Here is a 57039-nt window from a genome sequence, read left to right on the forward strand (position 1 = left end):
GGCTCGCAGCTGGGCCAGGTGGAGCAGCCCAGTCCGCTGCCGGTGAGGCGCACGAGCCCGCCGGTGAGGATGATGCCCATCTGGCACACGAGGTTCGCCCACAGGACGATCGCGACGATCCGGGAGCGGGCGGCGGCACCGAGCCCTGGGAGGCGGGGTTCGGGCAGGGTGGTCAGGCGGCCGTGGCGCTCGGGTCGCGTCCCGGCGCCCGCGACGGGGGCAGCGGCGGTGGGCATGCGGTCGATCCTAGTGACCGGCCCGCGCACGACGGGGGTCCGAAGGTCCCGACGACGCCGGGATGGGACCAATCCCATCCCCGCCGGCCGCCCGGGGGTGCCGGGAGCGTCCGCGCACGCGGCGGTGCTCAGGCGTCGGTCCAGCGGAACCAGCGGACGACGGCCGCGGTGCCGCCCACGGCCCACGCGAGGAGCACGACGACCGAGCCGATCGAGAACGGGCCGTGGGCGAGGCACGCGCGCAGCAGCTCGCCGAGAGCGCCGGAGGGCAGCAGGTCGACGATCCCTCCGAGGAACCGCGGGTACCGGGTGACGGGGACGGCGATCCCGGCGACCACGAACAGCACGAAGACGAGGTTCGAGGCGGCGAGGACGCCCTCGGTTCGCAGGCGCCCCGCGAGCAGCAGGCCCAGGGCGCCGAAGGCGATCGTGCCGAGCGCCCAAACGGGCACCGCGGCGAGCAGGCCGCCGATCCCCGGGCGCCAGCCCATGACGAGCGCGATCGTGCCGAGCACGAGCACCTGGAGCACGTGCACGAGGAGCGTCGCGAGGATCTTCCCGGCGAGATAGCCGTCCCGCCCCAACGGCGTCGTCGCGACCCAGCGCAGGACCCCGTTGCGGCGGTCGAAGCCGGTCTGGATGGCCTGCGAGGTGAAGGCCGTCGAGACGAGGGCGGTCGCGAGGGTCGCGGCGATCGCGGTGTCGATCGGGGCGGCGCCGTCGATGCGGCCCACGGGCAGCAGCCGCAGGCCGACGAGCACCATCGCGGGCAGGGCCAGCGCCACCATGAGCTGCTCGCCGTTGGTGAGCAGGGTGCGGGCCTCGAGCGCGGCGTGGGCGAGGATGCGCCGGCCGCGCGGAGCGGGGGTGGCCCCGTCGGCGGGGACGGGGGAACCGGGATCGAGGGCGGGGTCGAGAGTGCGGTCGGGCGTGCTCATCGGGTGGTCTCCTGCTCGGGCTCGGCCTGCGCCATGAGGTCCAGCAGCACGGCCTCGAGATCGGCCGCCCCGCCCGCCGTGATCCGCAGCCGGGCGCCGTGACGCTCGGCCGCGGCGCGGAGGTCGTCCTCGAGGGCGTCCCGTCGGGCCGGGTCGACCGCGTCGATGCGGGCGCTGAGGGACTGCGCGCCCGCACGGTCCCGGTGCGAGGCGATGACCTCCTCGACGGTGCCGGAGGCGACGGTGCGTCCCCGGGCGATCACGTGGACCTCGTCGGCCAGGCCCACCACGTCCTCCATGAGGTGCGTGGTGAGCACGACCGCCGTGCCCTTGCGCGCGAGGCCGCGCACGAGGGTGCGCACGCGCCGCCGGATCGCCGGGTCCATGCCGGCGGTGGGCTCGTCGAGGAAGACCAGCTCGGGGCGGCCGATGATCGCGAGCGCGAGGCCGAGGCGCTGGCGCTGGCCGCCCGAGAGCCGCCGCACGAGGGTGCGGGCGAACCCGTCGGGCCCGGTGATGCCGAGGTACTCGGCGATCTCGTCGACGTCGAGCGGGTGGGTGTGCATCGCGGCGCCGTAGCGCAGCAGCTGCAGGGCCGTCGCCCCGGAAGTGAGGCCGCCGTCCTGGATCATGACCCCGACCCGGGCGCGGTGCTCCGGGGAGGCGCGCCAGGGGTCCGCGCCGAGCACGCGGACGCTCCCGCCGCCGGGGCGGAGCAGTCCGGTCGCGCAGGAGATCGCGGTGGTCTTGCCGGCGCCGTTGGGGCCCAGCAGGGCGGTGACGGCGCCGCGCCGCGCGGTGAGCTGGAGGCCGTCGAGGGCGCGGACCTCGCCGAAGGAGACGGCGAGGGACTCGGCGACGAGGGCGGGGGAGTGGTCTTCCATGGCGGCGCCCATGCTAGGCCCCCGTCCCCGGGAGCCGCCTCGACGTCCCGGGCGTCGCTCAGCGCCCCCGGACGACCAGCGGCGTGTGCGCGGGATCGACGACCTCCGCGGCGAGCGGCGGCTGCGGGGCGGTGCCGCCGGGGCCCCAGGTGTCGGTCGGGAAACGGTCGCGGTCGTGGGGGTCGATCAGCGGCGCCGGGTCCGGGCCGAGCGGCACCACGCGGGTGGGGTTGATGTCCGTCTGGACCGCGTAGTAGTGCTCCTTGATGTGCTCGACGTCGATCGTGTCGCCGAAGCCCGGGGTCTGGAAGAGGTCCTTCGTGTAGTTCCAGAGGTTCGGCATCGTGAACAGCGGCTGCCGGTTGGCCTTGAAGTGGGAGTAGTAGACGAGGTCGAAGCGCACGAGGGTCGGGAAGAGGCGCACATCCGCCTCGGTGATCGCGGGGCCCATGAGGTAGCGGCTGCGGGAGAGGCGGTCCTCGAGCTCGTCGAGCGCCGCCCAGAGCTCCCGGTACTCGCGCTCGTAGTCCGACTGCGTGCCGGCGAAGCCGACCTTGTAGACGCCGTTGTTGACGCGGTGCAGCATCCAGCGGTTCAGCTCGTCGATCTCGCCGCGCCGCTCCTCGGGGTAGAGGTCCGGGGCGCCCTCGCGCTGGAGCGCGGTCCACTGGGTCGCCAGGTCGAGGGTGATCTGCTGGAAGTCGTTGGTGACGACGGCGCGGGTGGGGACGTCGACCATGGCCGGGACGGTGATGCCGCGCGGGTAGTCGGGATAGCGGGCGAAGTAGGCCTGCTGGAGCCGCTCGTAGCCGAGTACCGGGTCCACCCCGCCCTCGTCGAGGTCGAAGGTCCACGAGCGCTTGTCATGGGTGGGGCCGGCGATCGCGAGGGAGATCGCGTCCTCGAGGCCCAGCAGGCGGCGCGAGATGATCGTGCGGTTCGCCCAGGGGCAGGCCCGGGAGACGGCGAGGCGGTAGCGGCCGGCCTCGACGGGCCAGCCGTCGCGCGCATCGACGGTGATGCGGTCGGGGATGTAGGTCATGTCGCGGTCGAAGGGCTTCCCGGCGTGGACGTAGCTGCCCGTCTGGTCGTTCGCGTCGGACGTGCTCATGAGGTCTCCTCGGTGCAGGGTCATCGCTTGGACCCGGCCAGAATAGTTGAAAACCGTACGATCGGTCGAGGGTATCGACCCCCTCGATCGTCCCGCAGGTGACGCTTCTCATGGGGTGGTCCGGGGTCGACAATATGCAAGCTGGACATTGTAAAATCTTGGACCGATGATGGTCCCGGGACCTGTGGCACCGACCGCGCGTCCCCGTCATCGCGAGGCCCGTCGTCACGGGACCCGAACGCACCGGAAGGAGGGGCGCATGAGCACGAGCGCCGGCACCGTCGACAGCACGGGCACCGGAGCCCCGCCCGCCGCAGGAGCTCCCGGCGACATCCCCGGCGAACCCGCTCGGGGCGCCGAGCACCGCGACACCCGCGAGCGGCTCATCGAGACGATCTCCGCCCACGGACCGATCACCGCCCGGCAGCTCGCCGAGCGGTTCGGGCTCACGAGCGCCGCCGTCCGGCGTCACCTCGCGGCCCTCGAGGCCGACGGCGTCATCGCCGAGCACGAGATCATCGTGGCCCACCGCGGCCGCGGCCGGCCCAGCAAGGCCTTCGTGCTCTCGCAGTCCGCGCACGAGGCCCTCCCGGGCGGCTACGACGAGCTCGCCGTCCTCGCCCTCCAGGAGATCTCCGCCCTGGGCGGCGACGAGGCGGTGGCCCGCCTCGCGGACCGCCGCGTGGAGGACTGGGAGCGCGAGGTCGCCCGCCGCACCACCGAGCGCGAGGCGGCAGGGGAGCACGTCTCCCTCGCCCGCAAGCTCGAGCTCCTGGCCGAGCTCCTCACCGAGCGCGGCTACGCCACGACCGTGCGCCCCCTGAACGTCCCCCTCCCCGCCGCCGGTGCGCGATCCGGCACGGGGACGCGTACGCTCGTCACGGCGCAGCTCTGCCATGGTCACTGCCCCGTCCTCGACGTGGCCGCGGACCATCCGGAGCTGTGCGAGGCCGAGACCCGCATCATCGCGCGCATCATCGGAGCACCCGTCCAGCGCCTGGCGACCCTCGCCCAGGGCGCCCACGTGTGCACGACCCACATTCCGCTCACCGAGGGAAGGACACCATGACGAGCGCACCAGAGCAGCTCAGCCAGGACGAGATCATCGACTCCATCGGCAACTACGCCTTTGGCTGGCACGACGAGGACACGGCCGGCGCGAGCGCCCGCCGCGGTCTGGACGAGGACGTCGTCCGCGACATCTCCCGCCGCAAGGACGAGCCCGAGTGGATGCTCGAGCGTCGCCTCAAGGCCCTCGGCATCTTCGACAAGAAGCCGATGCCCACCTGGGGCCCCGATCTCTCCGGGATCGACTTCGACACCATCAAGTACTTCGTCCGCTCCACCGAGGGCCAGGCCTCCAGCTGGGAGGAGCTCCCGGCGGACATCCGCGAGACCTACGACCGCCTCGGCATCCCCGAGGCGGAGAAGCAGCGCCTCGTGGCCGGCGTCGCCGCCCAGTACGAGTCCGAGGTCGTCTATCACCAGATCCGTGAGGACCTCGAGGAGCAGGGCGTCATCTTCGTGGACACCGACACGGGTCTGCGCGACTACCCCGAGCTCTTCGAGGAGTACTTCGGCACGGTCATCCCCTCGGGTGACAACAAGTTCTCCGCGCTGAACACCGCGGTGTGGTCCGGCGGGTCCTTCGTGTACGTCCCCCCGGGCGTCCACGTCGAGATCCCGCTCCAGGCCTACTTCCGCATCAACACCGAGAACATGGGCCAGTTCGAGCGGACCCTGATCATCGCCGACGAGGGCTCCTACGTGCACTACGTCGAGGGTTGCACGGCGCCGATCTACAAGTCGGACTCGCTGCACAGCGCCGTCGTCGAGATCGTCGTGAAGAAGGACGCCCGCGTCCGCTACACGACGATCCAGAACTGGTCGAACAACGTGTACAACCTGGTCACCAAGCGCACCACGGTGGAGCAGGGCGGCACCATGGAGTGGGTCGACGGCAACATCGGCTCCAAGGTCACCATGAAGTACCCGGCCGTGTGGCTGATGGGCGAGCACGCCCGCGGCGAGACGCTGTCGATCGCCTTCGCCGGCGAGAACCAGCACCAGGACACCGGCTCGAAGATGGTGCACATGGCGCCGCACACCTCGAGCTCGATCGTCTCGAAGTCGGTCTCCCGGGCCGGCGGCCGGACCTCCTACCGTGGCCTCGTGCAGGTCATGCCCGGGGCGGAGCACTCCGCCTCGACCGTGCTGTGCGACGCGCTGCTCGTGGACACGGTCTCCCGCACCGACACCTACCCCTACGTCGACGTGCGCGTCGACGACGTCCAGATGGGCCACGAGGCGACCGTCTCGAAGGTCTCCGAGGAGCAGCTCTTCTACCTGATGAGCCGCGGCATGGAGGAGACCGAGGCCATGGCGATGATCGTGCGCGGCTTCATCGAGCCCATCGCGCGCGAGCTCCCCATGGAGTACGCCCTCGAGCTGAACCGCCTGATCGAGCTGCAGATGGAAGGAGCAGTCGGTTGATGACCACGTCCACCACGGAGGGCACCGAGACCACCCAGGAGCGCTCGGACGGCGAGATCGTCGGCGGGGCCGCCGGCGCCGCCCCGGTCGCGGCCCGTGCGACGATCGACGGCCTCGCGCCCGTCGCCCCGCAGCTGGAGGACGAGCGGCTCACGCTGCCCGCCGACGGCCCCGCGAAGCACGCGGCCACGAGCCGTGCGGCGCGGCAGCGCTCCTTCGAGCTCGGTGACCACCCGGTGCCGACCTCGAAGATCGAGGAGTGGCGCTTCACCCCGCTGCGCCGCTTCACGTCACTGTTCCAGGACGACGCGACCGAGGACGGCGCGGTCGACCACGCGGTGACCGTCCCCGAGGGCGCGCCCGAGGCCTCGACCCTCGCGATCGGCGAGGCGCCCCGCGGCACCGCGCTCGTGCCCGAGGACCTCACCGCGGCGATCGCCTCCGCCCGCACGGCGCAGGCGCTGCACCTGGTCGCGCCCCGCAACGCGGAGCTCGCCGAGCCCTTCCGCGTCGAGATCACCGGGCGCGGGGCGGACCGCCGCGCGAACGGGCACCTCGTGCTCGAGACCGAGGAGTCGTCTACGGCGACCTTCGTGCTCAACCACACCGGCTCCGCGCAGTACGCGCAGAACGTGGAGATGATCGTCGGCGACAACTCGCGGATGACCGTCATCGCCCTGCAGGACTGGGACGACGACGCTCTGCACATCTCCACGCACCACGCCAAGCTCGGTCGGGACGCGAAGCTCAAGCACATCGTCGTCTCGCTCGGCGGCAGCGCCGTGCGCGTCAACGCGATCGGCGAGTTCTCCGCGCCCGGCGCCGAGCTCGAGAACACCGGGCTCTACTTCGCGGACGAGAACCAGTTCCTCGAGCACCGTCTCTTCGTGGACCACGCCGCCCCGAACTGCACCTCCGACGTCGCCTACAAGGGCGCGCTGCAGGGGCAGAAGGCCCGCTCCGTGTGGGTGGGCGACGTCCTCATCCGCAAGGAGGCCGAGGGCACCAGCACCTACGAGCTGAACCGCAACCTCGTGCTCACCGAGGGCGCGCGCGCCGACTCCGTCCCCAACCTGGAGATCGAGACGGGCGAGATCGAGGGCGCCGGCCACGCCGCCGCCACCGGGCGCTTCGACGACGAGCAGCTGTTCTACCTCCGCGCCCGCGGCATCCCCGAGAAGGAGGCCCGCCGCCTGGTGGTGCGCGGCTTCTTCGCGGAGCTCATCCAGAAGATCGACGTGCCGGAGATCCGCGAGCACCTCTTCGAGTCCATCGAGGCGGAGCTCACCCGGAGCATGAACTGATGCAGGACGTCTCCGACCGCTTCGTGCAGGTCGCCCGGCTCGAGGACCTCGCGCCGGGCACCGCGCTCGACGTCGTCGCAGGAGGGCTCGAGATCGCCCTCGTGCGCGACGAGGCCGGAGGCGTCCACGCCCTCGAGGACCGCTGCTCGCACGACGAGATCGCGCTGAGCGACGGCGACGTCGAGGGCTGCACCATCGAGTGCTGGAAGCACGGGAGCCAGTTCGATCTGAACACCGGCCGCCCGCTCCAGCTCCCCGCCGTCCGCCCCGTCCGGGTGCTGCCCGTGCGTATCGACGAGGCCGCCGGGACGATCCACGTCGATCCCGCCGGCGACGCCTCCCACCCCTGAACACTTCCACCGTCCCGCGAGGGATACCGGTCAAGGAGAAACCCACCATGTCTGTCCTGGAGATCACGAACCTCCACGCCACCGTCGACACCCCCGAGGGGACCAAGGAGATCCTCAAGGGCGTCGACCTCACCATCCGCGGCGGCGAGACGCACGCGATCATGGGCCCCAACGGCTCGGGCAAGTCGACCCTCGCCTACGCGCTGGCCGGCCACCCCAAGTACCAGATCACCGAGGGCTCGGTGACCCTGGACGGCGAGGACGTCCTCGAGATGAGCGTCGACGAGCGCGCCCGCGCCGGCGTGTTCCTCGCGATGCAGTACCCCGTCGAGGTCCCCGGCGTCACCGTCTCGAACTTCCTGCGCACCGCCAAGACCGCGGTGGACGGCGAGGCCCCCTCGCTGCGCACCTGGGTCAAGGACGTCAAGGGCGCCATGGACGACCTCCGCATGGACCCCGTCTTCGCCGAGCGCAACGTCAACGAGGGCTTCTCCGGCGGCGAGAAGAAGCGCCACGAGATCCTGCAGATGCAGCTGCTCAAGCCCTCCATCGCGATCCTCGACGAGACCGACTCCGGCCTCGACGTCGACGCCCTGCGCATCGTCTCCGAGGGCGTGAACCGCGCCAAGGAGAACACCGAGGTGGGCATCATGCTCATCACGCACTACACGCGCATCCTCAACTACGTGAAGCCCGACTTCGTGCACGTCTTCGTCAACGGCCGGATCGCCGAGCAGGGCGGCCCGGAGCTCGCCGAGCGCCTCGAGAACGAGGGCTACGACCGCTTCCTCGCGGCCGCGAACTGACCCTCCCGCCCCTCACCAGGAGGACACCATGACCGACCAGCTCCCGACGGCGACCGTGACCGTCGAGCAGGTGACCGAGGCGCTCAAGGACGTCATCGATCCCGAGCTCGGCATCAACGTCGTCGACCTGGGCCTCGTCTACGGGGTCACCGTCGAGGACGGCAACGCCGTGATCGACATGACCCTGACCTCGGCCGCGTGCCCGCTCACGGATCTGCTCGAGGAGCAGACCTTCGCGGCGCTCGATCCGATCACCGAGACCCACCGCATCAACTGGGTGTGGATGCCCCCGTGGGGTATGGAGAAGATCACCGAGGACGGCCGCGAGCAGCTGCGCGCGATCGGCTTCAACCTCTGATCGACCTCGCCCCGGACCCCCTGCCCCGCCTCGTGCGGGACAGGGGGTCCGGTCTGTGCGGGGGTCGAGCGACGTGTGCTTCCGCGGATGGGAAGCAGGCGTCGTCCGGCCGTTCGTGCAGCGCCGGGGTGCCGGCCGGACGGGGTCAGGCGAGGACGGTCGCGGGGTCGGTGACGTCGAGGTCGTGCGCCTCGCCGGTGCCCTCGTGCGTGAGCACACCCTCGTGGGTGTGCAGGCCCGCGGCGAGGGCGGCGTCGGCGCGCAGCGCGACCTGCCAGCCCTGGCCGGCGAGGCGCAGCACGTAGGGGAGCGTCGCGTTGGTGAGCGCCGCCGTCGCCGTGACGGGCACCGAGCCGGGCATGTTCGCGACGCAGTAGTAGATCGCGTCGTGCACCGTGAAGGTCGGGTCCGCATGGGTGGTGGGGCGGGAGTTCTCGAAGCAGCCGCCCTGGTCGATCGCGACATCGACGAGCACGGAGCCGGGCTTCATCGAGGCGACCATCTCGTCGGTCACGAGTTTCGGGGCGCGCTTGCCGGGGATCAGCACCGAGCCGATGACGACGTCGGACTCCGCGACCTGAGCCGCGACGTCGAGGGTCGTCGAGTAGCGGGTGAGGATCCCGCCGTCGTGGGTGGTCGCGATCTGGGAGAGCCGCGGGACGTTCACATCCATCACGGTGACCTGCGCGTGCAGGCCCAGCGCCATCATCGCCGCCTGCTCGCCGACGACCCCGCCGCCCAGCACCGTCACCTTCGCCTCGGAGGTGCCGGGCACGCCGCCCATGAGCACGCCGGAGCCGCCGAGCGGTGCCATCAGGTGGTAGGCGGCGACCTGGGTCGCGAGGCGGCCTGCGATCGCGCTCATCGGGGCGAGCAGCGGCAGCGAGCGGTCCGGCAGCTGCACCGTCTCGTAGGCGATCGCGGTCGCGCCCGAGTCGATCAGGGCATCGGTCAGGGCGCGGTCCGCGGCGAGGTGCAGGTAGGTGAACAGCACGAGCCCGCGCCGCAGGCGGTGGTACTCGGCCGGCAGCGGCTCCTTGACCTTGACGACCATCTCGGCGCGGGACCAGACCTCGTCCGCCTCGGTCACGAGGACCGCTCCGGCGGCCGCGTACTCCTCGTCGGTGATCCGGGCGCCGACGCCCGCGCCGGCCTCGACGAGCACCTCGTGGCCGCGCGCCACGAGCTCGTGGACGCCGGCGGCCGTGAGACCCACCCGGTTCTCGTTGTCCTTGATCTCCCGGGGGATGCCGATGCGCATGGGAAGCTCCTCGTCCTTCGCTCGTCGCGTGGCCCGGCCTCCTTGCCGGACCGGCACCAGCTTCGCATCGAGGGTGCCCGCCGCGGGCAGGAACGGCGCACCCCGTCGCCCGCCGAGACCGTGCTGTGATCCGGCGCCCCGGGGGAGGCGACGGCGCCGCCGTGTGGCGCTGGGCACCGCGGGCGATATGCGCGGGACCTCCCGCCGCCCGCGGACCTAGACTTCACGGGGCCGTCCGGCCCCCTGACCGTCCCTCCTGAGGAGCTCCTTCCGTGATCACCGTGCACGACCTCGCCATCCGGGTGGGCGCCCGCCTCCTCATGAGCGACGTCAGCTTCCAGGTGACCGCCGGGGACCGGGTGGGCCTCGTGGGCCGCAACGGCGCCGGCAAGACGACCCTCACCAAGGTGCTCTCGGGGACCCTCGCGCCCACCGAGGGCAGCGTCGAGATCACCGGCGAGCTCGGCTACCTGCCCCAGGACACGCACACGGGCGAGGACACGGAGCTGGTGCTCGCGCGGATCCTCTCCGCGCGCGGCCTCGACGACATCTTCGCCCGCCTGCGGAAGGCGGAGCACGAGATGGGCGACATGGACCTCAGCGAGGCCAAGCGGATGAAGGCGATGGACCGCTACCCGCGCCTCGAGGCGGAGCTCGACTCCCGCGGCGGCTACGCGGCGGAGGCCGAGGCGAAGCGCATGGCGGCGAACCTCGGCCTGCCCAGCCGGATCCTCGAGCAGGAGCTCGGCACGCTCTCCGGCGGCCAGCGCCGCCGCGTCGAGCTCGCCCGGATCCTGTTCTCGCAGGCGGACACGATGATCCTCGACGAGCCCACCAACCACCTCGACGCGGACTCCGTGATCTGGCTGCGGGAGTACCTGCTGACGTACCGCGGCGGGCTCATCGTCATCTCCCACGACGTGCAGCTCGTCGAGCAGGTCGTCAACAAGGTGTTCTACCTCGACGCGAACCGCCAGCAGATCGACATCTACAACATGGGCTGGAAGAACTACCTGCGCCAGCGCGAGGACGACGAGAAGCGCCGCAAGCGCGAGCGCCAGAACGCGGAGAAGAAGGCCGGCGCGCTCACCGCCCAGGCGGAGAAGATGCGCGCGAAGGCCACCAAGGCCGTCGCCGCACAGAACATGCTCAAGCGCGCCGAGCGGATGCTCGACGGCGTCGAGGGGGAGCGGCAGAAGGACCGCGTCGCCTCCCTGCGCTTCCCCAAGCCCGCCCCCTGCGGGAAGACGCCGCTCATGGCGGAGGACCTCTCGAAGTCCTACGGCAGCCTCGAGATCTTCACCGGCGTGGACCTCGCGATCGACCGCGGCTCGCGCGTGGTCATCCTCGGCTTCAACGGCGCCGGCAAGACGACCCTGCTGCGGATCCTCGCGGGAGTGGACCAGCCGGACACGGGCGGGATCATCCCCGGTCACGGGCTCCGCGTGGGCTACTACGCGCAGGAGCACGAGACCCTCGACGGGGAGCGCACGGTGCTGGAGAACATGATGACGGCCTCCCTCGACCTGCCCGAGGTCGAGGCGCGGAAGATCCTGGGCTCCTTCCTCTTCACGGGCGACGACGTGCACAAGCCGGCGAAGGTGCTCTCCGGCGGCGAGAAGACCCGCCTGGCGCTCGCGACCCTCGTCGTCTCGAGCGCGAACGTGCTCCTGCTCGACGAGCCGACGAACAACCTCGACCCGGCGAGCCGCGAGGAGATCCTCGGCGCCCTCGCCGCCTTCGAGGGCGCCGTGGTCCTCGTCTCGCACGACCCGGGCGCCGTGCAGGCGCTGTCCCCGGAGCGCGTGCTGCTCATGCCCGACGCCGTCGAGGACCTCTGGAACGCCTCCTACGAGGAGCTCATCCAGCTCGCCTGAGACCGCCCTCGCCGACGGCGGGATCCGATGATCCCCGCTGTCCCTCGAGGGTCAGCGGATAAGCGCTGTTCCGCGGTCGCCGGCTGGTAGCGTCCGGACCATGCTCGTCATCGCCCTCTCCCCGCCGCGCGGGCACCGCGGTCCCGACCCGCTGCCCGCCCTCCAGGAGGCGCTCGCCCCGCTGGACCTGCGCCGGCCCCCGGAGCGGACGGTCGGCAGCGCCGCGATCGCCCTCGCGGACCGCGCGGAGACGGCCGTGGACGCCGTGCGGATCGCCGCCGAGACGGGCGCCTGGGAGGTCGGCCTCGGCGTCGGCCCCGTCGAGCAGCCGCTCCCCGCGGAGACCCGCGCGGCCGGAGGGCCGGGCGTCGCCGCCGCGACCCTCGCGCTGCGCGCCTCCCGCACGACCGGCCAGGTGCCCCTGTCCGTGCGCGCCTCCGACCCCCGCCACGAGGCGACCGCCGCCGACGCCGAGGCGGTCCTCCGCCTCGTCGGCTGGATGATCGCGACCCGCAACCGGGGCCAGTGGCGCGCCGTGCACGCGCTGCGCGAGCACCCGGGGGCGACCCAGCGCGAGCTCGCCGCCCTCCTCGGCATCACCCAGCAGACGGTCTCGCGGGCCGTGAAGACGAGCGGCTGGCGCGAGGAGAGCGCCGCCGTGCCGCTCGTCGTGCGCCTGCTGTCCATGATCGAGCTCACGTCGAGGCCCTGACCGTCGCGGCGTGCGCGGGGGAGCGGCGCCGCGGCACGCTATCCTGAGTCGCGCGCGAGCCGCGGATGACCCGGCGGCGCCGACACTCATCCACATCGCCGCGGGGTCCCACGTGCCCGGCGGGAACCCGAGGAGACACATGGCGACGACGAACGACCTCAAGAACGGGATGGTCCTCAAGCAGGACAACGGCCTCTGGACCGTCACCGAGTTCCAGCACGTCAAGCCCGGCAAGGGCCCGGCCTTCGTGCGCACCAAGCTCAAGAACGTCCTGTCCGGCAAGACCGTGGACAAGACCTTCAACGCGGGTGTCAAGGTCGAGACCGCGACCGTCGACCGCCGCGACATGCAGTACTCGTACCTCGACGGCGAGCTGTATGTCTTCATGGACCCCAGCAACTGGGAGCAGACCAACGTCACCGCGGAGACCGTCGGCGACGCCAAGGACTTCATGCTCGAGGGACAGGACGTCATCATCGCCTTCCACGAGGGCGAGGCGCTGTTCGTCGAGCTCCCGGCCTCCGTGGTCCTCACGATCAGCTTCACCGAGCCGGGCCTGCAGGGCGACCGCTCCAATGGCGGCACCAAGCCCGCGACCCTCGAGACCGGCCGCGAGATCCAGGTCCCGCTGTTCCTCAACCAGGGGGACAAGGTCAAGGTCGACACCCGCTCCGGCAGCTACCTCGAGCGCGTGAAGTGACCGATTCCTCGGCGTCCTCCACCCCCTCGGCCCCGCGCAAGGGGCCGGGTCTGCCCCTGCCCGCACGGGACGGGGAGGAGATCGAGTTCGAGCGCACCCTCCCGGCCCGCACGGACCGGCTGCACACCCTGACCCGCCAGCGCATCCGTGCGCTCGACGTGCTCTTCGAGGCCGACGCCCGCCGCCTGCCCGTCCTCGAGGTGCTCGCGCAGCGTCTCCGGGTGACGGCCGCGCAGACCCCGGTCCCGGAGCGGGCCCGCGAGCTCGTCGAGGGGTACGCGGAGCACGCCGAGGAGGTCGACGACCAGCTCGAGACCCACTCGCGCGACTGGCCGCTGCACCGCATGCCCGCCGTGGACCGCGCGATCCTGCGCCTCGGCGCCGCGGAGGTGCTCTTCGACACCGAGGCGTCGGACCGCGGCCCCGTGATCGGCGAGTACACGAAGATCGCGGAGGCGCTGTCCACAGACGACTCGCCCCGCTTCGTCAACGGGCTCCTGCAGCGTCTGGTCGACGTGCGGGGCCTGCTGGGCTGAGCCCGCCCCGGCTCCGCGCCACGGCCCGCCGGCGCCGTCCCACGGGATGGGCGCCGGCGTGGCCCCGGCCGGGTCTCGCGTAGACTCGGCCCCGGTCCGCACGGACCGATCCACCCTTTAACGACACGTCCCGTGAGGCGTGGAAGGGAGAGACATGACCGAGAGCACGACCCCCGTCCCGGACCGCGTCAGGATCCTGGGGCCCGAGGAGATCCGACGTGCGCTCGTGCGCATCGCGCACGAGATCCTCGAGAGCGGCCACGGTGCCGACGACCTCGTCCTGCTGGGCATCCCGCACCGCGGCGTGCCCCTCGCCGAGCGGCTCGCCGCGCAGATCCTCGCCGCCGAGGGCATCGACCGCCCCGTCGAGGACCTCGCCGGCTCCCTCGACGTGACGATGTACCGCGACGACCTGCGGCAGCATCCCACCCGGGCCCCGAGCCCCACCCGCATCCCGCGCGGCGGCATCGACGGCCGCACCGTCGTCCTCGTCGACGACGTCCTCTTCTCCGGCCGCACCGTGCGCGCCGCCCTCGACGCCCTCGGCGCGATCGGCCGCCCCTCCGCGGTGCGCCTCGCGGTGCTCGTGGACCGTGGCCACCGCGAGCTCCCGATCCGCGCGGACCACGTCGGCAAGAACCTCCCCACCTCGCGCGGGGAGCGCGTCCACGTCGAGCTCGCCGAGACCGACGGCGAGGACGCGGTCGTCCTCGCCCGCCCCGCCGGCGAGGAGGAGACCCGATGAAGCACATGATCTCGATCGCGGACCTCTCCCGCGAGGAGGCGATCGCCGTGCTCGCGACCGCCGAGCACATGGCGCAGACCCAGTCCCGCTCGATCCGCAAGCTGCCCACTCTCGTGGGCACCACGGTCGTGAACCTCTTCTTCGAGGACTCCACCCGCACCCGCATCAGCTTCGAGGCGGCCGCCAAGCGCCTCTCCGCCGACGTCATCAACTTCTCCGCGAAGGGCTCGAGCGTCTCCAAGGGCGAGTCGCTCAAGGACACGGCCCTCACCCTGCAGGCGATGGGGGCGGACGCCGTCGTCGTCCGCTCCGGCTCCTCGGGCGCCGCGCACCTGCTGGCCCACGCGGGCTGGATCGACCAGCCGATCGTCAACGCCGGCGACGGCGCGCACGAGCACCCCACGCAGGCCCTGCTCGACACCTTCACCCTGCGCCGCCACCTGCGGCCGGGGGAGCCGGAGGCCGGGCTCGACGGCGCCCACGTCGTCATCGTCGGCGACGTGCTGCACTCGCGCGTCGCCCGCTCCAACGTCCTCCTGCTGACCCTGCTCGGCGCACGCGTCACGCTCGTCGCCCCGCCGGCCCTCGTCCCCGTCGGCGCGAGCGCCTGGCCGTGCGAGATCACCTACGACCTCGACGAAGCGCTCGGGCAGGGCCCGGACGCCGTCATGATGCTCCGCGTCCAGCGCGAGCGGATGGTCGGCGGCGGGTTCTTCCCGACCGCGGGGGAGTACTCGCGCCGCTACGGCCTCTCCACCGCCCGCGCCGCGGCGCTGCCCGAGCACACGCGCGTCATGCACCCCGGCCCCATGAACCGCGGCTTCGAGATCGCCGGTGACGTGGCCGACGGCCCCCGCAGCGTCATCGTCGAGCAGGTCTCCTCCGGCGTGTTCGTCCGGATGGCCGTGCTCTACCACCTGCTCGCCACCGACTCCCGGGAGGACGCCCGATGACCACCGCACCCACCCTCCTCCTGCGCGGGGGCCTGCTCTACGGCGAGACCGCGGCGGACCTCCTCCTCGAGGGCGGCGAGATCGCCGCCGTCGGCACGGACCTCGAGGCGCCCGCGGGCGCCGAGGTGATCGACGTGGACGGCTGCGTGGTCCTCCCGGGCCTCGTCGACCTCCACACGCACCTGCGCGAGCCGGGCGGCGAGGAGGCGGAGACCGTCGAGACCGGCACCCGCGCCGCCGCCCGCGGCGGCTACACGGCAGTCCACGCGATGGCCAACACGACCCCCACCGCGGACACGGCGGGCGTGGTGGAGCAGATCGCCCGCGCGGGCGAGAGCGCCGGCTGGTGCACCGTGCGGCCCGTCGGCGCCGTCACCGTGGGCCTCGCGGGGGAGCGGCTCGCCGAGCTCGACGCCATGGCGAGCTCCCGGGCCCGCGTGCGCGTGTTCAGCGACGACGGGAAGTGCGTGCACGACCCCGTCCTCATGCGCCGCGCGCTGGAGTACGTGAAGTCCTTCGACGGCGTCATCGCCCAGCACGCGCAGGACCCGCGCCTCACCGAGGGCGCCCAGATGCACGAGGGCGAGGTCTCCGCGCAGCTCGGGCTCGCCGGCTGGCCCGCCGTCGCCGAGGAGTCCGTCATCGCCCGCGACGTGCTGCTCGCCCACCACGTCGGCTCCCGCCTGCACGTCTGCCACCTGTCCACCGCGGGCAGCGTCGACATCATCCGCTGGGCCAAGCAGCGCGGCATCGCCGTGACCGCCGAGGTCACGCCGCACCACCTGCTGCTGACCGACGAGTCCGTGCGCGGCTTCGACGCCCGCTACAAGGTGAACCCGCCGCTGCGCACGCAGGCGGACGTCGAGGCGGTCCGCGAGGGCCTCGCCGACGGCACGATCGACATCGTCGCGACCGACCACGCCCCGCACCCCGCGGACGCCAAGGACCGCGAGTGGGACCAGGCGGCGATGGGCATGACCGGCCTCGAGACCGCGCTGTCCATCGTGCAGTCCACGATGGTGGACCGCGAGGCGCTCAGCTGGCGCGACGTCGCCCGCGTCATGTCCGAGACCCCCGCGCGGATCGGCCGGGACGAGGACCAGGGCCGCCCCCTCGAGGCCGGCAGCCCCGCGAACGTGCTCGTGTGGGACCCGCGCCCCACGACCGTCGTCGACCCCGCCGTGCACGCCTCCCGCAGCATGAACAGCCCCTTCACGGGCCGGGAGCTGCCGGGCCGCAACCGCCTCACCGTCCACCGCGGCCGCGTCACCGTGCGCGACGGCGCCCTCGTCGAGGGCTGAGGCGCGATGGACCGCCTTCTGCCCGTGCTCGTGCTCGCGGTGGTGTTCCTCGCGGCGCTCGGCCTCATGGTGCTCGGCTGGCGTCTGCGCGGCCGGCGCCAGTCCGGCCTACCCGCCCCGGACCGCCGCAGCGAGCTCGCCGACCTCGGCGAGGAGACCGAGGTGGGGCCCGTCGACGCGATCTACGTCGACACCGTCCTCGCCGACCGTCCCCTCGAGCGGGTCGTCGCCCACGGTCTCGGCGCGCGCTCCACGGCGCGCGTGAGCCGCGGCGACGGCGGCTCCTGGCGGATCCTCCGTCAGGGAGCCCCGTCCCTGACCATCCCCGCCGCCGCCGTCCTCGACGTCGCCTCCGCCCCCGGCATGGCCGGGAAGTTCGTGGGCGGCGACGGACTCCTCGTCATCCGCTGGCGCCTCGGCGACCAGGACCTCGACACCGGCCTCCGCCTCGGCGCACGCGCCGACCACGACCTGCTGCTCTCCCGGAAGGAGCACCCATGACCGCCCCCACCCCCGCTCGGGAGCGCCGAGGCGCCTCGCGCACCGAGCCCGCCCTGCTGATCCTCGAGGACGGCACCACCCTGCGCGGCAGCGCCTACGGCGCCCGCGGCTCCCGCCTCGGCGAGGTCGTCTTCTCGACCGGCATGACCGGCTACCAGGAGACCCTCACGGATCCCTCCTACGCCGGGCAGATCGTCGTGCAGACCGCTCCGCACATCGGCAACACCGGCGCCAACGCCCAGGACATGGAGTCCTCCCGGGTGTGGGTGCGCGGCTACGCCGTGCGCGAGGCCAGCCGCGTCGCCTCGAACTGGCGCTCCGAGCAGACCCTCGACGAGCTGCTCGAGAGCCAGGGCGTCGTCGGCATCGCCGGCATCGACACCCGCATGCTCACCCGCGTGCTGCGCGAGACCGGCTCCCTGCGCGGCGGCGTCTTCTCCGGCGACGCCCTCGCCGCGGGCGAGGCGGCCCTGCTCGAGCAGGTCCGCGAGCAGCCCTCCATGGAGGGCGCGAGCTTCGTCGACGAGGTCACCATCGCCCAGCCGCTGCTGCTCGAGCCCGAGGGCGAGGCGATCGGCACGGTCGCCGCCGTGGACCTCGGCATCAAGGGCGCGACCCCCCGCGCGATGCTCGAGCGCGGGCTGCGCGTGCACCTGCTGCCCGCGACGACGACCCTCGAGGAGCTCCGCTCCACCGGCGCGGACGCCGTCTTCTTCTCCAACGGCCCGGGCGACCCGGCGACCGCCGACGCGCAGGTCGAGCTCCTGCGCGGCGTGCTCGACGCCGGGCTGCCGTTCTTCGGCATCTGCTTCGGCAACCAGCTGCTGGGCCGCGCCCTCGGCTTCGAGACCTACAAGCTCAAGTACGGGCACCGCGGCATCAACCAGCCGGTGCTCGACCGCGAGTCGGGCACCGTCGAGATCACGGCCCACAACCACGGCTTCGCGGTGGACGTCCCGCTCGAGGGCGAGCACACCGCCCCCCACGACGGCGGCCGCTACGGGAAGGTCGTCGTCTCCCACGTCGGCCTCAACGACGACGTGGTCGAGGGTCTGCGCTGCCTCGACCTGCCGGCCTTCTCGGTCCAGTACCACCCCGAGGCCGCCGCGGGACCCCACGACGCCTCGTACCTCTTCGACCGCCTCGTCGACCTCGTGCGCGCCCGCCGCGCCGGCGACCAGAGCAAGGAGTCCTGATGCCCCGCCGCACCGACATCTCGTCCGTCCTCGTCATCGGCTCCGGCCCGATCGTCATCGGCCAGGCCGCCGAGTTCGACTACTCCGGCACCCAGGCCTGCCGCGTGCTCCGCGAGGAGGGCCTGCGGGTGATCCTCGTGAACTCGAACCCCGCGACGATCATGACCGACCCGGAGATCGCCGACGCCACGTACGTCGAGCCGATCGACCCCGACGTCATCCGGACGATCATCGCCGCCGAGCGCCCCGACGCGATCCTGCCGACCCTCGGCGGGCAGACGGCGCTCAACGCCGCCGTCGCCCTCGCCGAGAACGGCACCCTGGAGGAGTTCGGCGTCGAGATGATCGGCGCGAGCCTCGACGCGATCCAGAAGGCCGAGGACCGCCAGCTGTTCAAGGGCGTCGTCGAGCGCGTGGGCGGGGACTCTGCCCGCTCCCGGATCTGCCACAGCATCGAGGACCTGCTCGAGGCCGCCGACGAGCTCGGCTACCCGATGGTCGTGCGCCCGAGCTTCACCATGGGCGGCCTGGGCTCCGGCATGGCCTACGACGAGGCGGACCTGCGCCGCATCGGCGGCGACGGCCTGCACTACTCGCCGACCACCGAGGTGCTCCTGGAGGAGTCGATCCTCGGCTGGAAGGAGTTCGAGCTCGAGCTCATGCGCGACCGTGCCGACAACTGCGTGGTCATCTGCTCGATCGAGAACGTCGACCCCGTGGGCGTGCACACCGGCGACTCGGTGACCGTCGCCCCCGCGCTGACCCTCACCGACGTCGAGCTGCAGAAGCTCCGCGACCTCGGCATCGGCATCATCCGCGAGGTCGGCGTCGACACGGGCGGCTGCAACGTGCAGTTCGCGGTGGACCCCGCGACGGGGCGCGTGGTCGTCATCGAGATGAACCCCCGCGTCTCCCGCTCCTCGGCGCTCGCCTCCAAGGCGACGGGCTTCCCGATCGCGAAGATCGCCGCGCGCCTCGCGATCGGCTACACGCTCGACGAGATCCGCAACGACATCACCGGCACCACCCCGGCGAGCTTCGAGCCGACCCTCGACTACGTCGTCGTCAAGGTGCCCCGCTTCGCCTTCGAGAAGTTCCCGGCGGCGGACCCGACGCTCACCACGACCATGAAGAGCGTCGGCGAGGCGATGGCCCTGGGCCGCAGCTTCACCGAGGCGCTCGGCAAGGCGCAGCGCTCCCTCGACGTCAAGGGCGCCGCGGTCTCCTACGCGGGCCGGCCGCCGAGCCCCGCCGAGGTCACCGAGCTCATCGATGCCTCCCGGATCGCGACCGACGGTCGCCTCGGGGCGCTCGCCCGCGTGCTGTGGTCCGCCGCGGAGGGCGTCGTGGACGTCGACGAGACGCTCGAGCGGGTCCACGAGGCCACCGCGATCGACCCGTGGTTCCTGGACCAGATGCTGCTGGTCGCGGAGATCGCCGCCGAGATCCGCTCGGCCTCCGTGCTCGACGCGGAGCTCATGCGGCTGGCCAAGCGCCACGGCCTCTCCGATGACCAGATCGGCGAGCTGCGCGGCCAGGGCGGCGACGTCGTCAAGGGCGTGCGCGAGGCGCTCGGCATCAACCCCGTCTTCAAGACCGTGGACACGTGCGCCGCCGAGTTCGCCTCGAGCACGCCGTACCACTACTCGAGCTACGACCAGGAGACGGAGATCGAGCCGCGCGAGCGGCCGGCCGTGCTCATCCTCGGCTCGGGCCCGAACCGGATCGGCCAGGGTATCGAGTTCGACTACTCGTGCGTCCACGCGGTGCTCGCCCTCGGCGACCGGGACCTCCCCGGCGGCGGCTACGAGACCGTCATGGTCAACTGCAACCCCGAGACCGTGTCGACGGACTACGACGTCGCCGACCGCCTCTACTTCGAGCCCCTCACCTTCGAGGACGTCGTCGAGGTGTACGAGGCGGAGAAGGCCGTGGGCCCCGTGGCCGGCGTCATCGTGCAGCTCGGCGGGCAGACCCCCCTCGCCCTCGCCCGCCGGCTCGAGGCCGCGGGCCTGCCGATCATCGGCACGAGCCCTGCGGCGATCGACCTCGCCGAGGACCGCGGCCACTTCGGCGCCGTCCTCGCCGACGCCTCCCTCCCGGCCCCGCCCTACGGCACCGCCTGGGGGCTCGGCGACGCGCTCGAGGTGGCCCGAGAGGTGGGCTACCCCGTGCTCGTGCGCCCCAGCTACGTGCTGGGCGGCCGCGGCATGGAGATCGTCTACGACGAGGCGCAGCTGACGGACTACGTGGGCCGCAACCTCCCCGAGGGCGGTCGCGCCGAGGCGCCGATCCTCATCGACCGCTTCCTCGACACCGCGACCGAGATCGACGTCGACGCCCTGTACGACGGCGAGGAGCTCTACATGGGCGGGATCATGGAGCACATCGAGGAGGCCGGGATCCACTCGGGCGACTCGGCCTGCACCCTGCCCCCGGTGACCCTCGGCGACGGCGTGCTCGAGCGGATCCGCGAGTCGACCCTCGCGATCGCGCGCGGCGTGGGCGTGCGCGGCCTGCTGAACGTGCAGTACGCGCTCGCGCAGGACATCCTCTTCGTCCTCGAGGCGAACCCGCGCGCCTCCCGCACGGTGCCCTTCGTCTCGAAGGCCACCGGCGTTCAGCTCGCCCAGGCCGCCGCCCGCGTCATGGCGGGGGAGAGCGTCGCGCAGCTGCGGGCCGCGGGCGTGCTGCCCGCGGAGGGCGACGGCACCTCGCTCCCGGACGACGCGCCGATCGCGGTCAAGGAGGCCGTCCTGCCCTTCAAACGGTTCCGCACCGCCGAGGGCCGCGCGGTGGACTCCCTGCTGGGCCCCGAGATGCGCTCGACCGGCGAGGTGATGGGCCTGGACACGACCTTCCCGCTCGCCTTCGCGAAGTCGCAGCTGGCGGTCTCCGGCCAGGGTCTGCCCACCTCCGGGGCGGTGTTCGTCTCCGTGGCCGACGGCGACAAGCGCGGCGTGGTGCTGCCCGTCGCGCGGCTCGCGGCCCTCGGCTTCGAGATCCTCTCCACCGCGGGCACCGGCCGTGTGCTGCGCCGTTCCGGCATCCCGTGCCGGGTCCTGCGCAAGGCCTCCGAGGCCGGCGAGGGCGACAGCGTCATCGAGATGATCGAGTCCGAGCAGATCGCGCTCGTGCTCAACACCCCCTCGGGCTCCGACGCCCGCGCGGACGGCTACGCGATCCGCGCGGCGGCGACGAGCATGGACGTCCCGATCATCACCACGCTGCAGGAGTTCCAGGCGGCCGTGCAGGCGATCGAGGCGCTCCCGGAGGAGCCGTTCTCGGTGCTCAGCCTCCAGGAGCACACCGCACGCCTCGTGGCCGCGCGGACGGTGACGGCGTGAGCAGCACGGCCGGGGCGACCGGGCCGGTGAGCTTCGGCGCACGGCTGCAGGCCGCCGTCGCGGAGCACGGCCCGCTGCTCGCCGGCGTGGACCCCCACGCGGGGCTGCTCGCGCAGTGGGAGCTGCCGGACTCCCCGGCCGGGCTGGCCACCTTCTCCCGGGCGGTGCTCGACGCCGTGGACGGGCAGGTCGCCGCGATCAAGCCGCAGTCGGCGTTCTACGAGCGCCACGGCTCCCGCGGTCTGGCGGTGCTCGAGGAGCTGCTCGCCGGTGCCCGGGAGCGCGGCATCCTCACGATCCTCGACGTCAAGCGCGGGGACATCGGCTCCACCATAGGCGCCTACGCCGAGGCGTACCTGCGCCCCGGCGCCCCGCTCGAGGCCGATGCCATCACGGCGAGCCCGTTCCTCGGTGCCGGGTCCCTGGACCCCGCCGTGGACCTCGCGCTCGAGCACGGCAAGGGCGTGTTCCTGCTCGCGCTGACCTCGAACCCCGAGGGGCACGGCGTGCAGCACGCGATCGCGGCCGACGGCACGAGCGTCGCGCTCGGCGTGGCGCGACACGCCGAGGAGCGCGGCGGCGGCGACGGATCCGTCTGGGGCTCGGTCGGGCTCGTGGTCGGCGCGACGGTGGGGGACGCCTATCGTCGCCTCGGCCTGGACGCGGCCGCACCGAGCGTGCCGCTCCTCGCCCCGGGCTTCGGCGCCCAGGGCGCGGGCATCGCGGAGCTCGCCGACGTCTTCGGTGAATCCGCAGGTCACGTGCTGGTCTCGGTGTCCCGCGGGCTTCTCGCCGCGGGCCCGTCGGTCGAGGACCTGCGGGTGCGCGCGAAGGACCTGCAGGCCGACTACAGCTGAGCCGCGGCGACGGGGCGGGACCGGGGCGGATCACCGCTCCCCGGGCCCGCCCCGTCGGCGTCCCGGACGCCTCCCCGGGGGAGTGCACATGCCCCTGATCTGCGACACCTCGGGCGATCAGTGTGCTCCGACACGTCGATGGGGTTACGCTCTTCCCACGTGCGGGGGCCTTCCGGTTCCTGCGTACCACCAGCGACAGAAGAGGTTAGAACCGTGGCTCTCCCTCCCCTCACCCCCGAGCAGCGGGCCGAGGCCCTCAAGAAGGCCGCTGAGGCCCGCCGCGAGCGCGCCGCCATCAAGGCCCGGCTCAAGGACAGCGCCGGTCGTCGCAGCGAGGAGATCCAGAAGGTCCTCGAGGAGGCCGAGACCAACGAGGTGATCGGTCGCCTCCGCGTCGCGGCGCTGCTCGAGGCCCTCCCGGGCGTCGGCAAGGTCAAGGCGCAGCAGATCATGGAGGAGATCGGCATCTCCCCGTCCCGCAAGATCCGGGGCCTCGGCTCCCATCAGGCGGAGAAGCTCGTCTCGCACTTCTCGGAGTGACGCCGCTCGACGGGGCCGGTGCCGCCACGGCACCGGCCCCCGTGACGGTCCTCGCCGGCCCCACCGCGGTCGGCAAGGGCACGGTCTCCGCCGCGATCCGCGCGCGCTATCCCGAGATCTGGCTGTCCGTCTCCGCGACCACCCGTGCCCCGCGGCCCGGGGAGATCGACGGCGTGCACTACCGCTTCGTGAGCGAGGAGGAGTTCACCCGTCTCGTCGACGAGGGCCAGATGCTCGAGTGGGCCGTGGTCCACGGCCGCAACAAGTACGGGACCCCGCGCGGCCCCGTCGAGGAGATGCACGCGGCCGGCCGGCCCGTGCTCCTCGAGATCGACCTCGCCGGAGCCCGCCAGGTGCGCGAGACCATGCCCGAGGCGCACTTCGTCTTCCTCGCCCCGCCGGACTGGGACACGCTCGTGGACCGGCTCGTGGGACGCGGCACGGAGGACGAGGAGGAGCGGGCCCGCCGGCTCGAGACCGCGAAGGTCGAGCTCGCCGCCGAGAGCGAGTTCGACGTCACCATCGTCAACGACGTGGTGGAGCGCGCGGCGGACGAGCTCGCCGCGCTCCTCGGCGTCCGGCGCTGATCATCCGCCCCGCGCACCGGGCCAGGCGCGAGGGTCGGGGGAGTGCGCAGTCTCACCCGACCCCGCCCCGGAACGCCTCGCGCTCGCACGGCTCCAGGGCGTATCCTGGACCGTCGCACGCACACTTTCGATGAAGGGACTTCCGTGGCCGGAACCGTCGCCCAGCCCGAGGGCATCACGAACCCGCCGATCGACCGTCTCCTGGAGACCGTCGACTCGAAGTACGCCCTGGTGCTCTACGCGTCCCAGCGCGCCCGCCAGATCAACGCCTACTACTCGCAGCTCTCCGAGGGCCTGCTCGAGTTCGTCGGCCCGCTGGTGGACGTCGAGAACCAGGAGAAGCCCCTCTCGATCGCGCTGCGCGAGATCGACGAGGGCCTGCTGACCGTCCGCGAGGTGGACGAGGAGGAGCTCGCCGCGGCCGCCGCCCCGGATCCCGACGCCCCTGCCCCGCTCGTCCTCGGCGACGACGCCCCCGAGGCGCCGTCCACGGACTTCACGCTCTGAGATGACTCCTCCGGGACGCGCCGCGGATCTGAGCGGCGCACGGGTCCTGGTCGGCATCGGCGGCGGCATCGCCGCGTACAAGGCCGCGCACCTGGTGCGCGGCCTTGTCGGCGTCGGGGCCGAGGTGCGCGTGGTCCCCACCGCCGCGTCCCTCGAGTTCGTGGGCCGTGCCACCTGGGAGGCGCTGAGCCACCATCCGGTGCTCACGAGCGTCTTCGAGCAGGTCGACGAGGTCGCGCACGTGCGCCACGGCCAGGAGGCCGATCTGACGATCGTCGCCCCCGCCACCGCCGATCTGCTCGCTCGGATGCGGGCCGGCCGGGCGGACGACATGCTCACCGCCTCGCTGCTCGTGACCCGCGGGCCGGTCGTCGTCGCCCCGGCGATGCACACCGAGATGTGGGAGCACCCCGCCACCCGCGAGAACGTCGCCGTGCTGCGCGAGCGCGGGACGATCGTGCTCGAGCCGGCCGTGGGGCGCCTGACCGGCCCGGACTCCGGTGCGGGGCGACTGCCCGAGCCCGAGGCGATCCTCGCCGCCGCGCGCGCCGTGCTCGCCGCACCGCGCGCCGAGGACGGCGCCGTGCGCCGCGACCTCGCCGGGCGCACCGTGCTCGTTACCGCCGGTGGCACGCGTGAGGAGCTCGACCCCGTGCGCTATCTCGGCAACCACTCCTCGGGCAAGCAGGGCTGGGCGCTCGCCCATGCCGCCCTCGCCCGCGGCGCGCGCGTGCAGCTGCTCGCCGCCAACGTCGACCTCGAGACCCCTCCCGGCGCCGAGCGCGTGGACGTGGGCAGCGCCGCCGAGCTCGCCGAGGCCGTCGAGGCCCGTCTGGACGGCGTGGACGCCCTCGTCATGGCCGCCGCCGTCGCGGACTTCACGGCGGCCTCGCGCTCCGGGGACAAGATCAAGAAGGACGAGTCGCAGCCGGACTCCGTGCCCGTGCTCGCGCTCGCCCGCACCCGCGACATCCTGCGTCACAGCGTCGAGGTGCGCTCCGTCTCCTCCCACCCGGCGCGGCCCGTGATCGCCGGCTTCGCTGCGGAGACCGGGGGAGAGGGCGGCACCGCCCTCGAGCTCGGGGCGCAGAAGGCGCGACGCAAGGGCGCGGACCTGCTCGTCCTCAACGACGTCTCCACGGGCGTCTTCGGGGCCGAGGACAACGCGGTGCGGATCCTCGACGCCCAGGGGGAGATCCGCGGCGAGGCGAGCGGGAGCAAGGTCACGGTCGCCCACGCCGTGCTCGACGCGCTCGTCCCGCGCCTGCCTGTCCTACCCTGGGACGCATGACGTCCAGCGACCTGCGCACCTTCACGTCCGAATCGGTCACCGAAGGGCACCCCGACAAGATCTGCGACCAGATCTCCGACGCCATCCTCGACGACATGCTCGCGCAGGACCCCGGCGCCCGCGTCGCCGTCGAGACGATGGTGACCACCGGACTCGTGCACGTCGCGGGCGAGGTGCGCACCACCGGCTACAGCGACGTCGCCCGCATCGTGCGGGACGTCATCCGCGAGATCGGCTACGACTCCTCCGCGAAGGGCTTCGACGCGGACTCGTGCGGCATCGAGGTCTCGATCGGCGCGCAGAGCCCCGACATCGCCGCGGGCGTCGACGAGTCCTGGGAGCGCCGCGACGGCGGCTCCACGGAGGCCTTCGCGAACCTCGGCGCCGGGGACCAGGGCCTCATGTTCGGGTACGCCTGCAACGACACCCCCGAGCTCATGCCGCTGCCCGTGCACGCCGCGCACAAGCTCTCCGAGAACCTCTCCGAGGCCCGCCGCAGCGGAGTGCTGCCCTTCCTCCGCCCGGACGGCAAGACCCAGGTCTCGATCGGCTACGACGCCGACGGCGTGGCCCGCAGCGTCGAGGCCGTCGTCGTCTCCTCCCAGCACGACGACGATGTCGACGTGCGCGAGCAGCTCGACCCGGGCCTGCGCCGCGTGGTCATCGCCCCCGTGCTCGAGGAGCTCGCGGGCATCGGCCTGGACGTCGAGGACGTCACCTTCCACGTGAACCCCTCGGGCCGCTTCGTCATCGGCGGCCCCAAGGGGGACGCGGGCCTCACGGGCCGCAAGATCATCGTCGACACCTACGGCGGCATGGCGCGCCACGGCGGCGGCGCCTTCTCCGGCAAGGACCCGAGCAAGGTCGACCGCTCCGCCGCGTACGCGATGCGCTGGGTCGCGAAGAACGTCGTCGCCGCCGGCCTCGCGGACCGCTGCGAGGTGCAGGTCGCCTACGCGATCGGCGTCGCCGCCCCCGTCGGCCTGTACGTCGAGACGTTCGGGACCGGCAAGGTCGCCGACCACCTCATCGCCCGCGCCGTCGAGAAGGTCTTCGACCTGCGCCCCGCCGCGATCATCGACGCCCTGGACCTGCTCCGCCCGATCTACGCGCGCACCGCCGTGCACGGCCACTTCGGTCGCGAGCTGCCCGAGTTCACCTGGGAGCGCACCGATCGGGTCGCCGAGCTGGAGCGTGCCCTGTGAGCGCCGCGGACGCCGCGGCCCCCACCGCCTCCTCACCGGCGGCCCCCGGGCTCGACCCCGCCCTCGCCGCCCGGCTCAAGCGTGACCCGCAGGGGCTCGTGACCGCCGTCGTCCAGGACGCGAGCAGCCGTCGCGTGCTCATGGTCGGCTGGATGGACGACGAGGCCCTGCACCGCACGCTCACCACGGGCCGCGCGACCTACTGGTCCCGCTCCCGCCAGGAGCTGTGGGTCAAGGGGGAGACCAGCGGGCACGTGCAGTACGTGCGCTCCGCGTCCCTGGACTGCGACGGCGACACGCTGCTGCTCGAGGTGGACCAGATCGGCCCGGCCTGCCACCGCGACACCGACACCTGCTTCGACGGCGGGGAGCTGGAGGCCGTGGTCCTGCACCCGGAGGAGCGCACCGCATGAGCGCCGAGTCCTACCCCGAGCTCGTGGGCGGGATCGAGGGGGACGCCCTCGGCGTCGTCCAGCCCGACCGTGAGACCTTCCGCGCCCTCGCCGCCCGCCAGCGCATCGTCCCGGTGACCCTGCGGCTGCTCGCCGACGAGGACACCCCGATCTCCCTGTACCGCCGCATCACCCGCGGCACCGACGCGCGGGGCACGTTCCTGCTGGAGTCCGCCGGGGAGGGCGAGGACTCCCGCTGGTCGATCATCGGCGCCCGCGCCCGCGCCGTGCTCACCGAGTCCGGCGGCCGCGCCCGCTGGATCGGCGACGTGCCCGCGGGCCTCGCCGAGGGCGGCACGCCCGTCGAGGCGCTGCAGGAGATCACCTCCGCCTTCCGCGCCGCGCGGCTGCCGCACCTGCCCCCGTTCACGGGCGGCATGGTCGGCTACCTCGCCTACGACGCGGTGCGCTACTGGGAGCGCCTGCCCGACTCCCCGCCGGACGAGATCGGCCTGCCCGACCTCTCGATGCTGCTCGCCGAGGACGTGCTCGTCCACGACGCGCACGACGCGACCGTGCTGCTCGTCGCGAACGCCCTGAACATCGACGGCTCCCCGGACAACGTCGACGCCGCCTACGACGCGGCCGTGGACCGCCTCGACGCGCTGCGCGGGAAGCTCCGCGGCCCGGGCGGCGACGGCGCGGTCGCCTACACGGGCGTGCGCGAGGTCGAGCCGAAGTCCCGCACCGCCCAGCTCGAGTACGAGGCCGCGGTGCAGGAGGCGGTGCGCGACATCGTCGACGGCGAGATCTTCCAGGTCGTGCCCTCGCAGCGGTTCTCGCTGCCCACGGCGACCGACCCGCTGGACGTGTACCGGGTGCTGCGGCGCATGAACCCGAGCCCCTACATGTTCCTGCTGCGCACGACCGATGCCGACGGCGCCCCGATCGACGTGGTCGGCGCGAGCCCCGAGTCGCTCGTGACCGTGCGCGGCCGCACCGCGACCACCCACCCGATCGCCGGCTCCCGCCCCCGCGGCGCGAGCCCGGAGGAGGACCAGGCCCTCGCGGAGGAGCTGCTCGCCGATCCCAAGGAGCGCTCCGAGCACCTCATGCTCGTGGACCTCTCCCGCAACGACCTGCAGCGCTTCTGCGAGCCGGGCACGGTGGTGGTGCGCGACTTCATGCACATCGAGCGGTTCTCGCACATCCAGCACATCGTGTCCACGGTCACGGGCCGCCTCCGCGAGGACGCCCGTGCCTACGACGCGCTGCGCTCGACCTTCCCCGCGGGGACGCTCTCGGGCGCCCCGAAGCCCTCCGCGATGGCGATCATCGACCGGCTCGAGCCGGTGCGCCGCGGCGTCTACGGCGGCACGGTCGGCTACATCGACTTCGCCGGGGACATGGACATGGCGATCGCGATCCGCACCGCCGTGCTCAAGGACGGCACCGCCCACGTGCAGGCCGGCGGGGGAGTGGTGGCGGACTCGGTCCCCACGATGGAGCATCGCGAGACCCAGTCCAAGGCGGCCGCCGCCCTGCGCGCCGTCGCCTCCGCCGAGACCCTGCGGCCCGCATGAGCGCCGACGACACCACCCCGGCGCCGTTGCCCGAGCGCACCGACAGCGCAGACAGCGCTGTCGAGGCTCGCACGACCGGCGCCCCGGACGGACCGACGGGCCGCCGCCGCGGACCGGGCCGCCGGGGCGCGGTCCTGGGCGGACTCGTCATCGCGGGCCTCGTCGCCGGCAGCACCCGCACCAGCTGGGCGACCGCCACCGCCCCGGACATCACCGGAGCCGTGCAGACCTATCCCGTGACCGGTGCGGACGCCGCCCCGGCCGTGCTCGCCCTGTCGCTCGTGGCCCTCGCGGCCGCGGCCGCGACCTCCCTCTCCTCGCGCTGGGTGCGCTGGGTGACCGGCCCCGTGCTGGCCCTCGCGGGCATCGGCACCGTCGTGGCCGCCGCCGGCATGCTCGGCGACCCCACGGCGGCCTCCGCCGGCGCGGTCGCCGACGCGACGGGCATCTCCGGCGTCGAGCTGCACGCGACCGCGAGCGCCTGGCCCGTCGCCGCGATCGTCGGCGGCGCGCTGCTCGCCCTGCTGGGCGTCCTCGTGCTCGTCGTGGGCGGCCGCTGGCCCCGCGGGAGCAGCCGCTACTCGCGGGCGACGCTCGCCCCGCGCCGCGCCGTGGACCCGGAGCAGGACCCGGCCGCCGCCTGGGACGCCCTCACCCGGGGCGAGGACCCCACCGAGCCCCCGGACGACGACGCCGACCCCGATGCCGACGCGGAGCCCGCGCCGGCCCAGGAGCACGCCGACGCAGCGGACGAGCAGGTCCCCGCGACGTCCGATGACCCGCGTCACAGCGCCGCGTCAGGACCCGCCGCACGCCCCGCGGACCGCGAAGATCCGCCCGCTGGCGTGGCACAATGACCCCGTACCCCACGCCTTCGATCGGAGCTGGACGATGACCAAGACCTACACGGTGCCGCCGCCCCCGCCGCACAACGAGGGCAAGACCCCCGCCGCCTGGACGCTCAGCCTCGGCGTCGTGATCGGCATCACGCTCGCGGCGCTCGGCATGGTCATCGGAATGCCCGCGCTGCTCGTCGTCGGCATCGTCGTCACGGCGCTCTCCGTCGTCGCCGGCGTCGTCATGTCCGTCGTCGGCCTCGGGAAGAAGCGCCCCACCCGCTCGGCCGCCACCTCGTGAGCTCCGCGGTGCGGGCCGGGGACGGCCTCCCCGCGCCGGAGGACCCGCGCCCCCGCGGCCCGCACCGCGCCCTGCTCCCGCTCGGCATCGCCCTCGGCGGCGCCGGCCTCGCCCTGCTCGTGCAGCAGGTGTTCGACCCCTTCCGCACGGACATCCCGCTGTGCGCGGTGTACCACCTCACCGGTCTGTACTGCCCCGGCTGCGGCGCCACCCGCGCCGTGCACGCGCTGCTCGACGGCGATCCGCTGCTCGCCCTGCGCAACAACGTCCTCATCGTGGTCGCCCTGCCCGTCGTCGCCGCGGGACTCGTACTCTGGACCGCACGGCGAGTGCAGGGACGCACCCTCGGCCCGCCGCCGCAGGTCGTGGTCGTCCTCCTCGCCGTGCTGGCCCTCGTGTTCGCGGTGCTCCGCAACATCCCGGCCTTCTGGTTCATCGCCCCGACGTCCCTGATCGGCGCCTGATCTGGCCCCGCCGTGATCGGCCCGACCCCTGCAGGAGTGCACCCGTGACCCTCACCGGAACCGTCCTCGACGAGATCATCGTCGGCGTCCGCGAGGACCTCGCCGCCCGCCGCGCCGAGGTCCCCCTCGCCGCGGTCGAGGAGCGCGCCGCGGCGACCGCCCCGGCACGGGACGCCCGCGCCTCCCTCGCGGGCGACGGCACGACCATGGGTCTGATCGCGGAGGTCAAGCGCCGCAGCCCCTCCAAGGGCGCGCTCTCCGAGATCCCCGAGCCCGCCGTCCTCGCGGCTGCCTACGCGGGCGCGGGGGCGAGCGCGATCAGCGTGCTCACGGAGGAGCGCCGCTTCGGCGGCACCCTCGCGGACCTCGACGCCGTGCGCGCCCGGGTCGAGGTGCCCGTGCTGCGCAAGGACTTCGTCGTGGACCCCTACCAGGTGACCGAGGCGCGGGCCCACGGAGCGGATCTCGTGCTGCTCATCGTGGCCGCGCTCGACGACGCGCTCCTGCGGGACCTGCACGACCAGATCACGGGCCTCGGCATGCAGGCCCTCGTGGAGACCCACACCGAGGAGGAGGTCGAGCGCGCCCTCGCCCTCGGCGCCGACATCGTCGGCGTCAACGCCCGCAACCTGCGCACCCTCGACGTGGACCTCGACCGCGCCGCCGCGCTGCTGCGGCGGATCCCCGCCGGCCCCCTCGCGATCGGCGAGTCCGCCGTCGCAGGCGTCGCGGACGTCGAGGCCTACGCGGCCGCCGGCGCCGACGCCGTGCTCGTGGGCGAGGCCCTCGTGACCACCGACGACCCGGCCCGCGAGGCCGCCGCCTTCCGCGCGGTCACCCGCCGCGGCCGGCCCCAGCAGGACGGAGAGAGCCGATGACCGACACCGCTCCCCAGGACGGCCCCGTGCTGCCCGAGCTCACCCGCCCCACGACGCCGCTGCGCGCCGTCACCGGCCCCTACTTCGGCGACTTCGGCGGGCGCTTCCTGCCCGAGGCGCTCGTGCCCGCCCTCGACGAGCTCACCGAGGTCTACGAGAAGGCTCTCGTGGACCCGGAGTTCCTCGCCGAGTACCGCCGGCTGTGCGCCGAGTACACCGGCCGCCCCTCCCTGCTCAGCGAGGCGCCGCGGTTCTCGAGGCTCGCCGGCGGCGCGCGGATCCTGCTCAAGCGCGAGGACCTCAACCACACCGGCAGCCACAAGATCAACAACGTGCTGGGCCAGGCGCTGCTCACGCGGCGCATGGGCAAGACCCGCGTCATCGCGGAGACCGGCGCCGGCCAGCACGGCGTCGCGACCGCGACCGCCGCGGCCCTGTTCGGCCTCGAGTGCACGATCTACATGGGTGAGGAGGACACCGAGCGGCAGGCGCTGAACGTCGCCCGGATGCGCCTGCTCGGGGCGGACGTCGTCGCCGTGTCCCAGGGGTCCCGCACGCTCAAGGACGCCATCAACGAGGCCTTCCGCGACTGGGTCGCCAACGTGGAGACCACCCATTACCTGCTGGGCACGGTCGCCGGCCCCCACCCCTTCCCGACGATGGTCCGCGACTTCCACCGGATCATCGGCGAGGAGGCCCGCTCCCAGGTCCTCGAGCGCACCGGCGCCCTGCCCGACGCGGTCGTCGCGTGCGTGGGCGGCGGCTCCAACGCCATGGGCATCTTCCACGCCTTCCTCGACGACACCGACCCGCTCGTGCGGCTCGTCGGCTGCGAGGCAGGCGGCGACGGAATCGCGACCGGACGCCACAGCGCGACCCTCACCGGCGGGACGCCCGGCGTGCTCCACGGGGCGCGCAGCTTCGTCATGCAGGACGAGGACGGCCAGACCATCCCCTCGCACTCCGTCTCCGCGGGGCTCGACTACCCGAGCGTCGGCCCCGAGCACGCCTGGCTCGCGGCGACCGGCCGCGCCGAGTACCGCGCGATCGACGACGGACCCGCGATGGACGCCTTCGCCCTGCTCTCCATGACCGAGGGCATCATGCCCGCCGTCGAGTCCGCCCACGCCCTCGCGGGAGCGCTCGAGCTGGGCCGTGAGCTGGGGGAGGGGTCCACGATCCTCGTGAGCCTCTCCGGCCGCGGCGACAAGGACGTCGACACGGCCTCGCGCTGGTTCGGCCTCGTCGACGACCAGGACCGCCCCGCCGAGCAGGGCACCTTCCCGGGCGTCCCCGGCGATCTCGAGCACCTGCGCGAGCTCGCCCGCGGCACCCTCGACACCCCTGCCCAGGAGGCCACGCGATGACCGCGCCCCGCTCCGTCGCCGCGAGCGGCACCGACCGGCTGCGCGCCGGCCATGCGATCGACGCCGCCCGCGCCGAGGGCCGCCCCGCCCTGATCGGCTACCTGCCCGTCGGCTTCCCGTCCGTGCAGGGCTCGATCGATGCCGCTCGCACGCTCATCGACCACGGTGCGGACATGATCGAGCTGGGCCTGCCCTACTCCGACCCCGTCATGGACGGCGCCGTCATCCAGCAGGCCGCGAGCGCGGCCCTCGCCGCCGGGACCCGCACCCGCCACGTGCTCGAGGCCGTCGAGGCGCTCTCCGGCCGCGGCGCCGCGATCCTCGTCATGTCCTACTGGAACCCGATCCTGGCCTACGGCCCGGACGCCTTCGCCCGGGACCTCGCCGGCGCCGGCGGCGCGGGGGTCATCACCCCGGACCTCATCCCCGACGAGGGCGCCGACTGGATCGCCGCGAGCGAGGAGCACGGGGTGGACCGCGTCTTCCTCGTCGCCCCGAGCTCCCCGGCCGACCGCCTCGCCTACGTCGCCGGGCACAGCCGCGGCTTCGTCTACGCCGCCTCCACGATGGGCGTCACCGGCACCCGCGCGAGCGTCTCCGCCGCGACCGAGGGCCTCGTCGAGCGCACCCGCGCCGCGGGCGCCCGCAACGTGTGCGTGGGCCTCGGCGTCTCCGACGGCGCCCAGGCCGCGCAGGTGGGCTCCTACGCCGACGGCGTGATCGTCGGCTCCGCCTTCGTGCGCGCGCTGATCGAGAGCCCCGAGGGCGACCTCGCGCCGCTCGCCGCCGTCGCCGACGACCTCCGCGCCGGCGTGGACCGCGCGCGCGGCGCCGGGGCACGGCCATGATCCCCAGCTCCCCGATCTCCGCGATCCACCTCGGACCGCTGACGATCCACTTCTACGCGATCTGCATCCTGCTGGGGATGGGCGTCGCCCTGTGGTGGGCCACGAAGCGCTGGGTGGCCCGCGGCGGGGACGGCGACGACCTCTTCGACATCGCCTTCGCGGGGATCATCGCCGGCATCGTCGGCGCCCGGGTCTGGCACGTCCTCACCTCCCCGGAGCCGTTCTTCGGCCCCGGCGGGAACCCTGTCGCGGTGCTCTACATCTGGCAGGGCGGCCTCGCGATCTACGGCGGCGTGGCCGGCGGCGCGATCGCCGTGTACGTCATGTCGCGGATCAAGAAGGTCTCCTTCGCCGCGCTCGCGGACACGATCGCCCCCACGCTGATGGTCGCCCAGGCGATCGGCCGCTTCGGCAACTGGTTCAACCAGGAGCTGTACGGCCCCCCGACGGACCTCCCCTGGGCCTGGCAGGTCACCTGCGTCACCAACGGCGAGACCATCGCCGGCTGCACCCCGGGCGGCTACCACCCGACCTTCCTCTACGAGCAGGTCTGGAACCTCCTCGGCGTGATCGTCCTGCTCGCGATCTCCCGCCGCCTCCACCTCGCGGGCGGCCGCGTGTTCTGGGCCTACGTCGGCATCTACTCCGCCGGGCGCGCCTGGATCGACGCGATCCGCACCGAGCCCGTCCTCATGGTGGGACCGCTGCGCATCCACACCGTGGTCGCCCTCGCCATGGTCGTGGTCGCAGTGGGTATGTTCTGCCTCCTGACGGTCCGCCGGCGTCGCCGCGGCGGTGAGACCGTCGCCGCCGACGGCGCCTTCGAGCTCTCCCCCCAGAACCCGGGGAACGGGCCCGACGAGACCGCCGTCGCCACCTCCGGCACCCCGCCCTCCGACCAGGACGAGCCCCGCACCGGATCGTAGGACCGGGCCCCCGCGCCACCGCGCGGCAGGCGCCAGGCCACGTCCGGAACCCGTCCCTCCCGACGCGCCCTGGCCGTCGGCCGAACCCTGAAGGGTCCCGCATGATCCCCCTCGACTCCCGCTTCTCCAGCCTCCCTCCCGCTCAGGGCCTCTACCGGCCCGAGAGCGAGGTCGACTCCTGCGGCGTGGCCATGGTCGCCACCCTCCGCGGCACTCCCGGGCACGACATCGTCGAGGCCGGGCTCACCGCCCTGCTCAACCTCGACCACCGCGGCGCCGTGGGCGCCGAGGAGAACACGGGCGACGGCGCGGGCATCCTGCTGCAGATGCCCGACGCCTTCCTCCGCGAGGTCTCCGGCCTCGAGCTCCCCGAGCGAGGCGCCTACGCGGCCGGCATCGGCTTCCTTCCCCGCGAGGACGCCGCCCGCGGCGAGGCCCTCGCGGCCCTCGACACGATCGCCCGGGAGGAGGGCCTGAGCGTCCTCGGCCGGCGAGAGGTCCCGATCGTCGAAGGGCTCGTGGGCCCCTCGGCGGCCGCCGTCCAGCCCCGCTTCGAGCAGGTCTTCCTCGTCGACGCGGCGGGGGAGCGCACCGGCCTCGCCCTCGAGCGCGCCGCCTTCGCGGTGCGCCGCCGGTTCGAGCACACGACCGGCGCGTACTTCCCCTCGCTCTCCACCCGGGTCATGGTCTACAAGGGCATGCTCACCCCGCAGCAGCTCGCGGACTTCTACCCGGACCTCGCCGACCCGCGGATGACCACCGAGCTCGCGGTCGTCCACTCGCGCTTCTCGACGAACACCTTCCCCGCCTGGCCGCTCGCGCACCCCTTCCGCGTGCTCGCCCACAACGGCGAGATCAACACCGTCATCGGCAACCGCAACCGCGTGCGCGCGGCCGAGGGCGTCATGTCCACCGACGTGTTCGGGGAGGACTTCTCGCGGCTGCTGCCCGTGAACAGCGAGGGCGCCTCCGACTCCGCGAGCCTCGACGAGGTCCTCGAGCTGCTGCACCTCTCGGGCCGCTCCCTCCCGCACGCGCTCATGATGCTCGTGCCGGAGCCGTGGGAGAACGACCCCCACATGGACCCCGAGCTGCGCGCCTTCTACGAGTACCACGCGGCGCTCCAGGAGCCGTGGGACGGCCCCGCCTCGCTCGTCTTCACCGACGGCACCCAGGTGGGCGCCCGTCTGGACCGCAACGGACTGCGCCCCCTGCGCTACTGGATCACCGAGGACGACCTCGTCGTCCTCGGCTCCGAGACCGGCCTGCTCGACGTGCCCCGCGAGCGGATCGCCCGCACCGGCCGCGTCGCCCCCGGCGAGATCTTCCTTGTGGACCTCGAGCGCGGCGAGGTCGTCCCGAGCGACGAGGTCAAGCACGAGATCGCGAGCGCTCAGCCCTACGGGCAGTGGGTCGCCGAGCAGAAGGTGCGCCTCGCGGACCTCCCGCGCCGCGAGCACATCGTCCACTCCCGCTCCTCGGTCGTGCGCCGCCAGCAGACCTTCGGCTACACGGAGGAGGAGCTGCGGGTGCTGCTCGCCCCCATGGCCGCCAAGGGCGCGGAGCCGCTCGGCGCGATGGGCACCGATACCCCGATCGCGGTGCTCTCGGACCGCCCGCGGCTCCTGTTCGACTACTTCACGCAGATGTTCGCGCAGGTGACGAACCCGCCTCTCGACTCGCTGCGCGAGGAGATCGTCACCAGCCTCGGCGTCACCATCGGCGCCTCGGGCAACCTGCTCGACGAGACGCCGGAGCACGCGCGCCAGCTCTCGCTCGACTTCCCGATCATCGACAACGACGAGCTCGCCACGATCTACGGCGTCCACACGCTCGAGGGCACCGCGGACTTCCGCGCCGCGCGCCTCAAGGGGCTGTACCACGTGGCCGGCGGAGCGCGGGCGCTCGAGGAGCGGCTCCACGAGATCTGCGAGGAGGCCGTCGCCGCGATCGACGCGGGCGCGACCTTCCTCGTGCTCACCGACCGCGACGCCAACGCGCTGCTCGCCCCGATCCCCTCGCTGCTCATGACCTCGGCCGTGCAGCACCACCTCGTGCGCACCGGTCGCCGCACCCGCGCCGCGCTCGTGGTCGAGGCGGGCGACGTGCGCGAGGTGCACCACGCGGCGCTGCTCATCGGCTACGGCGCGAGCGCCGTGAACCCGTACCTCGCGATGGAGAGCGTCGAGGACCTCGTGCGCCGCGGCGTCCTCGGCGACGTGACCCCGGAGAAGGCCGTCGCGAACCTCAACTACGCGCTCGGCAAGGGCGTCCTGAAGATCATGTCGAAGATGGGCATCGCGACGGTCGCCTCCTACCGCGGCGCGCAGATCTTCGAGGCCGTGGGCCTCGCCGAGGACTTCGCGGAGACCTGGTTCCCCGGCACCACGACCCGGATCGGCGGCATCGACCTCGAGGTCGTCGCGAAGGAGAACGCGGCGCGCCACGCGCTCGCGTACCCCGTCGAGGGCGACCAGCTCGCGCACCGCCGCCTCCCCGTGGGCGGCGAGTACCAGTGGCGTCGCGAGGGCGAGCCGCACCTGTTCACCCCGGAGACCGTCTTCCGCCTCCAGCACTCGACCCGCAGCCGCCGCTACGACGAGTTCCGGAAGTACACGGACGCCGTGGACGACCAGCACGAGCGGCTCATGACGATCCGCGGCCTGCTGCGCCTGCGCACCGGCCAGCTGAACCCGGTGCCGATCGAGGAGGTCGAGCCGGTCGAGTCGATCACCAAGCGCTTCATGACCGGTGCGATGAGCTACGGCTCGATCTCGCAGGAGGCGCACGAGACCCTCGCGATCGCGATGAACCGCCTCGGCGGCATGTCCAACAGCGGTGAGGGCGGCGAGGACCCCGAGCGCCTGCACGATCCCGAGCGCAGCAGCGCGATCAAGCAGATCGCCTCGGGCCGCTTCGGCGTGACGAGCGAGTACCTCAGCTTCGCCAAGGACATCCAGATCAAGATCGCGCAGGGCGCGAAGCCCGGCGAGGGCGGCCAGCTCCCGCCGGAGAAGGTCTACCCGTGGATCGCGCGGACCCGTCACTCGACCCCCGGGATCGGTCTCATCTCCCCGCCGCCGCACCACGACATCTACTCGATCGAGGACCTCGCCCAGCTGATCCACGACGCGAAGTCCGCGAACCCCGCGGCCCGCGTCCACGTCAAGCTCGTCTCCCGCTTCGGGGTGGGCACGGTCGCGACCGGCGTCTCGAAGGCGCATGCGGATGTCGTCCTCATCTCGGGGCACGACGGCGGCACCGGCGCGAGCCCGATGAACTCGCTCAAGCACGCGGGCACGCCCTGGGAGCTGGGCCTCGCCGAGACCCAGCAGACCCTGCTCCTGAACGGTCTGCGGGACCGCATCACCGTCCAGGTCGACGGTCAGATGAAGACCGGGCGCGACGTCGTCATCGCCGCACTGCTGGGCGCCGAGGAGTACGGCTTCGCGACCGCCCCGCTCGTCGTCTCCGGCTGCGTCATGATGCGCGTGTGCCACCTGGACACGTGCCCCGTGGGCGTCGCGACCCAGAACCCTGAGCTGCGCGCCCGCTACACCGGGCACGCCGACCACGTCGTGACCTTCTTCCAGTTCATCGCCGAGCAGGTGCGCGAGCACCTCGCGGCGCTGGGGCTGCGCTCCCTCGACGAGGCGGTGGGCCGCACCGACCTGCTGGGCCTCGCCGAGGACGACCGCTCCCGCAGCGAGCTCGCCCGCGCCAAGCACCGCGGGCTCGACCTCGAGGCGATCCTCGCGGCACCCACGATCATGGAGGGCGACTTCCCGCGCCGCCGTCGCGGGCAGGACCACCACCTCGACCTCGCCGCGGACCACCCGTGGATCGAGCAGGCGCTCCCCGTCATCGAGGGGGAGCAGGAGTCCGTGCGCATCACCGGCTCCATCCGCAACGTGCAGCGCACGACGGGCACCCTGCTGGGCCACGAGGTCACTCGCCGCACGGGCGGCGCGGGCCTCGCGGAGGACGCGATCGTGCTCGACCTCGACGGCACCGGCGGCCAGAGCCTCGGCGCCTTCCTCCCGGCGGGCGTGACCCTCGAGCTCACGGGCGACACGAACGACTACGTGGGCAAGGGGCTCTCGGGCGGCATCGTCGCCGTGGGCCACGGCCGCGGGACGACCGGCTCGCTGACCTCCGCCGCGATCGCGGGCAACACCTGCGCCTACGGCGCCACGAGCGGGAAGCTGTTCCTCGCGGGCGCCGCGGGCGAGCGCTTCGGTGTGCGCAACTCCGGCGCGACGCTCGTGGTCGAGGGCATCGGCGACCACGGCGCCGAGTACATGACCGGCGGCGTCGTCCTGGTGCTCGGCCCCACCGGCCGCAACCTCGGCGCGGGCATGAGCGGCGGCACGCTCTTCGTGCTCGACCTCGACGAGAACGACCTGAACCCCGCGGACGCCGCGACCTTCGAGATCTCCCCGGTCCGCGAGGACCACCGGGAGTTCGTGGTCTCCGCGATCCGTGAGCACGCCCGGCGCACGGGCTCCGACCGCGCGGCCTCGCTGCTCGCGGACGAGGACGAGCTGTTCGCGCGCCTCACCGAGATCGCGCCGCGCGCGTTCCTCGAGATCACCGGCATCCGCGAGGACGCCCTCGCCGCCGGGATCGACCCCGATTCGAACGAAGTCTGGAACACCATCATGGAGGCCACCCATGGCTGATCCCCGCGGATTCCTGCGGTACCGCGAGCGTGAGCTCCCCGAGCGTCGCCCGGTCCCCGTGCGCCTCATGGACTGGCGCGAGGTCTACGAGGCCCGCGAGAAGGGCACCCTCGACGTCGTGTCCCGGCAGGCCGGACGCTGCATGAACTGCGGCATCCCGTTCTGCCACCAGGGCTGCCCGCTGGGCAACCTCATCCCCGAGTGGAACGACCTCGTGTACCGGGGCGACTGGCAGGAGGCCGCCGAGCGGCTCCACGCGACGAACAACTTCCCGGAGTTCACCGGTCGCGCCTGCCCCGCGCCCTGCGAGTCCAGCTGCGTGCTCGGCATCAACCAGCCCGCGGTGACGATCAAGAACGTCGAGGTGTCGATCATCGACCGCGCCTTCGACGAGGGCTGGGTCCAGCCCGTCGAGGCGAGCCGCCAGACGGGTCGCTCGGTCGCCGTGGTCGGCTCCGGGCCCGCGGGCCTCGCGGCCGCGCAGCAGCTGACCCGGGCGGGCCACTCGGTCGTGGTGCTCGAGCGCGACGACCGCATCGGCGGCCTCCTGCGCTACGGCATCCCGGAGTTCAAGCTCGAGAAGCGCCACGTGGACCGCCGGCTGAAGCAGATGCGGGCCGAGGGCACGCGCTTCCGCACGGGTGTGGACGTGGGCGGCAGCGGCGAGGGCGCGATGAGCGTCGAGGAGCTGCGCAGCCGCTTCGACGCGGTGCTCGTGGCGACGGGCTCCTCCGCGCCGCGCGACCTGCCCGTCCCCGGCCGCGAGGCCGCGGGCATCTTCCCGGCGATGGAGTACCTCACCCAGGCCAACCGGCTCGTGGAGGGGGACACGCTCGAGGCGCCGATCTCCGCGGAGGGCAAGGACGTCGTCATCATCGGCGGCGGCGACACCGGCGCCGACTGCCTGGGCACCGCTCTGCGCCAGGGCGCGCGCTCGGTGACCACGCTGGCGATCGGCACCCAGCCGCCGGTCGAGCGCGACGAATCGCACCCGTGGCCCACGCACCCCGTGCTCTTCGAGGTGACGACCGCGCACGAGGAGGGCGGCGACCGCTCCTTCCTCGCCTCCACGACCGGCTTCGAGGTCGACGAGGACGGCGCCGTCACGGGCCTGCGCGTGGCGCGGACCCAGTACCGCGACGGCAAGCGGCTCCCGACCCCGGGCACCGACCAGGTGCTCCCGGCGACGCTCGTTCTCGTGGCCATGGGCTTCACCGGCCCGCAGCAGGAGGGTCTGGTCGAGCAGCTCGGTCTCGTGACCACCTCCCGCGGCAACATCGAGCACGACGACAGCTGGGAGACGAGCGTCCCCGGCGTCTTCACCGCGGGCGACTGCGCGCGCGGTCAGAGCCTCATCGTCTGGGCGATCGCGGAGGGTCGCAGCGCGGCCGCCGCGGTGGACCGTCACCTCATGGGCGCGAGCTCCCTCCCGGCGCCTGTCCACGCCGGGGAGACCGCGCTCACGGTGTGAAAGACTAGGCTCTGATCACGCGATGCTGCGTCCCCCGAGGCGGAGCGTCCCCACTCCGCCCTGGCCCGCGGCCCCTACAGGAACAACAGATGGGTTGACATGCGAAAAGCGAAGATCGTCTGCACTCTCGGTCCGGCGACGAACACGTATGAGCAGATCCGTACCCTGATCGAGTCCGGGATGAACGTCGCCCGGATGAACCTCAGCCACGGCTCTCACGCGGACCACGAGCAGGTGTACGCGAACATCCGGCGCGCGGCCGAGGACCTCGGCCAGAACGTGGCGATCCTCGTCGATCTGCAGGGCCCCAAGATCCGTCTGGGGAAGTTCGAGGACGGCCCGCACTTCCTCGAGGTGGGTGACACCTTCACGATCACGGTCGACGACATCGTCGGCACCAGGGACCGCGTCTCGACGACCTTCAAGGGCCTCCCGGGCGACTGCCGCCCCGGCGACGTGCTCCTGATCGACGACGGCAAGGTCTCGGTGCGCGTCACCGACGTCTCCGACACCGACGTCACCACGGTCGTCGAGGTCCCCGGGCCCGTGTCCAACAACAAGGGCATCAACCTCCCCGGCGTCGCCGTGTCCGTCCCCGCCATGAGCGAGAAGGACATCGACGACCTCCGCTGGGGCCTGAACCTCGGTGCGGACCTCATCGCGCTGTCCTTCGTGCGCGATGCGCACGATATGGACGACGTGCTGCGGATCATGCAGGAGGAGGGGCGCCGCGTCCCGGTCATCGCGAAGATCGAGAAGCCCCAGGCCGTGCGTGCGCTGCGCTCGATCGTGGGTGCCTTCGACGGCATCATGGTCGCCCGCGGCGACCTCGGCGTCGAGCTCCCCTTCGAGCAGGTCCCGCTCGTGCAGAAGCGCGCGATCGAGCTGGCCCGCCGCAACGCCAAGCCGGTCATCGTCGCGACCCAGGTGCTCGAGTCGATGATCGAGAGCCCGCGCCCCACCCGCGCCGAGGCCTCCGACTGCGCCAACGCCATCCTCGATGGCGCGGACGCCGTCATGCTCTCCGGCGAGACCAGCGTCGGCAAGTACCCCTTCGAGGCGGTGCGGACCATGGCCCGCATCATCACGAACACCGAGGAGAACGGGGCGGACCGCATCCTCCCGCTCGGCACGATCCCGCACACCCGCGGCGGCGCCATCACCCGTGCGGCGGCGGAGATCGGCGACCAGCTCTCCGCGCAGTACCTGGTGACCTTCACGGAGTCCGGTGACACGGCCCGTCGTCTCGCGCGCCTGCGCCCGACGATCCCCCTCATCGCGCTGACCCCGTACCCCGAGGTCGCGCGTCAGCTCGAGCTGTCCTGGGGCACCGAGACGCACCTCGTCCCGATGCAGAAGGACACCGACGCGATGGTCTCCGTCGTGGATGAGCTGCTGCGCGAGCAGAAGGGCCTGCAGAAGAACGATCTCGTCATCGTCGCCGCCGGCTCGCCCCCCGGGGTCCACGGCTCGACGAACACGCTGCGCGTGCACCGCATCGGTGACCTCGACGGCACCGAGTCCGCCCGCATCGAGGCGGACCGCATCGCCTCCGGTCTGGACAACTGACACGGACGACGCCCCCGGCGGGCCCGCGAGGGCCCTCCGGGGGCGTCGTCGTCGGGTCCTCGGCGGGGGCAGGCGCCCCTCGCCGCGGTACCGGATGCGGGACTCGAACCCGCACGCCCTCACGGACAGCGCATTTTGAGTGCGCCGCGTCTACCATTCCGCCAATCCGGCTCGTCCACCCCGGAAACGGGGCTGGACTAGGATAGCGCCGATGACCATCCGTCCCGTGCACCGCCGAGCGCGGCCGCGCGCTGCCGACGTGCAGTGCGGAGCACCGCTCCCGCGGCAGGTGCGGGACCCTTTCCCGAGACACAGGGTGACATGAACGACGACACCACCACGCTTCCCGACGACGCCCCGGAGCAGACCGGCACCGAGGACGCGGCCGCCCGCCGCACGGCGGTGGTCGCGGAGGACGAGAGCCTCATCCGCATGGACATCGTCGAGACCCTGACCGAGGCGGGCTTCGAGGTGCTGGCCGCCGTGGGCGACGGCGAGAGCGCCGTGGAGAAGACCCGCGAGCTGCGCCCCGACGTCGTCGTCATGGACGTGAAGATGCCGCAGACCGACGGCGTGACCGCCGCGGCGAGGATCGGCGAGGAGAACCTCGCGCCGGTCGTCATGCTGACGGCCTTCTCCCAGACCGAGCTCGTCGAGCGGGCCCGTGACGCCGGCGCCATGGCCTACGTGGTCAAGCCCTTCACCCCGGCGGACCTGCTCCCGGCCGTGGAGATCGCGATCTCCCGCCACCAGCAGATCGTGCAGCTCGAGTCCGAGATCGCGGACCTCGGCGAGCGGTTCGAGACCCGCAAGCGCGTGGACCGCGCGAAGGGCCTGCTGCAGACCAACATGGGCCTCTCGGAGCCCGAGGCCTTCCGCTGGATCCAGAAGACGTCCATGGACCGTCGTCTCACGATGCGCGAGGTCGCCGACGCGGTCGTCGACCAGCTCGGCGGGCAGTCCAAGGAGTGACGCGAGGGCCGTCCGCGCCCTGAGGGCGGGACGGCCCTCCCGTCGTGCCGCGGGGGAGCGGCGCACCACGAGGAGCGGGGGAGCAGGGGGACCATGGCCATCTCACGTCGCCGCCTCATGCGCGGGCTCGGGATCGGGGCGCTCGGGGTCGGGGCGCTCTCCGCCTGCGACCAGCTACCCTCCCGCGGTCGCGGTCGCCGGCAGGCGACCACCCCGCCGCCCACCGGTGTCGCCCTCGGCGAGCCGGAGACCCCGCTCGTGATCGCCTCGATCGGCGCCTCCCACGGACGCACCGCGCAGTGGGAGCGCGCGATCTCCCTCGCGGTGCAGGAGGCGCTCACGGACGTCGACGCCCGCTGGGACGGGCTCTTCGGCCGGGAGGTCACCGGTCCGGAGCGCCACGTCCAGGAGACGGCGGGCGAGGACCTCGCCGGGGTGGTCGCCGACTGGCAGGAGCAGGGTGTCACCGCCGTCGTCAGCTCGCTGGACGAGGAGGCGCTCGTCGCCGCGATGCCGCTGTTCGCCGAGGCCGGGATGGTGGTCATCGACGTCGCGACGGCGGGGATGAGCGTGCGGGACGACGCGGTGCAGGACGCGGGCCTACTGTTCCGCCTCGCACCGAGCACGCGGGCGATCGCCGGGCTCTACGCCGAGGAGGCGTGGTCCGGGTCGAGCGACCGCGGGGGCCGCCCCGGGACCGTCGCGATCGTCTCCGAGGACACCGCGCAGGGCCACAGCCTCCGCGACGAGATGAAGCTGATCCTGGATCCGATGTCCGGCTCGATCGTCCTGGAGTCCTTCCACGAGCCGGGGAAGCTCGGCGACGTGGGGAAGCTCGCGGGGCAGATCATCAAGAAGAAGCCCGCCCTGCTCGTGGTCCACGGCGGCCCGGAGTCCGGGGCGCTGCTCTCCGCCCTCCAGGACGCCACGACGGACGAGAACGGCCGCTCGGACCTCCAGCTGCCCGTGCGCCTCTCCCCGGGCGGCACCGTGGACCAGTCCGAGGCGGGGCTGGTCGCCGAGGCGATGACCCGCGCCACCGGCTACGAGCCCGGCGGCGATCTCACCGAGGTCCACGTGAACATGATGCTCAATGCGGACTCGACCCTCCAGAAGAGCGGCTACGCCTACTCCCAGCAGGCCTACGACGCGGTCGTGATCCTCTGCCTCGCCGCGTACCAGGCGCTGTCCGTGGAGGGCACGGCGATCGCCGCCCAGGTGCCCGTGGTGCTCACGGGCGCCGAGGAGTGCGAGGACTACGGGACGTGCCGCTCGGCGCTGCGCGACGCGCTGATCGCGGGCGGCACGACCACCGTCTCCTACCAGGGGCGGTCCGGCGCGATCGAGCTCGGGGCGGATCGCGACGCCCGCACGGGGCAGCTGCGCACGTACTCCTTCACCGGGACCGGGGCGCTCGAGGCGCCTTCCACGACGGGCTTCGAGATCCCCGCCTGAGCAGCGGTGACCATTGCCGGTGCCGGCGCCGGTGCCGGGGTCGTCGACTCAGCGGGGCGGCAGGAGCATGGTCTGCACGGTGATCGTGCTCAGGAGCGCACCGGCCTCGTCGTGCACGTCCACGAGGTAGCTGGCCGTCTGCCGGCCGGCGTGGCGCACGGTGCACACGGCGCGCACCTCGCCCGACCTCCCCGAGCGGTGGTGGAGCGCGGAGACGGAGGTCCCCACGGCCTGCGCCCCCTCGCCGTGCACCTCGCGGGCCCGCAGGATCGCCGCGAACGACGCGACGGACTCCGCGAGCGCGATCGTCGCCCCGCCGTGGAGCAGGCCCGCGGGCTGGGTGTTCCCCGCGACCGGCATCGTCATGACGCCGCCGTCGGCGCCGAGCGAGACCAGGCGCATGCCCAGGCGCTGCACGAGCGTGCCTCGCGTGGACTCCTCGAGCTGGGTGCGGAGGGTTTCGGGGATCGCGGCGAGCGGGGTGCCGGGATCACGTTCGGCCACAGGGCGGGGGAGCTGTTCGTCCATGTCCCGAGCGTGCCACAACCGACCCGCCCGCGCGGGCGGAGCCTGCCGAGGCGGACGGGCGGATGTCGCCCGGGCGTGGGAGGATGCTCGCCATGAGCGCGAGCGACATCACCGACGTCCCCGGGACCACCGACCCCGAGGAGCGGCGCATCCTCCTCATCGACGGCCATGCGATGGCCTTCCGCGCCTTCTTCGCGCTGCCGGCGGACGGCTTCAGCGACGGCCGCGGGCAAGCGACGAACGCCGTCTACGGGTTCACCCGCATGATCTTCAACGTCGTCCAGTCGGAGCGGCCCACCCACGTGGTCGTGGCCTTCGACCTGCCCGGCGGCACCTTCCGCGACCGGATCTACGACCAGTACAAGGCCGGCCGCGACGAGACCCCACAGGAGTTCAAGGGGCAGATCGGCCTCATCCAGCAGGTGCTCGATGCGCTCGGCGTCGCCTGGCACACCGTGCCGGACTACGAGGCGGACGACATCATCGCCACCCTCGCCACGCGCAACGCCGCGGAGGGCATCGAGGTCTCGATCGTCTCGAGCGACCGCGACGCGATCCAGCTCGTGGGGGAGCGGGTCACCCTGCTCCAGCCCGTCAAGGGCGTGACCGAGATGAAGCGCATGACCCCGGCGGCGGTCGAGGAGAAGTACGGCATCCCGCCGGAGCGCTACCCGGACCTCGCCGCCCTCGTCGGCGAGCAGGCGGACAACCTCCCCGGGGTGCCGGGCGTGGGCCCCAAGACCGCGGCGAAGTGGATCGTGCAGTACGGCGACCTCCCGGGAATCCTCGCCCACGCCGAGGAGATCAAGGGCAAGGCGGGCCAGTCCCTGCGCGACCACGTCGAGGACGTCGAGCGCAACCGCCGGATGAACGCCGCCGTCACCGATCTCGACCTCCCCCCGCTCGAGGGCTGCGTGCTGGGCCGCGGCGACGCCGCGGCCGTGAGCGCCGTCTTCGACGAGCTCGCGTTCGGTCCGACCATCCGCAAGGACCTCCCGGCGGTGCTGCTCGACGCGAGCACCGCGGAGGACGCGGCCGCCGAGGCCGCGCGCGAGCTGCCGCCGATCTCCCGCCCCGGCTCCGAGGAGCTGCCCGCCCTGCTCGAGGGCGAGCTCGCCGGCGGCGCCGCGCTCGTTGTGGAGGGACGCTGGGAGCTCGGGGAGGGCGACGCGCACCAGCTGGCGCTCGCCACCGAGGAGTCGATCGCCGTGATCGACCTCGCCGGGCTGGACGACACCGCCGAGCGGGCACTCGCCGCTTGGCTCGCGGACGCCGGGATCCCGAAGTCCGCGCACGACACGAAGCTCGCGAACCATCAGCTGGCAGGGCGCGGGCTCGAGGTCGCCGGATGGGCGACGGACCTCGCGATCGCCGAGTTCCTGTGCCGTCCCGACCAGCGCCCCGTGGATGTGGCCGCGCTCGCGCTGCGCCACCTCCAGGAGGACCTCCAGGTCACGACCGCTGCAGCGCAGCAGGAGCTCGACCTCGGGGCGGGCGACGAGGACGCCGCCGCCCGCGGCGCCGAGCAGCTCGGCCGCACGGCGGACGCCGTGCGGCGGCTCGCGGAGCTGCTGCGGGCCGAGCTCGAGGAGCGCGGGGCGACCTCCCTGCACGACGACCTCGAGCTGCCGCTGTCCCAGGTGATCCGGGTCATGGAGGCCACCGGGATCGCGACCGAGGACGCGGTGCTCGCGGAGCTCGACGCCGAGCACGAGACCCGGCAGGCGGAGGTCGCCGAGTCGGCCTTCTCCCACCTCGACGGCGATCGCATCAACCTCGGCTCGCCCAAGCAGCTCCAGGAGGTGCTCTACGAGCGCCTGGGCCTGCCCAAGGGGCGGCGCACGAAGACGGGCTACAGCACGAACGCGGAGACCCTCGCGGACCTCCTCGACAAGACGCAGCACCCCTTCCTCGTGGACCTGCTCGCGCACCGTGACGTGACGAAGATGCGGCAGATCATCGACACCCTGCGGCGGTTCATCGCCGCGGACTCGCGCATCCACACGACCTTCCACCAGAACATCGCGGCGACCGGCCGGCTCTCCTCGAACAATCCGAACCTCCAGAACATCCCGGCCCGCACCGAGGAGGGACGCCGGATCCGCTCGGCCTTCCGCCGCTCCGACGGCTACGTCTCGCTCATGACGGCGGACTACTCGCAGATCGAGATGCGGATCATGGCGCACCTCTCCGAGGACGAGGGGCTCATCGAGGCCTTCAACTCGGGGGAGGATCTCCACCGCTTCGTCGCCTCGCGCGTGTTCTCCGTCGAGCCGGAGGAGGTCGACGGCGCCATGCGCTCGAAGACCAAGGCCGTGAGCTACGGCCTCGCCTACGGGCTCTCCGCCTTCGGGCTCTCCCGGCAGCTGCGCATCTCCCAGGGCGAGGCGACGGCGCTGCGCGACGGCTACTTCGAGCGCTTCGGCGGGGTGCGGGACTACCTCCGCGAGAGCGTCGAAAAGGCCCGCGCGACCGGCTACACCGAGACGATCCTCGGCCGCCGCCGCTACCTCCCGGACCTCACGAGCGACAACCGCCAGCGCCGCGAGAACGCCGAGCGGGTCGCGCTGAACTCCCCGATCCAGGGCAGCGCGGCGGACATCATCAAGCTCGCCATGCTGCGGGTGGACGCGCTGCTGCGCGAGCACGGCCTCACCTCACGGGTGCTGCTCCAGGTGCACGACGAGCTCGTGCTCGACGTCGCCGAGGGCGAGGAGCAGCGGCTGCGCGAGCTCGTCGCCGAGGGGATGGGCTCCGCGTACACGCTCTCGGTGCCGCTCGAGGTGGGCATCGGCGTGGGCGAGGACTGGCTCGCCGCCGCCCACTGATCCCGTGGGCGGCCCGGACCGAGTGCAGGAGGTCACAGTCCGCATCCTCGCAGGGGAGGGCTGCGTCCTCGCACGGAGCGGGCGCGGCTGGTAGGGTGACGGGGGTCTGTGCGCCTACGCGCATCGATCCGCCCCACGGATCACCCCCGAGCACGGCTCAGCCCGAGCACGGATCAGGGTGGTCCCGACCGGGCACTGCACGTCCACCGTACCTACTCATTCCTGTCCCGACGGAGTTCCTGACTACATGACCGAGACCACGACCCCCCAGATCGCCATCAACGACATCGGCGGCGCCGACGAGCTCATGGCCGCCATCGATGCCACCATCAAGTACTTCAACGATGGCGACATCGTCGAGGGCACCGTGGTGAAGGTCGATCACGACGAGGTCCTCCTGGACATCGGCTACAAGACCGAGGGCGTCATCCCCTCGCGCGAGCTGTCCATCAAGCACGACGTCGACCCCGGCGAGGTCGTCGGCGTCGGCGACGAGATCGAGGCCCTCGTCCTCCAGAAGGAGGACAAGGAAGGCCGGCTGATCCTGTCCAAGAAGCGCGCCCAGTACGAGCGCGCCTGGGGCACGATCGAGCAGATCAAGGAAGACGAGGGCGTCGTCACCGGTCGCGTCATCGAGGTCGTCAAGGGCGGCCTCATCGTCGACATCGGTCTGCGCGGCTTCCTCCCCGCCTCCCTCGTCGAGATGCGCCGCGTCCGCGACCTGCAGCCGTACGTCGGCCAGGAGATCGAGGCGAAGATCATCGAGCTCGACAAGAACCGCAACAACGTGGTCCTGTCGCGCCGCGCCTACCTGGAGGAGACCCAGTCCGCGGTCCGCTCCGACTTCCTGCAGACCCTCCAGAAGGGCCAGGTCCGCGAGGGCGCCGTGTCCTCGATCGTCAACTTCGGCGCGTTCGTCGACCTGGGCGGCGTGGACGGCCTCGTGCACGTCTCCGAGCTGTCCTGGAAGCACATCGACCACCCGTCCGAGGTCGTCGAGGTCGGTCAGAAGGTCAAGGTCGAGGTCCTGGACGTCGACATGGACCGCGAGCGCGTCTCCCTGTCGCTGAAGGCGACCCAGGAGGACCCCTGGCAGCTCTTCGCCCGCACCCACGCCATCGGCGAGGTCGTGCCCGGCAAGGTCACCAAGCTGGTCCCCTTCGGCGCGTTCGTCCGCGTCGAGGACGGCATCGAGGGCCTCGTGCACATCTCCGAGCTGGCCCAGCGCCACGTGGATCTGCCCGAGCAGGTCGTCACCGTCGACCAGGACGTCTTCGTCAAGGTCATCGACATCGACCTCGAGCGTCGCCGGATCTCGCTGTCCCTCAAGCAGGCCAACGAGGGTGTGGACCCGGAGGGCGACGACTCGACCTTCGATCCCGCGCTCTACGGCATGGCCGCCGAGTACGACGCCAACGGGGAGTACAAGTACCCCGACGGCTTCGACCCGGAGACCAACGAGTGGCTCGAGGGCTACGACGCCCAGCGCGAGGAGTGGGAGGCCCAGTACGCGGCCGCCTACGAGCGCTGGACCGCGCACAAGACCCAGGTCGCCGAGGCGATCAAGGCTGACGAGGAGTCCGCGAACGCCCCGGCGGCGAGCGCCTCGAGCTCCTCGTCCTCCTCGGCCCCCGCGGCCCCGGCGCAGGCGTCCTACCAGTCGGCGTCGTCGGACGAGGGCACCCTCGCCTCCGACGAGGCGCTGGCGGCGCTCCGCGCGAAGCTCACCGGCAACTGATCCCCTGATCAGCGCCCGCTCCGGCGGGTACGCCTGAGGAACGGCCCGATCCCCGGAGGGGGTCGGGCCGTTCCGCGTCCCGGGGGAGGGGCGGGTCGCCGCGAGTCCTCGCGGACGTGCACACTAGGGGCATGAACACCGGTTTCGACGAGTCCCCGATCCACAGCTGGCTCACCGACATGGACGGCGTGCTCGTCCACGAGCAGTCCGCCCTCCCCGGCGCGGCAGAGTTCATCGCCGAGCTCCAGCGATGCGGTCGGCCCTTCCTCGTGCTGACGAACAACTCGATCTTCACCCCGCGCGATCTCGCGGCGCGCCTCTCCCGCGCCGGCATCGAGCTGCCCGAGGAGTCGATCTGGACGAGCGCGCTGGCGACCGCCCGCTTCCTCGCGGAGCAGGAGCCCGGGGCGAGCGCCTACGTGATCGGCGAGGCCGGGCTCACGAGCGCCATGCACCAGGAGGGCTTCATCCTCTCCGACACCGACGTCGACTTCGTGGTGCTCGGCGAGACCCGCACCTACTCCTTCGAGGCGATCACCCGGGCGATCCGCCTCGTGGGCCAGGGCGCGAAGTTCATCGCCACGAACCCCGACGTGACCGGGCCGAGCGCCGAGGGCCCGCTGCCGGCCACCGGTTCCGTCGCCGCGATGATCACCGCCGCGACGGGGATCTCCCCGTACTACGTGGGCAAGCCGAACCCGCTCATGATGCGCACCGCGCTGAACCGGATCGGGGCGCACTCGGAGACCTCGGTGATGATCGGCGACAGGATGGACACCGATGTGAAGTCCGGCCTCGAGGCTGGCATGCGCTCGATCCTCGTGATGACGGGCTCGACGCGCGCGGACCAGATCGCGCAGTACCCCTACCGGCCCACCGTCGTGCTGGACGGCATCGCCGACGTCGTCCCGCTCGTCGAGCAGCTCACCCCCGGGATCTCCGAGGAGCTGGGGGAGGACTGACCCGGTCCGGGCCCGGCGCCGGGGAGACGGGCGCTCCCGGCGCTCCGGGGTCCGGCCGCCGGGCCGCCCCCGCGCTCTGGACGAGGGGGCCAGGGCCTGCGGCGACGTGAGAGAATCGGGGCCATGCTGCGCTGGCTCACGGCCGGGGAATCCCACGGCCCCTCCCTCATCTCCCTGCTCGACGGCGTCCCCGCCGGGATCGAGCTGACCGGCGACGACCTGCGGGCGGCGCTCGCACGGCGTCGCCTCGGCCACGGCCGCGGGAGCCGTCAGAAGTTCGAGCAGGACGTGCTCACGATCCACGGCGGTCTCCGCCACGGGCTCACGATCGGCTCCCCGCTCGCGATCGAGATCGCGAACTCCGAGTGGCCCAAGTGGGAGAAGGTCATGAGCGCGGACCCGGTGCCGCGCGAGGATCTCGTGGTGGACGCCGGCACCGGCGACGAGCGGGAGATCGCCCGGAACCGGCCGCTCACGCGCCCCCGCCCCGGTCACGCCGACCTCTCCGGCATGCTCAAGTACGGCTTCGAGGACGCCCGTCCCGTGCTCGAGCGCGCGAGCGCCCGCGAGACCGCCGCGCGCGTGGTCGCCGGCCGGGTCGCCGCCGCCCTCCTCGAGCAGGCCGCGGGCATCCGCCTCGTCTCCCACACGCTCTCCGTGGGCGCCGTGCGCGTCCCCGAGGACGCCCCGCTCCCCGCCCCCGAGGACGTCTCTCGCCTGGACGAGGACCCGCTGCGCTGCTTCCACGCGGAGACCTCCGCGGCGATGGTCGCGGAGGTCGACTCCGCGAAGGAGGACGGCGACACCCTGGGCGGCGTCGTCGAGGTCCTCGCCTACGGCGTGCCCGTCGGCCTCGGCTCGCACACGCAGTGGGACCGCAAGCTCGACGGCCGCCTCGCCCAGGCCGTCATGTCGATCCAGGCGATGAAGGGCGTGGAGATCGGCGACGGCTTCGCGACCGCCGCCCGCCGTGGCTCCGCCGCGCACGACGAGATCCTCGTCCCGCAGGAGGACGGCTTCGGCCGCGTCACGAACCGCGCCGGCGGTCTCGAGGGCGGCATGAGCAACGGCCAGGTGATCCGCGTGCGCGGCGCCCTCAAGCCGATCTCGACCGTCCCGCGCGCGCTGCGCACCGTCGACGTCGCCACCGGCGGCGAGGCCACCGCGAACCACCAGCGCTCGGACGTGTGCGCCGTCGCCCCCGCCGCCGTGATCGCCGAGGCCGTCGTCGCGCTGACCCTCGCCGACGCCCTCCTCGAGAAGGCCGGCGGTGACAGCGTCCAGGAGATCCGCGCGCACCTCGCGGGCACCGCGGAGCTGCAGGAGCACCTGAGCGCACGGCGCCCGGATCCGGCCTCGTGAGCGACGGGCCCGTGACCGGGCCGCTCGTCATCCTCATGGGGCCGATGGCGGCGGGGAAGACGAGCGTGGGGCGCTCCCTCGCCGGACGGCTCGGCGTCCCCTTCGCCGATCTCGACGAGCTGATCGTCGCCGCCGCCGGCCGCGGCATCCCGGAGATCTTCGAGGATCGTGGGGAGGAGGGGTTCCGCGCGCTCGAAGCGGAGGTCCTCGCCCGCGCCCTCGAGGAGCGGCCCGGGGTGCTCGCCCTGGGCGGCGGTGCCCCGCTCCGCCCGGAGTCCGGGGAGCGGCTCCGCGGCCGGCCCGTGGTGCTGCTCGAGATCGACGAGCAGGCGGCGGCGCGACGCCTGGGCCGCGGCGCGGGCCGGCCGATGCTCGCGGGGGACGACCCGCTCGAGCGCTGGCGGCGCCTCATGGAGGAGCGCGGCCCCGTGTACCGCGACCTCGCCGCGCACCGGGTCGACGCCGGCCGCGGCAGCCCCGGGCACGTGGCCCGCACGATCATCAGCACGCTGGGGCTGTCGGCTCCCGGCGCCGAGGAGGAGAACGCATGAGCACCACCACGATCCCCGTGACCACACCGACCGGCGGCTACGACGTGCTCGTGGGCCGCGGTCTCCTCGCCGAGATCCCGGCGCTCGTGCCCGAGGCGACCCGTCGCGTGCTCATCGTGCACCAGCCGCCGCTGCGGGAGGTCGCCGAGCAGATCCGCGAGAGCCTCGTCGGCTCCGGCCGGGAGGCCTTCGCCGCGGAGGTCCCCGACGGCGAGGAGGCGAAGACCGCCCAGGTCGCCGGGTTCCTGTGGGGCGTGTGCGGGCAGGCCGAGATCGGCCGCCAGGATCTCGTGATCGGTCTCGGCGGCGGCGCCGCGACGGACCTCGCGGGCTTCGTCGCCGCGTCCTGGCTGCGGGGCATCGCGGTGCTCCAGGTGCCCACCACGGTCGCCGCGATGGTCGACGCCGCCGTCGGCGGGAAGACCGGGATCAACACCTCCGAGGGCAAGAACCTCGTGGGCGCCTTCCACCCGCCGATCGCCGTCGTCGAGGACCTCGACGTGCTCGCGGGCCTCGGCGCGAACGACGTCGCCGCGGGGCTCGCTGAGGTGGTCAAGGGCGGCTTCATCGCCGACGAGCGGATCCTCGAGATCATCGAGGAGGACCCGCAGGCCGTCCTCGACGTCACCTCCGACGCCTTCCGGGAGGTCGTCGAGCGCAAGATCCGGATCAAGGCCCGCGTGGTCTCCGAGGACCTCACCGAGCAGGGGAACCGCGAGATCCTCAACTACGGCCACACCCTCGGCCATGCGATCGAGCGCAACGAGCGCTACCAGTGGCGCCACGGCGCCGCCGTCGCGGTCGGCATGATGTTCGCCGCGGAGCTCTCGCACCTCGCGGGGAAGCTCTCCGAGGCGGACGTGGACCGCCACCGCGCCGTGCTCACCTCCCTCGGACTGCCGACGACCTACCGCGACCGCCAGTGGCCGAAGCTCGAGGACGCCATGAAGCGGGACAAGAAGACCCGCGCGGGCGTGCTGCGCTTCGTGGTCCTGGACCGCATCGGGACCGTCAGCCGCCTCGAGGGACCGGACCCGGCCCTCCTGCTCGCCGCCTACGCGGCCGTCACCGCGGACTGACCGCCGTGGCCTCCCCGACCCTCACCGTCCGCGGCGTCGAGCTCGGCGCCGGACGGCCCGAGATCATCGTGCCCGTCGCCGGGGACGACGAGGCCGCGCTGCACGGCCACCTCGCGGCCGCCCGGCGGGCGCCGGCGCGGATCGTCGAATGGCGCACCGACCGCTTCGCCCGTGGGGCCGGCACCGCCGAGCACCGGGCGGCCGTGCTCGCGGCGCTGCCCGGGGTGCGGGAGGCGCTGGGACAGGAGCGCGCGCTCCTGCTCACGCTGCGCACGAGCGCCGAGGGCGGGGACCGGGAGATCGCCGACGAGGATCTCGCGGCCCTGCTCATCGGCGCGATCCGGGCCTCCGCCCCGGACGGCGCGCCGCTCGTGGACCTCGTCGACGTGGAGACCGCGCGGGACGCGGGCGCCGTGCGCGCCGTGGCCGAGGCGGCCCGTGCGCGCGTGGTGGCCGTCGTCGGCTCCTTCCACGACTTCGCCGGCACCCCGGAGGAGGCGCGGATCGTCGAGATCCTGCGCGGTCAGCGGGCGCTCGGAGCGGACCTCCCCAAGGTCGCCGTGACCCCGCGCGATCCGCGGGACGTGCTCGCGCTGCTCGGGGCGAGCCTCACGGTCGCGGCCGACGCGGCGGGGCCGCACCTCGCGATCTCCATGGGGTCGCTCGGCGCGGTGAGCCGGGTCGCCGCGGAGACCTTCGGCAGCGCGGCGACCTTCGCGAGCGCGGGCGAGGCCTCGGCCCCCGGTCAGCTGGATGCCGAGGACGTCTCCCGTCTCCTGGACCTGCTGCGTCCCTGAGCCCCGGGTCCCGACGGGGGAGCGGGGACGGGATCAGCGCCGCTCGGGATCGGTGGAGTCCCGGAACGGGTTGATGCCGTCGAGGGCGACGTCCTGGCCGAGCACCCGGTCCTCGTACGCGGCGGCGTCGTCGTCGTCGATCGTGACGTCGTCCGCGAGGTCGTCGTGGCCGACGCCGACCACGGGGATCGTGCCGGTCTCCGCGGCGACGCGGGACCGCTCGCTGCGCCGCACCCGTCGCACGAACGCCTTCATCTGCGCCGCGGACATCGTCACCTGCCAGCCGCCGTGCGCGGGGAGCGTCCAGCGCCGCCAGGCGGCGAGCCCGGCGAGCAGGGCCCCTGCGGCGACCGCGACGAGCACCCACGCGGCCGGCACGTGCAGCGCCACGACGCCCCACGTGCCCACGGCGGTGAGCAGGGCGCCCGTCGCGTAGAGCGGGCCGCCGCCGAAGATCGCCGGGATCCGCCCCACGAGCACGTCCCGGATCACCCCGCCGCCCACCGCGCTCGTCACGCCGAGCAGGATCGCCGGCAGCGGGTCCAGGCCGTAGCCGATGGCCTTCGCGGTGCCGGTCGCGGCCCAGAGCGCCATCGCCATGATGTCCAGCACCGTCACGAGGTGCCGCCACCAGGCGCCCTCGGGGGAGAGCAGGAAGGTGACCGCGGAGCCCGCGAGAGCGCACGTGAGGTAGCCGGCACCGGAGAACGCCGCGGGCGTGCCGTAGTCCAGCACGAGGTCGCGCACGATCCCGCCGCCCAGGGCCGCGACGATCCCGATGATCGCGAAGCCCACGGCGTCGAAGTTCAGGCGCGCGGCGAGGGCGCCCGCCGCGACGCCCATGATGAACACGCCGAGCAGGTCCAGGGCGCGCAGGAGGTCGTTGGAGACCAGGAGCTGCAGAGGATCCACGGGCCCGACGGTAGTCGCCCGGGGGGCGGGCGCGCCCGTGGTCGTCGGTGAGAGGTGCCGGGCACCACTCCGCCGGTGGGACGGCGGGGGACGCGCCCCGTAGCATCGGGGCCATGGAGCGCACCGCCACCCGCGAGGGGTCCCCCGTCCGTCTCGGGCTCACGGGCGGCATCGGCGCCGGGAAGTCCACCGTCGCCGCGATCTGGCGGGAGCGGGGCCTGCGCGTGATCGACCTCGACGCGCACTCCCGGGCGGTGCTCGACGTGCCCGGCGCCGGGGTCGAGGAGGCGATCGCCCGCTTCGGCGAGGAGTACCGGCAGGACTCCGGGACCGTGGACCGTGCGGCGCTCGCCCGCCTCGTCTTCGCCGACCCCGACGCCCGCGCGGACCTCGAGGCGATCGTGCTGGGCCGCGTCGACGAGGCCGTCGCCGCGGAGGAGGAGCAGGCGCGCGAGGCGGGGGAGGGGGTCGTCGTGCACGACAGCCCGCTGCTGCTCGAGAAGCGTCACGACGCGGGGGACCGCTATGCCGCGGTGGTAGCCGTGCTCGCCCGCCGTGACGACCGCATCGACCGGGTGGTCAGGGACCGTGGTCGGGACCGCGCCTACGCCGAGTCGGTCATGGCGGCGCAGGTGAGCGACCTCGAGCGGATCCGCCGGGCGGACCGTCTGGTGCTGAACACGGGGGACGAGCAGGTGCTGCGAGGGCGGGCGCTGCACGCCCTCGCGACGGTGCTCGCGGAGCTCGGCCTGCAGCTCCCGAGCTGAGCCGCGCCCGCACCGGGCGCGGGACGGGCGTCCGCCGGCGGCGGAACACCGGCCTGCGGCCTGCCGTGCGTCGGCCCCGCGACGTAGGCTCGACCCATGCGTCCCGTCACCGATCTCGTCCGTTCCGAGCATCCCTTCGAGGTCGTCTCCGAGTACACGCCCTCCGGCGACCAGCCGGCCGCGATCGACGAGCTCGCGCGCCGCATCGAGAGCGGCGAGCAGGACGTCGTGCTGCTCGGCGCGACCGGCACCGGCAAGTCAGCGACGACCGCCTGGCTGATCGAGAAGCTCCAGCGGCCCACCCTGGTGATGGCGCACAACAAGACCCTCGCCGCGCAGCTCGCGAGCGAGTTCCGCGACCTGCTGCCGAACAACGCGGTCGAGTACTTCGTCTCGTACTACGACTACTACCAGCCGGAGGCGTACGTCCCGCAGTCGGACACCTACATCGAGAAGGACTCCTCGGTGAACGCGGAGGTCGAGCGGCTCCGGCACAGCGCGACCAACTCGCTGCTCACGCGCCGCGACGTGGTCGTGGTCTCCTCCGTCTCCTGCATCTACGGCCTGGGCACGCCGCAGGAGTACGTGGACCGGATGGTGCAGCTGAGCCGCGGTGACCAGGTGGACCGCGACGAGCTGCTGCGCCGCTTCGTGGACATGCAGTACGACCGCAACGACGTCGCCTTCGAGCGCAGCACCTTCCGCGTGCGCGGCGACACCGTCGAGATCATCCCGATGTACGAGGAGCTCGCGATCCGCATCGAGTTCTTCGGGGACGAGATCGACGCGCTCTACACGCTGCACCCGATGACCGGGGAGGTCATTCGCGAGGAGGACCACATCCACATCTTCCCCGCCTCCCACTACGTCGCCGGCCCGGAGCGCCTCGCCCGCGCGATCGGCACGATCGAGACCGAGCTCGAGGAGCGGCTCGAGGAGCTCGAGGGGCAGAACAAGCTGCTCGAGGCCCAGCGGCTGCGCATGCGCACGAGCCACGACCTCGAGATGCTGCGACAGACGGGCTCCACCAACGGCGTGGAGAACTACTCCCGGCACCTCGACGGGCGCGGTCCCGGCACCCCGCCGAACACCCTCATGGACTACTTCCCGGAGGACTTCCTGCTCGTCATCGACGAGTCGCACGTGACGGTCCCGCAGATCGGCGCGATGTACGA

At 73.0% G+C, this 57039-nt stretch carries 52 protein-coding genes and 1 tRNA gene (2 of these 53 cut by a window edge); 45 read left to right on the top strand and 8 right to left on the bottom strand.

The genetic code is table 11. From position 1 onward, the window contains the following. From ABD080_RS10610 to ABD080_RS10625, 4 genes are all read right to left on the bottom strand, one after another. Positions 1-236, bottom strand: partial view of a COX15/CtaA family protein gene (locus ABD080_RS10610; RefSeq protein WP_343904808.1) — the 5' end (the start) only. 817 nt of this gene lie to the left of the window's left edge; only the first 236 of its 1053 coding nucleotides appear in the window; it begins with the start codon at positions 234-236; its stop codon lies beyond the left edge, outside the window. 128 nt (positions 237-364) lie between these two features. Then, positions 365-1174, bottom strand: a complete 810-nt coding sequence (locus tag ABD080_RS10615; protein ID WP_343904810.1) for an ABC transporter permease — start codon at positions 1172-1174, stop codon at positions 365-367. Beyond that, positions 1171-2058: an ABC transporter ATP-binding protein gene (locus ABD080_RS10620; protein ID WP_343904812.1), complete on the bottom strand. Its 888-nt coding sequence runs from the start codon at positions 2056-2058 to the stop codon at positions 1171-1173. The genes ABD080_RS10615 and ABD080_RS10620 overlap by 4 nt, the downstream gene beginning before the upstream one ends. A 58-nt stretch (positions 2059-2116) precedes the next feature. Then, complete coding sequence (locus ABD080_RS10625; RefSeq protein ID WP_168198095.1) at positions 2117-3169, bottom strand: glutathione S-transferase family protein; 1053 nt, start codon at positions 3167-3169, stop codon at positions 2117-2119. Between the two features lie 259 nt (positions 3170-3428). On the opposite strand from ABD080_RS10625, the gene ABD080_RS10630 reads away from it, so the two are divergent. From ABD080_RS10630 to ABD080_RS10655, 6 genes are read left to right on the top strand one after another with little or no spacing between them, the layout of a single operon-like run. Continuing rightward, positions 3429-4238: a helix-turn-helix transcriptional regulator gene (locus ABD080_RS10630; protein ID WP_343904814.1), complete on the top strand. Its 810-nt coding sequence runs from the start codon at positions 3429-3431 to the stop codon at positions 4236-4238. Next, positions 4235-5662: a Fe-S cluster assembly protein SufB gene (gene sufB / locus ABD080_RS10635; protein WP_137770904.1), complete on the top strand. Its 1428-nt coding sequence runs from the start codon at positions 4235-4237 to the stop codon at positions 5660-5662. The genes ABD080_RS10630 and sufB overlap by 4 nt, the downstream gene beginning before the upstream one ends. Further along, positions 5662-6966 carry a Fe-S cluster assembly protein SufD gene (sufD, locus tag ABD080_RS10640; protein WP_343904816.1) on the top strand — a complete coding sequence of 435 codons (1305 nt, stop codon included), beginning with the start codon at positions 5662-5664 and terminating at the stop codon, positions 6964-6966. Before sufB ends, sufD begins: the two co-directional genes overlap by 1 nt. Continuing rightward, complete coding sequence (locus tag ABD080_RS10645) at positions 6966-7316, top strand: non-heme iron oxygenase ferredoxin subunit (protein ID WP_264449139.1); 351 nt, start codon at positions 6966-6968, stop codon at positions 7314-7316. The genes sufD and ABD080_RS10645 overlap by 1 nt, the downstream gene beginning before the upstream one ends. A gap of 47 nt (positions 7317-7363) precedes the next feature. Then, positions 7364-8122 carry a Fe-S cluster assembly ATPase SufC gene (gene sufC, locus ABD080_RS10650; protein ID WP_137770901.1) on the top strand — a complete coding sequence of 253 codons (759 nt, stop codon included), beginning with the start codon at positions 7364-7366 and terminating at the stop codon, positions 8120-8122. A 28-nt stretch (positions 8123-8150) separates the two neighbouring features. Beyond that, the gene (locus tag ABD080_RS10655; RefSeq protein ID WP_137770900.1) at positions 8151-8480 is read left to right on the top strand and encodes a metal-sulfur cluster assembly factor; all 330 of its coding nucleotides are present in this window, start codon (positions 8151-8153) and stop codon (positions 8478-8480) included. 145 nt (positions 8481-8625) lie between these two features. On the opposite strand, the gene ald is transcribed toward ABD080_RS10655, so the two are convergent. Continuing rightward, positions 8626-9741: an alanine dehydrogenase gene (gene ald, locus ABD080_RS10660; RefSeq protein ID WP_137770899.1), complete on the bottom strand. Its 1116-nt coding sequence runs from the start codon at positions 9739-9741 to the stop codon at positions 8626-8628. A gap of 272 nt (positions 9742-10013) precedes the next feature. Here ald and ABD080_RS10665 point away from each other — a divergent pair, with 272 nt between their 5' ends. The 28 genes from ABD080_RS10665 to pyk all read left to right on the top strand — a co-directional run bounded on the left by ABD080_RS10665 (position 10014) and on the right by pyk (position 41913). Beyond that, positions 10014-11618, top strand: a complete 1605-nt coding sequence (locus ABD080_RS10665) for an ABC-F family ATP-binding cassette domain-containing protein (RefSeq protein ID WP_137770898.1) — start codon at positions 10014-10016, stop codon at positions 11616-11618. Positions 11619-11718: 100 nt separating this feature from the next. Beyond that, a complete protein-coding gene (locus tag ABD080_RS10670) occupies positions 11719-12330 on the top strand; it encodes a MarR family transcriptional regulator (protein ID WP_343904820.1) in 612 nt (203 codons plus the stop codon). A gap of 139 nt (positions 12331-12469) precedes the next feature. Next, positions 12470-13030, top strand: coding sequence for an elongation factor P (gene efp / locus ABD080_RS10675; RefSeq protein ID WP_137770896.1), 561 nt, complete (start codon positions 12470-12472; stop codon positions 13028-13030). Continuing rightward, positions 13027-13566, top strand: coding sequence for a transcription antitermination factor NusB (nusB, locus tag ABD080_RS10680; RefSeq protein WP_343904822.1), 540 nt, complete (start codon positions 13027-13029; stop codon positions 13564-13566). Before efp ends, nusB begins: the two co-directional genes overlap by 4 nt. Before the next feature lie 154 nt (positions 13567-13720). Continuing rightward, positions 13721-14311, top strand: a complete 591-nt coding sequence (gene pyrR / locus ABD080_RS10685; RefSeq protein WP_137770894.1) for a bifunctional pyr operon transcriptional regulator/uracil phosphoribosyltransferase PyrR — start codon at positions 13721-13723, stop codon at positions 14309-14311. After that, positions 14308-15264 carry an aspartate carbamoyltransferase catalytic subunit gene (locus tag ABD080_RS10690; protein ID WP_137770893.1) on the top strand — a complete coding sequence of 319 codons (957 nt, stop codon included), beginning with the start codon at positions 14308-14310 and terminating at the stop codon, positions 15262-15264. Before pyrR ends, ABD080_RS10690 begins: the two co-directional genes overlap by 4 nt. Then, complete coding sequence (locus tag ABD080_RS10695; protein WP_137770892.1) at positions 15261-16565, top strand: dihydroorotase; 1305 nt, start codon at positions 15261-15263, stop codon at positions 16563-16565. Before ABD080_RS10690 ends, ABD080_RS10695 begins: the two co-directional genes overlap by 4 nt. A 6-nt stretch (positions 16566-16571) precedes the next feature. Then, positions 16572-17066: a PH-like domain-containing protein gene (locus ABD080_RS10700; protein ID WP_137770891.1), complete on the top strand. Its 495-nt coding sequence runs from the start codon at positions 16572-16574 to the stop codon at positions 17064-17066. Then, positions 17063-18262, top strand: coding sequence for a glutamine-hydrolyzing carbamoyl-phosphate synthase small subunit (gene carA / locus ABD080_RS10705; protein ID WP_137770890.1), 1200 nt, complete (start codon positions 17063-17065; stop codon positions 18260-18262). The genes ABD080_RS10700 and carA overlap by 4 nt, the downstream gene beginning before the upstream one ends. Beyond that, a complete protein-coding gene (gene carB / locus ABD080_RS10710; protein ID WP_137770889.1) occupies positions 18262-21609 on the top strand; it encodes a carbamoyl-phosphate synthase large subunit in 3348 nt (1115 codons plus the stop codon). Before carA ends, carB begins: the two co-directional genes overlap by 1 nt. Then, on the top strand, positions 21606-22466 hold the full coding sequence (gene pyrF / locus ABD080_RS10715; protein WP_343904828.1) for an orotidine-5'-phosphate decarboxylase: 861 nt from the start codon (positions 21606-21608) through the stop codon (positions 22464-22466). The genes carB and pyrF overlap by 4 nt, the downstream gene beginning before the upstream one ends. A gap of 213 nt (positions 22467-22679) precedes the next feature. After that, positions 22680-23006 (top strand): integration host factor, actinobacterial type, encoded by a 327-nt coding sequence (mihF, locus tag ABD080_RS10720; protein WP_137770887.1) that lies wholly within the window; start codon positions 22680-22682, stop codon positions 23004-23006. After that, positions 23003-23593 carry a guanylate kinase gene (gene gmk / locus ABD080_RS10725; protein WP_137770886.1) on the top strand — a complete coding sequence of 197 codons (591 nt, stop codon included), beginning with the start codon at positions 23003-23005 and terminating at the stop codon, positions 23591-23593. Before mihF ends, gmk begins: the two co-directional genes overlap by 4 nt. A 144-nt stretch (positions 23594-23737) precedes the next feature. Continuing rightward, positions 23738-24100, top strand: a complete 363-nt coding sequence (gene rpoZ, locus ABD080_RS10730) for a DNA-directed RNA polymerase subunit omega (protein ID WP_137770885.1) — start codon at positions 23738-23740, stop codon at positions 24098-24100. A gap of 1 nt (position 24101) precedes the next feature. Then, on the top strand, positions 24102-25391 hold the full coding sequence (coaBC, locus tag ABD080_RS10735; RefSeq protein WP_137770884.1) for a bifunctional phosphopantothenoylcysteine decarboxylase/phosphopantothenate--cysteine ligase CoaBC: 1290 nt from the start codon (positions 24102-24104) through the stop codon (positions 25389-25391). After that, positions 25388-26596, top strand: a complete 1209-nt coding sequence (metK, locus tag ABD080_RS10740; protein ID WP_137770883.1) for a methionine adenosyltransferase — start codon at positions 25388-25390, stop codon at positions 26594-26596. The genes coaBC and metK overlap by 4 nt, the downstream gene beginning before the upstream one ends. Beyond that, positions 26593-27009, top strand: a complete 417-nt coding sequence (gene hisI / locus ABD080_RS10745) for a phosphoribosyl-AMP cyclohydrolase (protein WP_137770882.1) — start codon at positions 26593-26595, stop codon at positions 27007-27009. The genes metK and hisI overlap by 4 nt, the downstream gene beginning before the upstream one ends. Beyond that, positions 27006-28571 carry an anthranilate synthase component I gene (locus ABD080_RS10750; protein WP_168198094.1) on the top strand — a complete coding sequence of 522 codons (1566 nt, stop codon included), beginning with the start codon at positions 27006-27008 and terminating at the stop codon, positions 28569-28571. Before hisI ends, ABD080_RS10750 begins: the two co-directional genes overlap by 4 nt. Beyond that, positions 28568-29428: a Trp biosynthesis-associated membrane protein gene (locus tag ABD080_RS10755; protein WP_137770881.1), complete on the top strand. Its 861-nt coding sequence runs from the start codon at positions 28568-28570 to the stop codon at positions 29426-29428. Before ABD080_RS10750 ends, ABD080_RS10755 begins: the two co-directional genes overlap by 4 nt. 34 nt (positions 29429-29462) lie before the next feature. Then, positions 29463-29708 (top strand): HGxxPAAW family protein, encoded by a 246-nt coding sequence (locus tag ABD080_RS10760; protein ID WP_137770880.1) that lies wholly within the window; start codon positions 29463-29465, stop codon positions 29706-29708. Next, positions 29705-30172 carry a DUF2752 domain-containing protein gene (locus ABD080_RS10765; RefSeq protein WP_137770879.1) on the top strand — a complete coding sequence of 156 codons (468 nt, stop codon included), beginning with the start codon at positions 29705-29707 and terminating at the stop codon, positions 30170-30172. Before ABD080_RS10760 ends, ABD080_RS10765 begins: the two co-directional genes overlap by 4 nt. Positions 30173-30216: 44 nt before the next feature. Continuing rightward, the gene (gene trpC, locus ABD080_RS10770) at positions 30217-31050 is read left to right on the top strand and encodes an indole-3-glycerol phosphate synthase TrpC (RefSeq protein WP_137770878.1); all 834 of its coding nucleotides are present in this window, start codon (positions 30217-30219) and stop codon (positions 31048-31050) included. Continuing rightward, on the top strand, positions 31047-32417 hold the full coding sequence (trpB, locus tag ABD080_RS10775) for a tryptophan synthase subunit beta (RefSeq protein WP_137770877.1): 1371 nt from the start codon (positions 31047-31049) through the stop codon (positions 32415-32417). Before trpC ends, trpB begins: the two co-directional genes overlap by 4 nt. After that, on the top strand, positions 32414-33265 hold the full coding sequence (gene trpA, locus ABD080_RS10780; protein WP_137770876.1) for a tryptophan synthase subunit alpha: 852 nt from the start codon (positions 32414-32416) through the stop codon (positions 33263-33265). The genes trpB and trpA overlap by 4 nt, the downstream gene beginning before the upstream one ends. Beyond that, a complete protein-coding gene (lgt, locus tag ABD080_RS10785) occupies positions 33262-34191 on the top strand; it encodes a prolipoprotein diacylglyceryl transferase (RefSeq protein ID WP_137770875.1) in 930 nt (309 codons plus the stop codon). The genes trpA and lgt overlap by 4 nt, the downstream gene beginning before the upstream one ends. Before the next feature lie 101 nt (positions 34192-34292). Beyond that, positions 34293-38873, top strand: coding sequence for a glutamate synthase large subunit (gene gltB, locus ABD080_RS10790; RefSeq protein WP_137770874.1), 4581 nt, complete (start codon positions 34293-34295; stop codon positions 38871-38873). Beyond that, a complete protein-coding gene (locus ABD080_RS10795) occupies positions 38866-40344 on the top strand; it encodes a glutamate synthase subunit beta (RefSeq protein ID WP_137770873.1) in 1479 nt (492 codons plus the stop codon). Before gltB ends, ABD080_RS10795 begins: the two co-directional genes overlap by 8 nt. 99 nt (positions 40345-40443) lie before the next feature. Continuing rightward, on the top strand, positions 40444-41913 hold the full coding sequence (gene pyk / locus ABD080_RS10800; RefSeq protein ID WP_137770872.1) for a pyruvate kinase: 1470 nt from the start codon (positions 40444-40446) through the stop codon (positions 41911-41913). Between the two features lie 88 nt (positions 41914-42001). Here pyk and ABD080_RS10805 read toward each other — a convergent pair. Beyond that, a tRNA-Leu gene (locus ABD080_RS10805) sits at positions 42002-42084 on the bottom strand. A 150-nt stretch (positions 42085-42234) separates the two neighbouring features. On the opposite strand from ABD080_RS10805, the gene ABD080_RS10810 reads away from it, so the two are divergent. Together ABD080_RS10810 and ABD080_RS10815 are read left to right on the top strand one after the other, a co-directional pair. Continuing rightward, on the top strand, positions 42235-42885 hold the full coding sequence (locus tag ABD080_RS10810; protein WP_137770871.1) for an ANTAR domain-containing response regulator: 651 nt from the start codon (positions 42235-42237) through the stop codon (positions 42883-42885). A 93-nt stretch (positions 42886-42978) separates the two neighbouring features. Continuing rightward, a complete protein-coding gene (locus ABD080_RS10815) occupies positions 42979-44340 on the top strand; it encodes an ABC transporter substrate-binding protein (protein ID WP_343904845.1) in 1362 nt (453 codons plus the stop codon). Between the two features lie 48 nt (positions 44341-44388). On the opposite strand, the gene ABD080_RS10820 is transcribed toward ABD080_RS10815, so the two are convergent. After that, positions 44389-44868, bottom strand: a complete 480-nt coding sequence (locus tag ABD080_RS10820) for a hotdog fold thioesterase (protein ID WP_343904847.1) — start codon at positions 44866-44868, stop codon at positions 44389-44391. Between the two features lie 92 nt (positions 44869-44960). Here ABD080_RS10820 and polA point away from each other — a divergent pair, with 92 nt between their 5' ends. From polA to aroD, 7 genes are all read left to right on the top strand, one after another. Further along, the gene (polA, locus tag ABD080_RS10825; RefSeq protein WP_137770868.1) at positions 44961-47696 is read left to right on the top strand and encodes a DNA polymerase I; all 2736 of its coding nucleotides are present in this window, start codon (positions 44961-44963) and stop codon (positions 47694-47696) included. A gap of 247 nt (positions 47697-47943) precedes the next feature. Next, complete coding sequence (gene rpsA / locus ABD080_RS10830) at positions 47944-49434, top strand: 30S ribosomal protein S1 (RefSeq protein ID WP_137770867.1); 1491 nt, start codon at positions 47944-47946, stop codon at positions 49432-49434. A gap of 131 nt (positions 49435-49565) precedes the next feature. Beyond that, positions 49566-50396: an HAD-IIA family hydrolase gene (locus ABD080_RS10835; protein ID WP_137770866.1), complete on the top strand. Its 831-nt coding sequence runs from the start codon at positions 49566-49568 to the stop codon at positions 50394-50396. Between the two features lie 123 nt (positions 50397-50519). Continuing rightward, positions 50520-51758, top strand: a complete 1239-nt coding sequence (gene aroC / locus ABD080_RS10840) for a chorismate synthase (RefSeq protein ID WP_137770865.1) — start codon at positions 50520-50522, stop codon at positions 51756-51758. Beyond that, positions 51755-52309: a shikimate kinase gene (locus ABD080_RS10845; RefSeq protein ID WP_343904853.1), complete on the top strand. Its 555-nt coding sequence runs from the start codon at positions 51755-51757 to the stop codon at positions 52307-52309. Before aroC ends, ABD080_RS10845 begins: the two co-directional genes overlap by 4 nt. After that, positions 52306-53388, top strand: coding sequence for a 3-dehydroquinate synthase (gene aroB / locus ABD080_RS10850; protein ID WP_137770864.1), 1083 nt, complete (start codon positions 52306-52308; stop codon positions 53386-53388). Before ABD080_RS10845 ends, aroB begins: the two co-directional genes overlap by 4 nt. Before the next feature lie 5 nt (positions 53389-53393). Then, entirely contained in the window at positions 53394-54185 is a 792-nt protein-coding gene (gene aroD, locus ABD080_RS10855; RefSeq protein ID WP_137770863.1) for a type I 3-dehydroquinate dehydratase, read from the top strand. 33 nt (positions 54186-54218) lie between these two features. Here aroD and ABD080_RS10860 read toward each other — a convergent pair whose 3' ends face one another. Next, the gene (locus ABD080_RS10860) at positions 54219-55097 is read right to left on the bottom strand and encodes a trimeric intracellular cation channel family protein (protein ID WP_137770862.1); all 879 of its coding nucleotides are present in this window, start codon (positions 55095-55097) and stop codon (positions 54219-54221) included. A gap of 113 nt (positions 55098-55210) precedes the next feature. On the opposite strand from ABD080_RS10860, the gene coaE reads away from it, so the two are divergent. Together coaE and uvrB are read left to right on the top strand one after the other, a co-directional pair. After that, positions 55211-55864 (top strand): dephospho-CoA kinase, encoded by a 654-nt coding sequence (gene coaE / locus ABD080_RS10865; RefSeq protein WP_137770861.1) that lies wholly within the window; start codon positions 55211-55213, stop codon positions 55862-55864. A gap of 96 nt (positions 55865-55960) precedes the next feature. Further along, positions 55961-57039 carry the 5' portion of an excinuclease ABC subunit UvrB gene (gene uvrB, locus ABD080_RS10870; RefSeq protein ID WP_343904857.1) on the top strand. It continues 1027 nt past the right edge of the window, so 1079 of the gene's 2106 nt are visible here — the first part of the coding sequence; the start codon lies at positions 55961-55963; its stop codon lies beyond the right edge, outside the window.

It is taken from the genome of Brachybacterium rhamnosum (assembly GCF_039526185.1).
GTDB classification, from domain to species: domain Bacteria; phylum Actinomycetota; class Actinomycetes; order Actinomycetales; family Dermabacteraceae; genus Brachybacterium; species Brachybacterium rhamnosum.

Excerpts from the sequence above, each read along its gene's own strand:
- sufD (WP_343904816.1), top strand. The coding sequence starts at position 5,662 with ATGACCACGTCCACCACGGAGGGCACCGAGACCACCCAGGAGCGCTCG.
- aroB (WP_137770864.1), top strand. The coding sequence starts at position 52,306 with ATGAGCACCACCACGATCCCCGTGACCACACCGACCGGCGGCTACGAC.
- ABD080_RS10670 (WP_343904820.1), top strand. The coding sequence starts at position 11,719 with ATGCTCGTCATCGCCCTCTCCCCGCCGCGCGGGCACCGCGGTCCCGAC.
- efp (WP_137770896.1), top strand. The coding sequence starts at position 12,470 with ATGGCGACGACGAACGACCTCAAGAACGGGATGGTCCTCAAGCAGGAC.
- carB (WP_137770889.1), top strand. The coding sequence starts at position 18,262 with ATGCCCCGCCGCACCGACATCTCGTCCGTCCTCGTCATCGGCTCCGGC.
- trpB (WP_137770877.1), top strand. The coding sequence starts at position 31,047 with ATGACCGACACCGCTCCCCAGGACGGCCCCGTGCTGCCCGAGCTCACC.
- ABD080_RS10760 (WP_137770880.1), top strand. The coding sequence starts at position 29,463 with ATGACCAAGACCTACACGGTGCCGCCGCCCCCGCCGCACAACGAGGGC.
- ABD080_RS10655 (WP_137770900.1), top strand. The coding sequence starts at position 8,151 with ATGACCGACCAGCTCCCGACGGCGACCGTGACCGTCGAGCAGGTGACC.
- ABD080_RS10700 (WP_137770891.1), top strand. The coding sequence starts at position 16,572 with ATGGACCGCCTTCTGCCCGTGCTCGTGCTCGCGGTGGTGTTCCTCGCG.
- pyk (WP_137770872.1), top strand. The coding sequence starts at position 40,444 with ATGCGAAAAGCGAAGATCGTCTGCACTCTCGGTCCGGCGACGAACACG.
- ABD080_RS10695 (WP_137770892.1), top strand. The coding sequence starts at position 15,261 with ATGACCACCGCACCCACCCTCCTCCTGCGCGGGGGCCTGCTCTACGGC.
- lgt (WP_137770875.1), top strand. The coding sequence starts at position 33,262 with ATGATCCCCAGCTCCCCGATCTCCGCGATCCACCTCGGACCGCTGACG.
- sufB (WP_137770904.1), top strand. The coding sequence starts at position 4,235 with ATGACGAGCGCACCAGAGCAGCTCAGCCAGGACGAGATCATCGACTCC.
- ABD080_RS10755 (WP_137770881.1), top strand. The coding sequence starts at position 28,568 with ATGAGCGCCGACGACACCACCCCGGCGCCGTTGCCCGAGCGCACCGAC.
- trpA (WP_137770876.1), top strand. The coding sequence starts at position 32,414 with ATGACCGCGCCCCGCTCCGTCGCCGCGAGCGGCACCGACCGGCTGCGC.
- ald (WP_137770899.1), bottom strand. The coding sequence starts at position 9,741 with ATGCGCATCGGCATCCCCCGGGAGATCAAGGACAACGAGAACCGGGTG.
- coaBC (WP_137770884.1), top strand. The coding sequence starts at position 24,102 with ATGACTCCTCCGGGACGCGCCGCGGATCTGAGCGGCGCACGGGTCCTG.
- ABD080_RS10630 (WP_343904814.1), top strand. The coding sequence starts at position 3,429 with ATGAGCACGAGCGCCGGCACCGTCGACAGCACGGGCACCGGAGCCCCG.
- ABD080_RS10750 (WP_168198094.1), top strand. The coding sequence starts at position 27,006 with ATGAGCGCCGAGTCCTACCCCGAGCTCGTGGGCGGGATCGAGGGGGAC.
- ABD080_RS10625 (WP_168198095.1), bottom strand. The coding sequence starts at position 3,169 with ATGAGCACGTCCGACGCGAACGACCAGACGGGCAGCTACGTCCACGCC.
- sufC (WP_137770901.1), top strand. The coding sequence starts at position 7,364 with ATGTCTGTCCTGGAGATCACGAACCTCCACGCCACCGTCGACACCCCC.
- ABD080_RS10690 (WP_137770893.1), top strand. The coding sequence starts at position 14,308 with ATGAAGCACATGATCTCGATCGCGGACCTCTCCCGCGAGGAGGCGATC.
- ABD080_RS10620 (WP_343904812.1), bottom strand. The coding sequence starts at position 2,058 with ATGGAAGACCACTCCCCCGCCCTCGTCGCCGAGTCCCTCGCCGTCTCC.
- carA (WP_137770890.1), top strand. The coding sequence starts at position 17,063 with ATGACCGCCCCCACCCCCGCTCGGGAGCGCCGAGGCGCCTCGCGCACC.
- ABD080_RS10835 (WP_137770866.1), top strand. The coding sequence starts at position 49,566 with ATGAACACCGGTTTCGACGAGTCCCCGATCCACAGCTGGCTCACCGAC.
- aroC (WP_137770865.1), top strand. The coding sequence starts at position 50,520 with ATGCTGCGCTGGCTCACGGCCGGGGAATCCCACGGCCCCTCCCTCATC.
- rpsA (WP_137770867.1), top strand. The coding sequence starts at position 47,944 with ATGACCGAGACCACGACCCCCCAGATCGCCATCAACGACATCGGCGGC.
- ABD080_RS10795 (WP_137770873.1), top strand. The coding sequence starts at position 38,866 with ATGGCTGATCCCCGCGGATTCCTGCGGTACCGCGAGCGTGAGCTCCCC.
- metK (WP_137770883.1), top strand. The coding sequence starts at position 25,388 with ATGACGTCCAGCGACCTGCGCACCTTCACGTCCGAATCGGTCACCGAA.
- polA (WP_137770868.1), top strand. The coding sequence starts at position 44,961 with ATGAGCGCGAGCGACATCACCGACGTCCCCGGGACCACCGACCCCGAG.
- ABD080_RS10645 (WP_264449139.1), top strand. The coding sequence starts at position 6,966 with ATGCAGGACGTCTCCGACCGCTTCGTGCAGGTCGCCCGGCTCGAGGAC.
- ABD080_RS10815 (WP_343904845.1), top strand. The coding sequence starts at position 42,979 with ATGGCCATCTCACGTCGCCGCCTCATGCGCGGGCTCGGGATCGGGGCG.
- gltB (WP_137770874.1), top strand. The coding sequence starts at position 34,293 with ATGATCCCCCTCGACTCCCGCTTCTCCAGCCTCCCTCCCGCTCAGGGC.
- ABD080_RS10615 (WP_343904810.1), bottom strand. The coding sequence starts at position 1,174 with ATGAGCACGCCCGACCGCACTCTCGACCCCGCCCTCGATCCCGGTTCC.
- coaE (WP_137770861.1), top strand. The coding sequence starts at position 55,211 with ATGGAGCGCACCGCCACCCGCGAGGGGTCCCCCGTCCGTCTCGGGCTC.
- ABD080_RS10820 (WP_343904847.1), bottom strand. The coding sequence starts at position 44,868 with ATGGACGAACAGCTCCCCCGCCCTGTGGCCGAACGTGATCCCGGCACC.
- ABD080_RS10810 (WP_137770871.1), top strand. The coding sequence starts at position 42,235 with ATGAACGACGACACCACCACGCTTCCCGACGACGCCCCGGAGCAGACC.
- pyrR (WP_137770894.1), top strand. The coding sequence starts at position 13,721 with ATGACCGAGAGCACGACCCCCGTCCCGGACCGCGTCAGGATCCTGGGG.